This is a genomic window from Clostridium chromiireducens (assembly GCF_002029255.1).
GTDB lineage: Bacteria > Bacillota > Clostridia > Clostridiales > Clostridiaceae > Clostridium > Clostridium chromiireducens.
In genome coordinates this window covers 1-57,671 of record NZ_MZGT01000026.1, presented here as the reverse complement: position 1 = coordinate 57,671, position 57,671 = coordinate 1, and the positions used below count along the sequence as shown (strand labels likewise).

54 protein-coding genes and 1 tRNA gene (1 of these 55 running past the window's edge) are annotated in these 57,671 nt (G+C 30.3%); 49 read left to right on the top strand and 6 right to left on the bottom strand.

The window, feature by feature from the left end; all coding sequences use genetic code 11:
• From CLCHR_RS11030 to CLCHR_RS10930, 21 genes are all read left to right on the top strand, one after another.
• Positions 1-1,628: the 3' portion of a xanthine dehydrogenase family protein molybdopterin-binding subunit gene (locus tag CLCHR_RS11030; protein WP_079439857.1), read on the top strand. The gene continues 481 nt to the left of window position 1, outside the view; 1,628 of the gene's 2,109 nt are visible here — the last part of the coding sequence; its start codon lies off the left edge, out of view; its stop codon occupies positions 1,626-1,628.
• Positions 1,621-2,097 carry a (2Fe-2S)-binding protein gene (locus CLCHR_RS11025; RefSeq protein ID WP_079439856.1) on the top strand — a complete coding sequence of 159 codons (477 nt, stop codon included), beginning with the start codon at positions 1,621-1,623 and terminating at the stop codon, positions 2,095-2,097. Before CLCHR_RS11030 ends, CLCHR_RS11025 begins: the two co-directional genes overlap by 8 nt.
• A complete protein-coding gene (locus tag CLCHR_RS11020; protein WP_079439855.1) occupies positions 2,091-2,933 on the top strand; it encodes an FAD binding domain-containing protein in 843 nt (280 codons plus the stop codon). The genes CLCHR_RS11025 and CLCHR_RS11020 overlap by 7 nt, the downstream gene beginning before the upstream one ends.
• A 30-nt stretch (positions 2,934-2,963) precedes the next feature.
• Positions 2,964-4,103, top strand: a complete 1,140-nt coding sequence (locus tag CLCHR_RS11015; RefSeq protein WP_079439854.1) for a BMP family ABC transporter substrate-binding protein — start codon at positions 2,964-2,966, stop codon at positions 4,101-4,103.
• Positions 4,104-4,126: 23 nt separating this feature from the next.
• Positions 4,127-5,704, top strand: a complete 1,578-nt coding sequence (locus tag CLCHR_RS11010) for an ABC transporter ATP-binding protein (protein ID WP_079439853.1) — start codon at positions 4,127-4,129, stop codon at positions 5,702-5,704.
• Positions 5,697-6,806 carry an ABC transporter permease gene (locus CLCHR_RS11005; protein WP_079439852.1) on the top strand — a complete coding sequence of 370 codons (1,110 nt, stop codon included), beginning with the start codon at positions 5,697-5,699 and terminating at the stop codon, positions 6,804-6,806. Before CLCHR_RS11010 ends, CLCHR_RS11005 begins: the two co-directional genes overlap by 8 nt.
• Positions 6,796-7,728: an ABC transporter permease gene (locus tag CLCHR_RS11000; RefSeq protein ID WP_079439851.1), complete on the top strand. Its 933-nt coding sequence runs from the start codon at positions 6,796-6,798 to the stop codon at positions 7,726-7,728. The genes CLCHR_RS11005 and CLCHR_RS11000 overlap by 11 nt, the downstream gene beginning before the upstream one ends.
• A gap of 173 nt (positions 7,729-7,901) precedes the next feature.
• Entirely contained in the window at positions 7,902-10,535 is a 2,634-nt protein-coding gene (gene xdh / locus CLCHR_RS10995) for a selenium-dependent xanthine dehydrogenase (RefSeq protein WP_079439850.1), read from the top strand.
• A gap of 76 nt (positions 10,536-10,611) precedes the next feature.
• Entirely contained in the window at positions 10,612-11,427 is an 816-nt protein-coding gene (yqeC, locus tag CLCHR_RS10990) for a selenium cofactor biosynthesis protein YqeC (RefSeq protein ID WP_079439849.1), read from the top strand.
• A 94-nt stretch (positions 11,428-11,521) separates the two neighbouring features.
• Positions 11,522-12,310 (top strand): selenium-dependent molybdenum cofactor biosynthesis protein YqeB, encoded by a 789-nt coding sequence (yqeB, locus tag CLCHR_RS10985; RefSeq protein WP_079439848.1) that lies wholly within the window; start codon positions 11,522-11,524, stop codon positions 12,308-12,310.
• A 153-nt stretch (positions 12,311-12,463) separates the two neighbouring features.
• Positions 12,464-13,081 (top strand): sulfurtransferase-like selenium metabolism protein YedF, encoded by a 618-nt coding sequence (gene yedF, locus CLCHR_RS10980; protein WP_079439847.1) that lies wholly within the window; start codon positions 12,464-12,466, stop codon positions 13,079-13,081.
• Positions 13,082-13,170: 89 nt separating this feature from the next.
• On the top strand, positions 13,171-14,208 hold the full coding sequence (gene selD / locus CLCHR_RS10975) for a selenide, water dikinase SelD (RefSeq protein ID WP_079439846.1): 1,038 nt from the start codon (positions 13,171-13,173) through the stop codon (positions 14,206-14,208).
• 231 nt (positions 14,209-14,439) lie between these two features.
• A complete protein-coding gene (locus CLCHR_RS10970; protein WP_079439845.1) occupies positions 14,440-15,591 on the top strand; it encodes a double-cubane-cluster-containing anaerobic reductase in 1,152 nt (383 codons plus the stop codon).
• Positions 15,592-15,620: 29 nt separating this feature from the next.
• Positions 15,621-16,379 (top strand): acyl-CoA dehydratase activase, encoded by a 759-nt coding sequence (locus CLCHR_RS10965; protein ID WP_079439844.1) that lies wholly within the window; start codon positions 15,621-15,623, stop codon positions 16,377-16,379.
• A gap of 58 nt (positions 16,380-16,437) precedes the next feature.
• The gene (locus tag CLCHR_RS10960; RefSeq protein WP_079439843.1) at positions 16,438-17,013 is read left to right on the top strand and encodes a nucleotidyltransferase family protein; all 576 of its coding nucleotides are present in this window, start codon (positions 16,438-16,440) and stop codon (positions 17,011-17,013) included.
• A 99-nt stretch (positions 17,014-17,112) separates the two neighbouring features.
• A complete protein-coding gene (locus CLCHR_RS10955) occupies positions 17,113-18,156 on the top strand; it encodes an XdhC family protein (protein ID WP_079439842.1) in 1,044 nt (347 codons plus the stop codon).
• Positions 18,157-18,239: 83 nt separating this feature from the next.
• On the top strand, positions 18,240-19,265 hold the full coding sequence (locus CLCHR_RS10950; RefSeq protein WP_079439841.1) for a molybdopterin-binding protein: 1,026 nt from the start codon (positions 18,240-18,242) through the stop codon (positions 19,263-19,265).
• 18 nt (positions 19,266-19,283) lie between these two features.
• Positions 19,284-19,760 carry a cyclic pyranopterin monophosphate synthase MoaC gene (gene moaC, locus CLCHR_RS10945; RefSeq protein ID WP_079439840.1) on the top strand — a complete coding sequence of 159 codons (477 nt, stop codon included), beginning with the start codon at positions 19,284-19,286 and terminating at the stop codon, positions 19,758-19,760.
• 62 nt (positions 19,761-19,822) lie between these two features.
• Positions 19,823-20,800, top strand: a complete 978-nt coding sequence (gene moaA / locus CLCHR_RS10940) for a GTP 3',8-cyclase MoaA (protein WP_079439839.1) — start codon at positions 19,823-19,825, stop codon at positions 20,798-20,800.
• Positions 20,801-20,802: 2 nt separating this feature from the next.
• Positions 20,803-21,234, top strand: coding sequence for an MOSC domain-containing protein (locus CLCHR_RS10935; protein WP_079439838.1), 432 nt, complete (start codon positions 20,803-20,805; stop codon positions 21,232-21,234).
• A 141-nt stretch (positions 21,235-21,375) separates the two neighbouring features.
• Positions 21,376-21,756 carry a RidA family protein gene (locus tag CLCHR_RS10930; protein WP_079439837.1) on the top strand — a complete coding sequence of 127 codons (381 nt, stop codon included), beginning with the start codon at positions 21,376-21,378 and terminating at the stop codon, positions 21,754-21,756.
• Positions 21,757-21,908: 152 nt separating this feature from the next.
• On the opposite strand, the gene CLCHR_RS10925 is transcribed toward CLCHR_RS10930, so the two are convergent.
• Positions 21,909-22,976 carry an NAD(P)H-dependent flavin oxidoreductase gene (locus tag CLCHR_RS10925; RefSeq protein ID WP_079439836.1) on the bottom strand — a complete coding sequence of 356 codons (1,068 nt, stop codon included), beginning with the start codon at positions 22,974-22,976 and terminating at the stop codon, positions 21,909-21,911.
• Positions 22,977-23,215: 239 nt separating this feature from the next.
• Between CLCHR_RS10925 and CLCHR_RS10920 the strand changes: the two genes are divergently transcribed.
• The 11 genes from CLCHR_RS10920 to CLCHR_RS10870 all read left to right on the top strand — a co-directional run bounded on the left by CLCHR_RS10920 (position 23,216) and on the right by CLCHR_RS10870 (position 35,680).
• Positions 23,216-23,290, top strand: a tRNA-Trp gene (locus tag CLCHR_RS10920).
• 353 nt (positions 23,291-23,643) lie between these two features.
• Positions 23,644-24,129, top strand: coding sequence for a DUF3850 domain-containing protein (locus CLCHR_RS10915; protein ID WP_079439835.1), 486 nt, complete (start codon positions 23,644-23,646; stop codon positions 24,127-24,129).
• A gap of 74 nt (positions 24,130-24,203) precedes the next feature.
• The gene (locus CLCHR_RS10910; protein ID WP_079439834.1) at positions 24,204-24,446 is read left to right on the top strand and encodes a hypothetical protein; all 243 of its coding nucleotides are present in this window, start codon (positions 24,204-24,206) and stop codon (positions 24,444-24,446) included.
• 1,078 nt (positions 24,447-25,524) lie between these two features.
• Positions 25,525-26,541: a hypothetical protein gene (locus CLCHR_RS10905; RefSeq protein WP_079439833.1), complete on the top strand. Its 1,017-nt coding sequence runs from the start codon at positions 25,525-25,527 to the stop codon at positions 26,539-26,541.
• A gap of 229 nt (positions 26,542-26,770) precedes the next feature.
• The gene (locus CLCHR_RS10900; RefSeq protein ID WP_079439832.1) at positions 26,771-26,959 is read left to right on the top strand and encodes an alpha/beta-type small acid-soluble spore protein; all 189 of its coding nucleotides are present in this window, start codon (positions 26,771-26,773) and stop codon (positions 26,957-26,959) included.
• 234 nt (positions 26,960-27,193) lie between these two features.
• Positions 27,194-28,327, top strand: coding sequence for a metallophosphoesterase family protein (locus CLCHR_RS10895; protein WP_079439831.1), 1,134 nt, complete (start codon positions 27,194-27,196; stop codon positions 28,325-28,327).
• Complete coding sequence (locus CLCHR_RS10890) at positions 28,317-31,055, top strand: AAA family ATPase (protein WP_079439830.1); 2,739 nt, start codon at positions 28,317-28,319, stop codon at positions 31,053-31,055. The genes CLCHR_RS10895 and CLCHR_RS10890 overlap by 11 nt, the downstream gene beginning before the upstream one ends.
• Positions 31,056-31,212: 157 nt before the next feature.
• Positions 31,213-32,115, top strand: a complete 903-nt coding sequence (locus CLCHR_RS10885) for a metal ABC transporter solute-binding protein, Zn/Mn family (RefSeq protein WP_079439829.1) — start codon at positions 31,213-31,215, stop codon at positions 32,113-32,115.
• A 258-nt stretch (positions 32,116-32,373) separates the two neighbouring features.
• Entirely contained in the window at positions 32,374-34,164 is a 1,791-nt protein-coding gene (locus tag CLCHR_RS10880) for a MutS-related protein (RefSeq protein WP_079439828.1), read from the top strand.
• Between the two features lie 36 nt (positions 34,165-34,200).
• On the top strand, positions 34,201-35,112 hold the full coding sequence (locus CLCHR_RS10875; RefSeq protein WP_079439827.1) for a 3'-5' exonuclease: 912 nt from the start codon (positions 34,201-34,203) through the stop codon (positions 35,110-35,112).
• A gap of 118 nt (positions 35,113-35,230) precedes the next feature.
• A complete protein-coding gene (locus CLCHR_RS10870) occupies positions 35,231-35,680 on the top strand; it encodes a CBS domain-containing protein (RefSeq protein WP_079439826.1) in 450 nt (149 codons plus the stop codon).
• A 15-nt stretch (positions 35,681-35,695) separates the two neighbouring features.
• Here CLCHR_RS10870 and CLCHR_RS10865 read toward each other — a convergent pair whose 3' ends face one another.
• From CLCHR_RS10865 to CLCHR_RS10850, 4 genes are all read right to left on the bottom strand, one after another.
• Complete coding sequence (locus CLCHR_RS10865) at positions 35,696-35,965, bottom strand: hypothetical protein (RefSeq protein ID WP_079439825.1); 270 nt, start codon at positions 35,963-35,965, stop codon at positions 35,696-35,698.
• 217 nt (positions 35,966-36,182) lie between these two features.
• The gene (locus tag CLCHR_RS10860) at positions 36,183-36,839 is read right to left on the bottom strand and encodes a DUF1292 domain-containing protein (protein ID WP_079439824.1); all 657 of its coding nucleotides are present in this window, start codon (positions 36,837-36,839) and stop codon (positions 36,183-36,185) included.
• Positions 36,840-36,847: 8 nt separating this feature from the next.
• Positions 36,848-37,498 (bottom strand): PspA/IM30 family protein, encoded by a 651-nt coding sequence (locus CLCHR_RS10855; protein WP_079439823.1) that lies wholly within the window; start codon positions 37,496-37,498, stop codon positions 36,848-36,850.
• A 22-nt stretch (positions 37,499-37,520) separates the two neighbouring features.
• On the bottom strand, positions 37,521-38,117 hold the full coding sequence (locus tag CLCHR_RS10850) for a hypothetical protein (protein ID WP_423236632.1): 597 nt from the start codon (positions 38,115-38,117) through the stop codon (positions 37,521-37,523).
• 396 nt (positions 38,118-38,513) lie between these two features.
• On the opposite strand from CLCHR_RS10850, the gene rpsA reads away from it, so the two are divergent.
• The gene (gene rpsA, locus CLCHR_RS10845; RefSeq protein ID WP_079439821.1) at positions 38,514-39,662 is read left to right on the top strand and encodes a 30S ribosomal protein S1; all 1,149 of its coding nucleotides are present in this window, start codon (positions 38,514-38,516) and stop codon (positions 39,660-39,662) included.
• An 86-nt stretch (positions 39,663-39,748) separates the two neighbouring features.
• Here the strand turns inward: rpsA and pyk are convergent, their stop codons facing one another.
• The gene (gene pyk / locus CLCHR_RS10840; protein ID WP_079439820.1) at positions 39,749-41,167 is read right to left on the bottom strand and encodes a pyruvate kinase; all 1,419 of its coding nucleotides are present in this window, start codon (positions 41,165-41,167) and stop codon (positions 39,749-39,751) included.
• A gap of 164 nt (positions 41,168-41,331) precedes the next feature.
• Between pyk and CLCHR_RS10835 the strand changes: the two genes are divergently transcribed.
• The 16 genes from CLCHR_RS10835 to CLCHR_RS10760 all read left to right on the top strand — a co-directional run bounded on the left by CLCHR_RS10835 (position 41,332) and on the right by CLCHR_RS10760 (position 57,511).
• Positions 41,332-42,789, top strand: a complete 1,458-nt coding sequence (locus tag CLCHR_RS10835) for an aminoacyl-histidine dipeptidase (RefSeq protein WP_079439819.1) — start codon at positions 41,332-41,334, stop codon at positions 42,787-42,789.
• Positions 42,790-43,205: 416 nt separating this feature from the next.
• Positions 43,206-43,799 carry a C40 family peptidase gene (locus tag CLCHR_RS10830; RefSeq protein WP_079439818.1) on the top strand — a complete coding sequence of 198 codons (594 nt, stop codon included), beginning with the start codon at positions 43,206-43,208 and terminating at the stop codon, positions 43,797-43,799.
• 173 nt (positions 43,800-43,972) lie between these two features.
• Complete coding sequence (locus tag CLCHR_RS10825) at positions 43,973-44,644, top strand: sporulation-associated protein (RefSeq protein WP_079439817.1); 672 nt, start codon at positions 43,973-43,975, stop codon at positions 44,642-44,644.
• Between the two features lie 245 nt (positions 44,645-44,889).
• Complete coding sequence (locus CLCHR_RS10820) at positions 44,890-45,456, top strand: Maf-like protein (protein WP_079439816.1); 567 nt, start codon at positions 44,890-44,892, stop codon at positions 45,454-45,456.
• 43 nt (positions 45,457-45,499) lie between these two features.
• A complete protein-coding gene (gene radC / locus CLCHR_RS10815) occupies positions 45,500-46,189 on the top strand; it encodes a RadC family protein (protein WP_079439815.1) in 690 nt (229 codons plus the stop codon).
• 21 nt (positions 46,190-46,210) lie between these two features.
• A complete protein-coding gene (locus CLCHR_RS10810; protein WP_079439814.1) occupies positions 46,211-47,227 on the top strand; it encodes a rod shape-determining protein in 1,017 nt (338 codons plus the stop codon).
• A 3-nt stretch (positions 47,228-47,230) separates the two neighbouring features.
• Entirely contained in the window at positions 47,231-48,079 is an 849-nt protein-coding gene (mreC, locus tag CLCHR_RS10805; RefSeq protein WP_079439813.1) for a rod shape-determining protein MreC, read from the top strand.
• A 10-nt stretch (positions 48,080-48,089) separates the two neighbouring features.
• Entirely contained in the window at positions 48,090-48,581 is a 492-nt protein-coding gene (gene mreD / locus CLCHR_RS10800) for a rod shape-determining protein MreD (RefSeq protein ID WP_079439812.1), read from the top strand.
• The gene (locus CLCHR_RS10795) at positions 48,578-51,520 is read left to right on the top strand and encodes a penicillin-binding transpeptidase domain-containing protein (RefSeq protein WP_079439800.1); all 2,943 of its coding nucleotides are present in this window, start codon (positions 48,578-48,580) and stop codon (positions 51,518-51,520) included. Before mreD ends, CLCHR_RS10795 begins: the two co-directional genes overlap by 4 nt.
• Positions 51,521-51,677: 157 nt before the next feature.
• Entirely contained in the window at positions 51,678-52,358 is a 681-nt protein-coding gene (sfsA, locus tag CLCHR_RS10790; RefSeq protein ID WP_079439797.1) for a DNA/RNA nuclease SfsA, read from the top strand.
• Between the two features lie 184 nt (positions 52,359-52,542).
• Positions 52,543-53,202 carry a septum site-determining protein MinC gene (minC, locus tag CLCHR_RS10785; RefSeq protein WP_079439795.1) on the top strand — a complete coding sequence of 220 codons (660 nt, stop codon included), beginning with the start codon at positions 52,543-52,545 and terminating at the stop codon, positions 53,200-53,202.
• A gap of 20 nt (positions 53,203-53,222) precedes the next feature.
• Positions 53,223-54,023 (top strand): septum site-determining protein MinD, encoded by an 801-nt coding sequence (gene minD / locus CLCHR_RS10780; RefSeq protein WP_079439793.1) that lies wholly within the window; start codon positions 53,223-53,225, stop codon positions 54,021-54,023.
• A 14-nt stretch (positions 54,024-54,037) separates the two neighbouring features.
• Complete coding sequence (gene minE, locus CLCHR_RS10775) at positions 54,038-54,307, top strand: cell division topological specificity factor MinE (RefSeq protein ID WP_079439791.1); 270 nt, start codon at positions 54,038-54,040, stop codon at positions 54,305-54,307.
• 386 nt (positions 54,308-54,693) lie between these two features.
• Positions 54,694-55,827: a rod shape-determining protein RodA gene (gene rodA / locus CLCHR_RS10770; protein WP_079439790.1), complete on the top strand. Its 1,134-nt coding sequence runs from the start codon at positions 54,694-54,696 to the stop codon at positions 55,825-55,827.
• A 200-nt stretch (positions 55,828-56,027) separates the two neighbouring features.
• Positions 56,028-56,501: a hypothetical protein gene (locus CLCHR_RS10765; RefSeq protein ID WP_079439788.1), complete on the top strand. Its 474-nt coding sequence runs from the start codon at positions 56,028-56,030 to the stop codon at positions 56,499-56,501.
• Positions 56,502-56,641: 140 nt separating this feature from the next.
• Positions 56,642-57,511, top strand: coding sequence for a M50 family metallopeptidase (locus tag CLCHR_RS10760; protein WP_079439786.1), 870 nt, complete (start codon positions 56,642-56,644; stop codon positions 57,509-57,511).
• The last annotated feature ends 160 nt before the right edge of the window (positions 57,512-57,671 follow it).

The window sequence follows — 57,671 nt, the reverse complement described above, 5'->3', positions numbered from 1 at the left end:
GATATCAAGAACAAGCTTATTTAGAGACTCAAGGATTAGTAGGAACTTATGAAGATGAGAAAGTTTCAGTATATGGAACTATGCAATGCCCATATTACGTTAAAGGTGCTGTTGTTCAAGCGTTAGGATTTAATGAAGATAAAGTGAGAATTGTGCAAACCACAACTGGAGGTGGCTTTGGTGGTAAAGAAGATTATCCGTCTCTACTCGGAGCACAGGTTGCAGTGGCAGCTTATAAAACTAAAAAGCCAGTTAAGTTAATTTTAGATAGAGTTGAGGATATGGCATTTACAACAAAGAGGCATCCAGCTTTGCTAAAATACAAAACAATTCTTGATGAGAATGACAAAATAATCGGAATGGACGTAGATATCATATTAAATGGTGGAGCATATGCGACTGTTTCTAGTGTTGTTCTTCAAAGAGCTTTGCTATGTGCAATAGGAGTTTATAACATACCAAATATCAGAGTTAAGGGGCGTGTAGTAAAAACAAATACTGTTCCTACAGGAGCCTTTAGAGGTTTTGGTGGTCCACAAAGCATATTTGGAATTGAAACACATATGGCTCATATAGCTAAAGAAATAGGATGTACTCCTTTAGAATTGAAGAATAGGTACTTTGTTAAAACAGGTGATGATACTTGTACTGGTGGAAAGTTTACTTATGATGTAAAGCTTGAAGAAATGCTAGAAAAAGCTGAAAAAATAAGTGATTTTAGCAGAAAATATAGTAAGTATTCAGGTGAACAAGGAATTGTGAGAAAGGGAATCGGAATGTCAATATTTCTACATGGATGCGGTTTTACTGGAAGCGGAGAGCGAGATTTTATCAAAGCCAAGGTAAAGTTGTTAAAATATGAAAGTGGAGTTATTGAGATTCTAGTATCTAACACAGATATGGGACAAGGTCTACAAACAACATTTAAGAAAATTGTAGCAAAGGTTCTTGATAAGAATTATCAAGATATAATTTACAAAAATCCAGATACAGATAGAGTTCCGGATTCAGGGCCAACTGTAGCTTCAAGATCAATTATGGTAGTAGGAAAATTGCTTGAAAGAGCTGCTTTAAGACTTAAAGAAAATTGGCTTGATGGAAAAGAACAAGTAATAGAGGAAAATTATAAACACCCAGATTTAATACCTTGGAATATAACAAAATTTAATGGTGATGCCTACCCAAGTTATTCATGGGGAATAAATGTTGTAGAAGTTGAAATTAATACTATAACGGCTGTTACGGAAGTGACTGGAATATATACAGTTTTTGATATTGGAATTCCAATTGATGAAACGATAATGGAAGGGCAGATACAGGGAGGAGTTATACAAGGTCTTGGATATGGTTGTTGTGAAAACATGGAATGCGATCGGGATGGAAAGGTTAGGCAGCATAGTATAACTGACTATATTATTCCAACTGCAAAGGATGTTGTAAATATTAAAAATGAATTAGTAGATAATCCATGTGATCTTGGCCCATTTGGAGCTAAAGGCGCTGGGGAGCTAACTTTAGTAGGAACTGCACCAGCTTATGCTAATGCAATAGAAAATGCACTAGGAGTAAAAGTTAATAGATTGCCTGTAACTCCAGAATGGATAATGGAGGCGATAGTAAATGAGTAACACAATCACATTAAAGATAAATAATAAAACAATAACTACAGAAGAGAGTTCTACAAAGAGACTTTTAGATTTCCTTAGAGAAGATTTAGATATAACGGGTCCAAAGGAAGGCTGTGGCGAAGGGGAATGCGGTGCTTGCGCTGTAATTATAGATAAGGAATTGATTAATTCGTGCTTGGTAACAATTGGATCTGTACAAGAAAAAGAGATTATAACTGTTGAGGGGTTAAAAGGGACAAAACAATTTGACGTTTTGGAAAAATGCTTTGCAGAAGCAGGAGCTGTGCAATGTGGTTTTTGTACACCGGGAATGATAATGGCAGCACATGCACTTTTATCTAAAATTCCAAAGCCAACAGAAGATGATGTCAGAGATGGAATTTCAGGAAATCTATGCAGATGTACAGGATATAACATGATAATTAATGGAATACTTATGGCGTCTAAAAGAGGTGATGGATTATGGTAGAAGGATATTTACCAAAAGATTTGGATGATGCATTAAAAGTATTAAACGAGAAAGATGTAATTATTTATGCGGGAGGAACTGACCTAATGGTTAGAAATAAAAACGCTGCATCGCTTCTCCCAAAGTTTGATAAAAACTTGTTATATGTTGGACATTTAAAAGAATTGAAAGAAATTAATGTATTAGAAGATAGCTTAGAAATAGGGTCAGCTTGCACCTTATCATCACTACTAAGATCAGAAAAGACTCCGGAATCATTAAAAGAATCCATAAGACAAATAGCATCACCAGCTATAAGAAATATGGGGACTATTGGAGGAAATATATGTAATGCATCTCCGGCTGGGGATACTTTGCCTATACTATATGCATTAGATGCAAAGCTTAAATTGGTTAGCGAAAATTCATCAAGAGAAGTTCATATAGAAGATTTTATATTAGGACCAAGAAAAATTATCCTTGAAAGAACTGAAATCTTAAAAAGCATTATCATACCAAAAGCAGGATTAAACAAATTATATTATGAAAAAGTTGGAGCTAGAAAAGCTTCTGCTATTTCAAAACTTTCTTTTATTGGTCTTGCAGAAGTAAAAGAAGGAAGAGTAAAAGACATAAGAATTGCAATAGGTTCAGTGGCTCCTAAAGTAGTCAGAGTGAGAGAGGCAGAAGATTTTATAAAAGAAAAAAATCTAGAGGATATAAAATCACAGATGGGGGAAATATATAAAATTTACTCCAAAGAAATAGTTCCTATTGATGATCAAAGATCTACAGCTGTTTATAGAAAAACAGTAGCATTAAGGCTTATTCAATATTTTTTAAATACAAAAATATAGAATCAATTAATTTTAAAGGGGGAAATAGTTATGAATAAGAATATCAAAAAGAAATTATTAACAGTAATTACTGCAGTAGCATGTTCTACTATGCTGCTAGTGGGATGTGGTTCAGCATCTACACAAACAGCAAAAGACGATGGAAAGGCAACAAAGACAGAGGCCTCAGGCGAAAAGCTTAAGGTAGGATTCATTTACATTGGATCAGCTTCGGATGGAGGGTATAGCCAAGCACACGATAATGGTCGTAAATATTTAGAAGAAAAGATTCCAAATGTTGAGACTATAGTGAAAGAATCTGTACCAGAAGGTCAAGAGGTGGAAAAAGTTGCTACAGATATGATCGATCAAGGTGCTAAGGTGATTTTTGCAACTTCTTTTGGATATATGGATTATATAGAAAAAGTATCAAAAGAATATCCAGATGTAAAGTTTTTCCACTGCTCGGGGTATAAGACAACTGATAATATGAGCACATATTTTGGTAGAGAATATCAAGCTAGATACCTTACAGGAATCGTAGCAGGAATGAAGAGTAAAAACGGTAAAATCGGTTATGTAGCAGCATTCCCTATTCCAGAAGTTGTTAGAGCAACGAATGCATTTGCTTTAGGGGTAAGATCAGTAAATCCAAATGCAGTAGTAAAGGTAACTTGGACTAACACATGGTATGATCCAGCAAAAGAAAAAGAAGCAGCTATATCATTGCTTGATCAAGGTGTAGACGTAATTGGACAATACCAAGATACTACAGCTGCGCAACAAGCTGCAGAAGAAAGAGGCGCGTTCTCTATTGGATCTGATTTAGATATGTCAGCATCAGCGCCAAAGGCTAATATGACAAGTGCTGTTTGGAATTGGGGTACTTATTACGTAGAAGCAGTTAAAACTGTTATGGATGGAAAGTTTAAATCAGAAAGCTACTGGGGTGGTATAGATACAGGAATAGTTGACATAGCACCATTAACTAAGAATGCACCAGAAGGAGCACAAGCAAAAGTTGACGAAGCTAAAGCTAAAATGGTAAGCAAATCTTGGGATGTATTTACAGGACCAATCAAAGATCAATCAGGAGCTGTAAAGGTTGCTGAAGGTCAAAAAATGACAGATAAGGAATTGCTAAGCTTTGACTGGCTTGTTGAAGGAGTAGAAGGTCAAATTAGTAAATAATAATGAGGAAAGAAGGTCTCTTTATGGAACAATGTGTGAGTGTTGAACTAAAAAAAATAACAAAGACTTTTGGATCTGTCATAGCTAATGAGGATGTAGATTTAAAGGTACAAAGTGGAGAAATTCATGCACTCCTCGGGGAAAATGGGGCTGGAAAAAGTACTCTAATGAACATGCTATCAGGAATTTACAATCCTGATAGTGGTTCAATTTATATAAGAGGAAAAAGAGTTCAGTTTAAATCTCCAAAGGAATCCATTGAATGTGGAATAGGTATGGTTCATCAACATTTTAAATTAGTTGAGAGATTTACAGCAAAAGAGAATATAATTGCTGGCAATAAGGGGAAATTTTTTACAAAAAATAAAGAAGTAGATCAAAATATACTAAGCTTATGCGATAAATATAATTTACAAATAGATTTAAATAAAAGAGTAAGTGAAATGTCTATAGCTGAAAAACAAATGCTAGAAATAATTAAAGTATTGTATAAAGGTGCAAATATTCTAATACTAGATGAGCCAACAGCGGTATTAATGCCTCAAGAAGTAGGTAGATTATTTAATATAGTGAAACGAATGAAAGAACAAGGGTGTGCAGTTATAATAATAACTCACAAGCTGCATGAAGTAATGGCTATCTGTGATAAAGTATCAGTTTTAAGAAAAGGAAAAAACATAAAGACTATAAATATAGCTGATACAAATATAAATGAATTAACAGAGCTTATGGTAGGTTATAAAAGTGATTTGAAGATAGATAAAGTATCATCAAATAAAAACGCATTGATATATAATGTAAAAAATATTTCAGTTAGAAATAAACTAGGAGTAAAAGTACTCAACAATATTAGTTTTAATATGAATGAAGGTGAAATTTTAGGAGTAGCTGGAGTTGCAGGAAGTGGTCAAAAAGAGCTTTGCGAAGCTTTATTTGGATTACAAAAAGTAGAGAGTGGGAATCTCCTATTTAAAGGAGAAGATATTACTAATAAATCTCCAAGGGAAGTTTATAAAAAGGGAATTAAAATGGGACTTATACCAGAAGATAGATTAGGTATGGGTTTAGTTGGAAGTATGGGGATTGTAGATAATTTATTACTTAGAAAATATTATGATCAAAAAGGATTGTTGTTAAAAAGAAATGAATTAAAAGATATTGCTACAAGTATGGTCGAACAGTTAGATATAAAAACACCAGACATAGATCATCCAGTTAAGCAATTATCAGGTGGAAATATACAGAAAATATTATTAGGTAGGGAAATAAGTTTAAGCCCAGATATACTTATAACTTCCTATGCAGTAAGAGGATTAGATATTGGGGCTACATATCAGATATATGATCTTTTAAATAAGGAAAAGGAAAAAGGAGTGTCTATATTATTTGTAGGGGAAGACTTAGATGTTCTCTTGGAACTATGTGATAGGATAATGGTTTTATGCGATGGAGAATTAATAGGTATTGTAACTGCGAAGGATGCAACAAAAGAACAAATTGGTATGATGATGGCAGGACATATGGAAGAAGCAGCATTAGATATTAAAGAGAGTAGAATTGAAAAAGTAACGAGTTTGAAGGGAGGGGACTTATATGATTAGAATGAGAGTAGTAAAAGCGAAGAAGCTAAGTAAGAAAAAGAAAATATTACTTCAGGCATTTGCAGTCTTACTGGCTTTAGTGCTAACTGGTATTTTCATTTTGTTTATGGGTCATGATCCTATTAAAGTTTATATATCGATGTTAGATGGATCTTTTGGAAGTGGACATAGAATCAAGGAGACGATTGTAAAAACAATACCTCTCGTAATAGCTGGATTAGGTATTGGAATAGCATTTAAAATGAAGTTTTGGAATATTGGAGGAGAAGGACAAATGCTCATGGGAGGATTTGGCGCAACTTTTATAGCTTTAAATTTTAAAGATTCTCCTAAATTTCTGGTAATAATTCTAATGGTAATAGTGGGGATGATCTGTGGAGGTCTATGGGCTTTATTTGCAGGAATTTTAAAGTCAAGATTCAACACAAATGAAACTATAATAACACTAATGATGAATTATATTGCTCTAAAATGGATTATTTATCTTCAATATGAACTTTGGAAGGATCCAGCATCACTTGGATTTCCTAAGATAGCTAATTTTAGTGATAATGCAACCTTACCAAAGGTATTTGGAATTCATATAGGGTGGATAATTGCTCTTATTTTGGTAATAGCAGTACATGTATTTTTAAATTATACAAAAAAAGGATATGAAATTTCTGTACTAGGAGAAAGTGAAAATACTGCAAAATATTCTGGAATGAGCGTAAAAAAGATAATACTATTAACAACGTTTATAAGTGGTGCATTAGTTGGACTTGCAGGTGTTATTCAAGCTTCTGCTGTTACAAATACACTTAGTACTCAATTGACTTCTAATGTAGGTAACACTGCGATAATAATATCTTGGCTTTCGGGGCTTAACTCTATATGGACACTATTAGTTTCGGTAGCTTTTGCTGTTTTAATTCAGGGAGCATCTTATATACAAACAGCATTTCAAATACCCCAAGCGGCAGCAGATATTATCCAAGCTATGATTTTATTCTGTGTACTAGGATGCCAATTCTTCTTGCAATATAAGGTTGTATTTGAAATTTCAGATAAATCTGAAAGTGAAATAGATATGACTAAGGGAGGTGAAACGTATGGACATTAGTTTATTTTTATCATCAGCAGTCATAGCAGGAACACCATTACTTTTCGCTACACTTGGATGTATTTTGGGAGAAAAAGTTGGAAACTTAAATTTAGGAATTGAAGGCATGATGTTAATGGGTGCTATTGGTGGATTTATTTTAGGTTACACAACAGGGAATGTATTTTTAGCGTTTCTATTTAGTATGTTACTTGGGGCTGTCGGAGCACTAATATACTCTATTCTTACAGTATCGCTTAGAGCAAGCCAAGTTGTTACAGGCCTTGCATTAACAATATTCGGAAGTGGATTTTCAAGTTTTATAGGAAAAAATTATGTTGGGCAAGTACTATCAGATAATTTTAAAAGTATTTTGGCACCTATAAAAATACCTTTAATAAGTGATATACCAATTGTAGGGGCGGCCTTATTTAATCAAAGCGTATTTGTGTACTTAGGATATATATGTGCTATATTAATTTATTTTTATCTTAATTTCACAAAATATGGGCTAAACATGAAAATGATTGGAGAAAATCCATATGCAGCAGATGCAGCCGGAATAAATGTTTCACTATATAAATATATTAATTTGTTAATTGGTGGGGCTTTATGTGGGCTTGGTGGAAGCTTCTTATCCTTAGTTTACATACCTTCATGGCAGGAAAATGTAACGGCAGGTAGAGGGTGGATTGCTGTAGCATTAGTAATTTTCATCGGATGGAGTCCTGTAAAAGCTATTTTTGGGGCTATTCTATTTGGTGGATTAGATATACTAGGACTAAGGTTACAAGGAACGGGGATAGAAGTAAATCAATATTTTATAACAATGCTTCCTTATGCAACTACAATAGTAGTATTGGTCTTAGGTGGATTAAAGAAGAATAATTTAAATTCATCACCACAGGCTCTCGGAGAAGCATACTTTAGAGAAGATAGGTAAAAAATTAAGTTAGAATCTGATATTTAATAGTTAGTAATATAATGAGGAAAGCCTATATGGGCTTTTCTTTGAATATACATACTTAGGAGTTTCTTTTAGAGAATTAATACAATTTTATATGTATTATCTTGTAACTGTTGATTTATCTATGTTTTGCGGGAGAGGTGGTTTGAATGTTTAAAGTAAATATAAATGAAAAAGAATATGAGTCACAGACGGATATGGCATTAATGGACTTTCTAAGAGATGTGCTCAAGATAACATCAGTGAAAAACGGATGCAAAGAAGGTGCATGCGGAACTTGTACTGTTATTATTGATGGAAAGACGACACGTGCATGTATTCAAAAACTTTCTAAACTAGAAGGGAAAAAGGTACAGACTATAGAGGGGTTTACAGAAAGAGAAAGGGATGTGTTTACATATGCTTTTGCTGCGGCAGGAGCTGTACAATGTGGGTTTTGCATTCCAGGAATGGTTATTAGCGGGAAGTGCTTAATAGATCAAAATTTGAATCCATCGAGAGAAGATATAAAGCAAGCAATTCGTACTAATATTTGCCGTTGCACTGGTTATACAAAGATTGAGGATGGTATTCTTTTAGCAGCAAAAATGCTAAGAGAAAATTTAGAAATACCTGAATTAAAGCAAACCGGCAGAGTTGGAGAGAGAACATGTAGAGTAGATGCTCATGATAAAACACTAGGAATAGCGAAGTATGTAGATGATTATACTTTTGATGGGATGTTATATGGAAAGAATGTATTTAGTAGATATGCACGTGCAAAGATACTATCCATTAATATAAATAAGGCTCTAAAAATGCCAGGAGTTGTTGCCATATATACTGCAAAGGATATTCCAGGTCAGAGATACATTGGTCATTTAGCACAAGATTGGCCAGGAATGATTGATGTGGGAGAAGAAACAAAGTGTTGTGGAGATACACTTGCAATGGTTGTGGCGGAAACAAGAGAAGAAGCTATGGCCGCAGTAAAGGCTGTTGAAATAGATTATGAGGAATTAGAGCCTATTCGTAATCCGAAAGAGGCTGGAATTGATGGTGCACACCAAGTTCATGGAGAAGGTTTTATGCAATTTGGAAAGTTTAGAATTCCAGAAAACAATGTATTTGATCATGAGGAAGTAAAACGAGGTAATGCAGAAACTGCACTTGCAAATTCCAAATTTATAGTAGAAGGAACTTTCTACGTTCCGCCGACTGAACATGCTTTCATGGAACCTGAAACTGCTATTGGAATACCTGATGGAGATGGAATAATGGTCATTACAGGAGCTCAAGGAATTTATGATGAATATCATGAAATTAGTAATTATCTAGGAATTCCAATGGAAAAGGTTAGAATACAAAGTGCAGTTGTTGGAGGTGGATTTGGTGGTAAGGAAGATATGAGCGTACAGCATCAAGCAGCTCTGTGTGCATATTTAACAAAACGACCGGTAAAAGTATTTTTTAGTCGTCAGGAAAGCATAAATTATCATCCAAAACGCCATGCTATGGAGATTTACTGTAAAATCGGTTGTGATGAAAATGGTATATTGCAAGGTATGAAAGCCAGACTTACATCTGATACTGGTGCCTATGCTTCCTTAGGGGGGCCGGTACTCCAAAGAGCTTGTACGCATGCTGGAGGTCCTTATAATTATCAAAATGTAGATATTGAAGGAAACGCTTATTATACAAATAATCCACCAGCTGGTGCATTTCGTGGTTTTGGGGTAACACAATCCTGTGCAGTTGTAGAACCATTGATAAATAAATTAGCTGAAAAAGTTGGTATTTCAGGATGGGAAATTCGTTATCGTAATGCTATAAGAACTGGCCAATCACTACCAAATGGGCAACTTGCAGATGATGGGACTGCCATGGTAGAAACCTTAGAAGCAGTTAAAGAAGAATTCGAAAAATATGAAGCAGATCCTAATTACTATGTGGGCATAGCATCTGCAATGAAAAATGCTGGTGTTGGTGTAGGGGTTCAGGATATAGGACGTTGTAATTTAAAGATAATAAAAGGAAAAGTTCATGCTAGGTCCTCTGCTGGTGCAATAGGTCAAGGCATTCAAACAGTACTGCTTCAGATTATTTGTGAAATAACTGGACTAACACCCGATAAGATAATTGTTGAGCATCCAGATACTAAATATACACCTGATTCAGGAACAACAACAGCATCCAGACAAACAACATTTGCTGGGGAGGCAGCGCATCAATCATCACTGAAATTAAAGGCGGATTTAGATAATGGATATACATTAGAATATTTAGAAGGAAAAGAGTACATTGGAGAGTTTGAGTTTAAGACAGACCCAATTGGTTCTTCAAAACCAAATCCAGTTAGTCATATTGCGTATGGATATGCAACACAACTAGTTGTTATTGATAATGATGGTAAATTAGTAAAAGTTGTTGCGGCTCACGATATTGGCAGGATAATTAACCCTCTTTCTGCTACAGGTCAAGTAGAGGGTGGTGTAGCAATGGGACTTGGATATGGGTTAACAGAAGATTTTCCATTGAAAGATGGTATTCCGCAAGCAAAGCTTGGCACGTTAGGAGTTTTCAGAGCAAATCAAATGCCGACAGTTGAAGTACACTTAATAGAAAAGAATAATCCTGACAGTGTTACCTTTGGCGCTAAAGGAATTGGTGAGATAGTATGCGTGATGGGCGCGCCAGCATGTCAAAATGCATACTACAAAAAAGATGGTATATTCAGATATAGTTATCCTTTGGAAAATACTTATTACCGTAGACCAAAACCTGCTGCTTCAAAAGTGAAATAAGAATTGAATTTGAAAGGTATATCATGAAGCAAAGTTAAAATGTAGACTTTGCTTCAAAAGTTGCTGAGGTTAATCTATGAAGATTTTTAAATATAGTAATGGAAAAATAGGAGAACAAATATTATTAATAGAGGCGTTAAAAATAGACATTAATAAGAAGAACATAATTTCATTTGTTGGAGGAGGAGGTAAAACAAGCTCAATATATAAATTAGGTGAAGAATTAAAAGCCTTAGGTAAAAAGGTTATTATAACTACAACTACGCGTATGTTTATGCCTGAGAGTAATACGGTTATTACGGGGAAAAAAGAGGACATTATTAGATTATTAAATGATGAAGATATGATTACAGTAGGGTTGTTATGTGAAGAGAAGAATGAAAAAATTGACTATAACAAATTAAAAGATAGGAGTAGTCTAGGGAGCTGCGAGGAACATATTCCACGAAAAATAAGTGGAGTATCAAAAGAAATAGCTGAAAGTTTTATAGAAATAGCTGATTTCGTACTAGTGGAGGCTGATGGAGCAAAAGGATTACCATTAAAGGTTCCAGCTGAGCATGAGCCTGTAATTTTAGCAGAAAGTACTTTGGTTGTAGGAGTATGTGGCATTGATGCAGTAGGAAAGAAAATTAAAGAAATATGCCATAGGTCAAATTTAGTTTCAAGATTTTTAAATACAGACGAGGAACATATCATTAATGCTTGGGATGTCGCGAAAATGTTAGCAAGTAATAAAGGTCAAAGGAAAGATGTAAGATGCCCTTACAAAGTTATTATTAATAAAGCAGATACAATAATAGAGTTGGAGAAAGCCAAGGAAATATCTAAGGAATTATCTGAATTAGGAATAAATGAAACAATAATAACAACATTTAAAGAGAAATTATGATATAAAGTCAATAATTATTTTAGGCATATTAAAAGATAACAAGTCATCATTGAAATAGTATTTTATATGTCTTAAATGAGAAGGTGGAGTAGTAATGATTGTATTAATAAAAGGTGCTGGAGATTTAGCAACAGGAGTAGCTCATAGATTAAAAAGATGTGGCTTCGATATAGTTATGACAGAGATTTCAGAACCTACTACAGTCAGAAGAACAGTAGCATTTTCACAGGCTGTATATGATAATACTGTAGAAGTTGAAGGCATAAAAGCAATCCTTGTTTCTAAAATGGAAGAAATCAACAAGGTTGTTAAGGAAGGAAATATTCCTGTAATAGTAGATGAAAAAGCAAAAATTATAAAAGATCTTAATCCAGATGTAGTAGTGGATGCTATAATTGCGAAAGATAATTTAGGAACAAAGATCACTGATGCTCCAATTGTTATTGCTCTTGGACCAGGATTTACAGCTGGTTTTGATTGTCATTGTATTGTTGAGACTCAAAGAGGTCATTATTTGGGAAAAGTGATATATAGTGGAAGCGCCATACCTAATACTGGTGTGCCAGGTGACATTGGAGGATATACCAGTGAAAGAATTATTAGAGCTATAAGTGATGGGAAGATAATTCCAGTATCTAAAATAGGAGACTATGTAGAAAAAGGTGATATTGTAGCTTATGTAGATGGAATTCCAATTTTGGCGGAAATAAGCGGAATAGTTCGTGGAATGCTTCAAAAGGATGTTAATGTATTTAGAGGAATGAAAAGTGGAGATATCGATCCTAGGTGTGAAAAAAATCATTGTTTTACAATTTCAGATAAAGCCAGATCTATTGGAGGAGGCGTACTAGAAGCAATTTTATATTTAAAATCCATGTTATAGATAAACAATGTATATTTTGGGTTTATGGCTAATTAGCTAAAATGAGATGTACTCTGTCATTTCTGGTAAAGCTATAAGAAAGTATAGAATGTTTATCTATGAATATTAAAAAGACAATACTGAATTATCATAAATGATTAAGGAGAATGCTAAATGAATAAGGTGATTGATGCAAAAGGAAAAGAATGCCCGACGCCAGTAATAATGGCAAAAAAAGAGATAGATGGTGGAAATAATAGTTTTGTAGTTGAGGTAGACAATGATATTGCTGTGCAAAATCTTAAAAAATTAGCTAATAGTCAAGGTTTTGCAGTATCAATTGAAGAAGAGAATACTTTATTTAAAGTATACTTCTCAAAGGATTTAGATAAGTTGAGCGAAGCTGAAGTGTTTAATGAAACATCTGACAAATTAGAAGAGAATAAAACGGAAATAGGTAATTGGTCAGTATTTATTGGAAAAGAAATTATTGGAGCAGGTAATGAAGAGCTTGGAAAGTCGCTAATAAAGATGTATTTTTATACAATTTCGGAGTCTGATAATTTACCAAAATCAATCTTGTTTATGAATGATGGCGTAAAGGTACCAACATTAAATCATCAAGCAGCAGAGCACTTAAGAGATTTAGAAACTAAAGGTGTTGAAATACTAGTTTGTGGCGCATGCCTTAACTTTTACGGGCTCGAAGAAAAGTTAAAGGTCGGAAAAGTAAGTAACATGTATTACATAACAAACTGCATGAAAGAGGCATCAAAGGTTATTACGCTTTAAAGGAATTAAAATATATAAAGGCAATTCATTTTATAACCATTTAGAGCTAACTCTTAATTGTCAACCGATTAATAAGGGGGGAGATTAATTTGCCTGGAAATATAAAACTTACTAGTTTAACTAAAACTTCAGGATGTGCTGCAAAAATAGGACCTGGTGTACTTAATAATGTCTTAAATAGTTTACCTAAGTTTGAAAATCCAAATTTGATTGTTGGATTTGATACTAATGACGATGCTTGTGTATATAAAATTAATGATAATACAGTAGCAATTCAAACAGTAGACTTTTTTCCACCAATGGTTGATGATCCATATATATTTGGTCAAATTGCAGCGGCTAATGCTCTTAGTGATATTTATGCAATGGGGGGAAATCCAGCAACAGCTATGAATTTACTTTGCTTTCCTTCTTGTTTAGATATATCAATTATGCATGACATACTTGCTGGTGGATATGACAAAGTTAAAGAGGCTGGTGCGGTAATTGCTGGTGGTCATACAATAGCGGATCCAACTCCTAAATATGGTCTTTGCGTTAGTGGATTTGCACATCCAAGTGAGATTCTTTCAAATAGCAATGCTAAAACTGGAGATATGCTTGTGCTTACAAAACCCTTAGGTATTGGAATAATGAATACTGCTGCCAAAGCAGAATTATTGAATGAAAGTAAGATTAAAGAAGTTACATGGATAATGTCTACATTAAATAAGTATGCTAAAGAATGTACTTCTAAACTTGATATACATTCATGTACTGATGTAACTGGCTTTAGTTTAATAGGTCATAGTTATGAAATGGCAAGTGGAAGCAACAAAACAATAGAGATTTTTAGTGAGTCGGTACCTATTATAGATGGAGCGTTAGATTATGCTAAAATGGGAATTATACCTGAAGGAATGTACAATAATCTTGATTATTTAAAAGATAAATTCACTTTAGCTTCAAATGTTACGCAGGAGCTACAAGATGTGTTGATAGATCCACAAACATCAGGTGGATTGCTACTTTCAATTCCAGAAAAAAATGTTAAAGAGTTTTTATCAAGAATTGAAGAGTTTACTCCATATGCGAGAGTTATTGGGCAAGTAATTGATAAAGGCGATAAATCTATAGTGATTAAGTAGGTACTTTATTTAAAGGTAATTTTTTAAACAGCAATATGTTTTTAAAGGTTACAATAAATACTTTATTAAAGAAATATTGGTTTAAAGATAAATGTTTTAAAAGTTAAAAAAGAAAAAATTTAAGAAGAAAAAAGAAAAAAGTTAACAATTTATAGGAAACATCAGAGATTTAAGAACTTTTATAAAAATATAGAGTATTACTTAGAAGCTATACAAAAAATGGAGGCAATTATGGAATTACAAAAGAAATTACCTGAAATATTTGAAGAATTTGCTGAAGGAAGGAGAAATGCCTTTATTAAAGCTAAGGAGCTTAAGGATAAGGATGTACCACTAATAGGTGTGTTTTGTACTTACTTTCCACAAGAAATAGCATTAGCTATGGGGGCTGCTACTGTTTCATTATGTGCAACATCAGATGAAACTATTGCCGATGCTGAACAAGATCTCCCACGTAATTTATGTCCTTTAATTAAATCAAGCTATGGTTTTGCTAAAACCGATAAATGTCCATTCTTTTTCTTTTCAGATTTGATTGTTGGTGAGACAACTTGTGATGGGAAAAAGAAAATGTATGAATATCTTTCGGATTTTAAACCAGTACATGTTATGGAGCTTCCAAATTCCCAAAGTGAAGCAGGACTCCAATTGTGGAGGCATGAAATTATAAAATTAAAGTCGACTTTAGAAGAAATGTTTAATGTGGAAATAAGTGAAGATGATATAAGAAAAGCTATCAGGGTAAAAAATAACGAACGGAAAGCCTTAAAGAAGTTTTATGAATTAGGTAAAAAAGAACCGGTTGCAATGCTTGGTCAAGATATATTTAAGGTTATAAATGGGACAACTTTTAGTTTCGATAAAGAACAAATTCCAAAACAAATGGATGAATTAATTGAAAAGATTAACTCTGAATATGAAATGGAGAACAAATATGAATCTAAGCCGCGTATATTAATTACTGGTTGTCCCATTGGTGGCGCAGCAGAAAAAGTTATTAAAGCAATTGAAGATAATGGAGCGTACGTAGTTGCTTTTGAAAATTGCAGTGTTGCGAAAGCAGTTGATGAGTTAGTAGATGAAGAAAATGCTGATGTTTACGATGCTCTTTCACGTAAATATTTATCAATTGGTTGTTCTTGTATGAGTCCTAATCCTAATAGAATTAAACTTCTTAATAAAATGATTGATGATTATAAAATAGATGCTGTAATTGATGTAATATTGACAGCTTGTCATACGTATAGTGTAGAAACATTATCAATTAAGAGATTTGTAAACAATGAAAAAAATATACCATATATGAGTGTTGAAACAGATTTTTCTATTAATGATGTAGGCCAATTAAATACAAGAATGGCGGCATTTATAGAGATGCTTTAAGCATAGCTATGAATATAAGGTGATAGATTATGAGTAAATATACTTTAGGAATTGATTCTGGTTCCACAACTACAAAAGGTGTATTATTTGATGGCAAAACAATTGTTAAGACTATGATTATAAAGACATCTGCAAAACCCAAAGATAGCATTCGTAAAGTCTATGATGAACTCTATTCTAAGGATGTGAAATATACTATAACCACCGGGTATGGTAGAAGTTTATTAGCGGAAGCAGATAAAACCATCACTGAAATAACTTGTCATGCGCAAGGTGCAGTATTTCTTAATCCTACTATTAGAGGAGTTATAGATATAGGAGGGCAGGATTCTAAAGTTATTTTGTTAGATAACTCATTAAATGTTGTGGATTTTTTAATGAATGATAAATGTGCTGCCGGAACGGGAAGATTTGTTGATGTTATGATGAGAATTTTAGAAGAAGATATGAGGAATATTGATGATTTTGTAAGAGATAGAAATCCAGTAAGTATATCTAGCATGTGTACTGTTTTTGCTGAAAGTGAAATTATTAGTCTTCTTGCAAAAGATATTCATAGAGGTGATATTGCCCTTGGAATAATTCATTCAATTTCCAAACGAACAGCTAACTTTGCACAAAAATTAAATTTGCAAGGAGACATATTTTTTAGCGGAGGATTAGCATTATCGGAAACATTTAGAACAACTCTTGAAAGTTATCTTAATAAAAGAGTGATGACTAATGAGTTATGTCAATATGCAGGTGCAATTGGAGCAGCTGCAATTGGATATAATAAAATTAAATGAAGTAATGAAAGGAAAGTTATGCAAAAAGGAATCATAGGCATAACTGAGAATTGAAGTTATGAAAATAAATTTAATTTTACTAGCTGCAGGAAATAGTAGTAGATTTCAAGGAAATAAATTATTAGCTACAGTAAGCAATAAACCTATGTACATGAATGTGGTAGAAAAAATTTTGAAAATAAATTTCAATAAGATAATCTTAGTTACTCAATATGAAGAAATAGTGGAAGCTTTATTGAAGCAAACAATTGAGGTTATTATGAATAAGAATAGTGAACTTGGCATATCACATTCTATAAGACTTGGAATTGAAGGAGATATGGAAGCTGATGCTTACATGTTTATGGTATGTGATCAACCTTTTATATCATTATCGAGCATTGAAATATTAATTGATAGATTTATAAAAAGTAATAAGGGAATGGCTTGTTTAGAGTATGAGGATAACCTTGGAAATCCAACTATATTCTCTAAGAAATATATAAATGATCTATTAAGTTTAAAAGGAGATGTTGGAGGTAAGTCCATTATGAAAAAACACCTTGATGATTTAGAACGGGTTAGAATAATGAATGAAATAGAATTGATGGATATCGATACTAGAGAAGAGTTGAAGAATTTTTTATACAGATAAAAATATTAATAAAGGCATGCGTTCAGTGTAAGTTGGACTTTTGTAGATATTTAATGCAATTAACTAAGAATAAAAAATAAAGATATGAGGTGATCTAATATGAAAAAAATTTTTTATAGTAATTTAGTCAATGCACTCAATGAAAAAGGCGAAATCAATGTAGTTACTGTAATTAGCGGAATTTACGATGGGAAAGATATTGTAGGTCAGAAGCTTCTTAAAAGTGAAAATGACATTATTATAGAGGATGAGAGCCTAAAAGACTTTTGGAATTCTATGTTGAAAACATTAGATTTTACTAAAGGAACTTGTGTAGTCAAATTAGAAAACAATATAGAATTGTTTATAGAGTATGTTGTAGGTAAACCTCATTTAGTTATTTGTGGTGGTGGACATATTGCATTACCTTTATGCAATATTGCTAAGATGCTAGATTTTAATGTGACTATTATAGATGATAGGATTGAATTTGCGAATAATGAAAGATTTCCAATAGCAGATAAAGTCTTTTGTAATGATTTTAATGAAGCAATAGAAGACATAAAGCCTAATAAAAGTACTTACTTTGTGATTATTACTAGAGGACATAAAGATGATAGAAAATGTTTGGAAAAGATATTACAAAATGATTTCTTTTATGTTGGTATGATTGGAAGTAAAAGTAAAGTTGCTTTTGTTATCAATAATATGTTAGAAAGTGGATATACAAAGGAACAAATAGACAAAGTTCATACGCCAATTGGACTTAGTTTAGGAGGACAAACTCCAGCTGAAATAGCTGTAAGTATAGCTGGAGAAATAATTTTAGAGAAGAATAAAAAAGAAAGCAGCAATATAGAGGATAATATTTTAAATGAAATACGCAATAGAAAAGAATCTATGGTTCTTACGACAATAATTGAAAAACATGGGTCGTCTCCAAGAGGGGTTGGAGCTAAGATGCTTGTATATGAGAATGGAGAATTCATAGGGACCGTAGGTGGAGGAAGCGTAGAAAATGCAGTGTATGAACAAGCGTTAGATTTAGTTAAATGTAAAAAGTCATTAGTAGAGAAATATGATTTATCAAATTCAGCTGCTTCAAAACTTGGTATGGCCTGTGGAGGAACAATAAAAGTTTTATTTGAGTTTATTGATATATAAAATACATATTTATAATACAAAACTGAAGAAAGTGAATTAGATTTATTATATAAGAAATGTGATTGGAGAGGAGGAGTGTAGCAATGAAGATGATAAAAACTATAGAGGCTGTTGGGCATGTTTTATGTCATGATATTACTAGGATAATAAAAGATGTAACTAAAGATGTTGCTTTTAAAAAAGGTCATATCATTAGGGAAGAAGATGTACCAATATTGCTTTCACTAGGTAAGGATAATATTTATATATGGGAAAAAAGTGAAGATATGCTTCATGAAAATGAAGCAGCAGATATTTTATTCAACATCTGTAAAGGAAAGAACATAAGTGGAAGTGATGTTAGGGAAGGAAAAATTGATCTTATAGCAGATGTTGATGGACTTCTACGGATTGATGTGGATAGATTAAATATGGTTAATTCATTAGGCGAAATGATGATAGCCACACGTCATAATAATTTTTCGGTTAAAAAAGGAGATAAATTAGCGGGAACTAGAATTATTCCACTAATTATCGAAAAAGAAAAGATGACTGAAGCTATAAAAATAGGAAGAAATGAGCCTCTGCTTAATATTATAAAGTTTAAGCGTAAGAAAGTTGGAATTGTTACAACAGGTAATGAAGTATATTATGGACGAATTAAGGATTCTTTTGGTCCTGTTATAATAGAAAAATTATCAGAATATGATGTTGAGATTTTAGGGCAAGAGATTGTGAATGATGATCTTCAAAATATTGGGCAAGCTATAAATAGATTTATAGAAAAAGGTGCAGATATGATAGTTTGTACAGGAGGTATGAGCGTCGATCCTGATGATCTAACACCAAGTGCAATAAAAAATACAGGAGCTGAAATTATATCATATGGAGCACCTGTGTTGCCAGGAGCAATGTTCCTATTGTCATATTATAAAGATAATATTCCTATAATTGGACTACCAGGTTGTGTAATGTATTCTAAGCGAACTATCTTTGATTTAGTACTACCAAGAATAATGGCAGATATAAAGTTAAGTAGTAAGGATTTAGCTTTAATGGGGCATGGCGGTTTGTGCTTATCATGTGATATATGTACTTATCCTAATTGTGGATTCGGAAAGGGAATGTAAAAAAGGAGGAGAATACTAATGAATTTGACCCACTTTGATAATAAGGGAAATGCAATAATGGTAGATGTAACAAATAAGGAAGTAACAGAAAGAACAGCTATTGCGAAAGGAAGAATCAAAGTAAATAAAGAGGTGTTTGAAGCAATAAAAAATGGGACATCTAAAAAAGGAGATGTTTTAGGTGTTGCAAGAGTCGCGGGAATAATGGCAACTAAAAGAACATCAGATTTAATACCAATGTGTCATGTTCTAATGATTACAAAAAGTAGTATTGATTTTGAGATGTTTGAAGAAAGATTTGAAGTTGAAGCTACATGTACTGTTAAAGTGAGTGGCAAAACTGGTGTTGAAATGGAAGCATTAACAGGAGTATCAGTAGCACTTCTTACTATATATGATATGTGTAAAGCTATGGATAAAAATATGGAGATAAATCAAGTTTATTTACATAAAAAAACAGGTGGGAAAAGTGGAGATATAGAAAACAATAGATAGATTCAATTTAATAAATAATGGAGTATAGGATCAATTTAAGCATATAAGGAGGTATACTGATTTTGTTAGATTTATATGGACGTAATATAGATTATCTTAGAATATCTATAACTGATAAATGCAATTTTAGGTGTAAATATTGTATGCCAGAAGAAAGAGTTGCTACTTTAATGAATAATGAGATTTTAACCTTTGATGAAATTATTAAAATCTGCAAGAGTGCCTCCAAATTAGGAATTCAAAAGATTAAAGTAACTGGTGGGGAACCACTACTTAGAGATGATGTTACAGATTTAATAAGGTCAATAAAAGAACTTCCACTTGTAAAAAATGTTACATTAACTACAAATGGAGTATTTCTTTATGATAAAATTCATGACTTAAAAAAAGCAGGAATTAATAGTATAAATATTAGTTTAGATACGCTAATAAAAGAAAAATTCAAAGATATAACTAGAAGAGATAAATTTGATGAAGTTATTAGAGGTATAAAAGAAACTCAAAATATAGGGGTAAAAATAAAAATAAATAGTGTTCCAATTAAGAATTTTAATTTTGATGAAATAGTAAATATTGCAGCTATAAGTAAAGATAAAAATATAGATGTTAGATTCATAGAAATGATGCCTATTGGATTAGGAGAATCCTTTAAAGGAATATCAAGCATAGAGATACTAAATATACTTGAGAAGGAGTATGGAAAATTCTCAAGATTAGAAGAAGCTAATGGTAATGGACCAGCCGTATATTATAAGAATGAACAATTTAAGGGACATATAGGATTTATAAGTGCAGTAAGTAATGAGTTTTGTGAAAATTGTAATAGAATTAGAATTACCGCTGATGGGTTCTTGAAACCATGCCTATGCTACGGTACCGGACTAGATCTAAAAGGTTTAATTAGAAATGGAATTAATGAAAAAGAATTAACAGATGAAATAAAAAAAGGCATATTAAGTAAACCAGAACAGCATGAATTCAATAAAGAAAATAAATCTAGTAATATTGAAATAAAGAAAATGTCACAGATTGGAGGATGACTATGGGGAAGGTAGTAGCTGTATGTATTAGTGAAAAACGTGGCACGCAAAAGAAAAATATTAAAGAGGGAAAATTTATAGAAAACTTTGGAATACAAAGTGATGCTCATGCAGGAGATTGGCATAGGCAAGTAAGTTTATTGTCTTATGAAAAAATAGAGGAATTTAACAATAAAGGTGCCAATGTAATAGATGGGGCCTTTGGTGAAAATCTTGTAGTAGAAGGAATTGAATTTACCAAGCTGCCTATTGGGGCAATACTAAGATGCAACGATGTTGTTTTGGAGATTACTCAAATAGGAAAAGAGTGCCACAATCACTGTGAGATTTATAAGAAAATGGGAGATTGCATTATGCCTAGAAATGGTGTGTTTGCAAAAGTTATTGTTGGTGGAAAAATAAGATGTGGGGATGATATGAAAGTTGTAGTGTAAATATTGAACATATAACATAATATGAGTACAATTGTAAGTAAGATATAAAACCTAAAGAAAATGTTGAGTTTCTCATTAACTTTTCTTTTAGGGTTTTAAATAAATAAACTATTAAATTAACTTGATTTGGAGGAATTAGAAATGCTAAAAGTAACAAATACAGAAAATGCTCCAGCAGCTATTGGTCCATATTCTCAAGCGGTAAGCTTTGGGGATCTATTATTTACATCAGGACAAATTGCTTTGGATCCAGTAACAGGGGAAGTAGTAGGAACAGACGTAGAGGAACAAGCTTTACAAGTTATGAAAAATATAACAGCTATATTAGAAGCTAATAATATTGATTTTAACAATGTTATAAAAACAACTTGTTTTCTTGCAGATATGAGTGATTTTGCTAAGTTTAATGAAGTATATGCAAAATATTTTATTAGTAAGCCAGCACGTTCTTGCGTAGCCGTAAAGGAACTTCCTAAGTCAGTCTTATGCGAAGTTGAAGTAATAGCATGTAAAAACTTATAATTTAGACAATTATAGTTGGTAAGTAAGAGAATAAATTTAAATTTTATTTTAGATAACTCTTGTATTAAAAATAATAATGTACAGAAATAAAAATTGCCACTTATCTATTATCCAAAGAATCAGATAAGTGGCAATTTTTTATCTAAGATGAATTAGGCATTTTTTAATTCAGAAACTAGCTCATCCATAAGTTCTTTAACGGTAGTTATTTTTGTTATTTTGCTTGCATTTTCACCACAGAAGATAAGACCTTCATCAAGGTTTCCTTTTACTGCATTTATTAATGCTTTACTTATACAGTAAGGTGTATTAGCAGGATTACATGGTGTTAAACAATTATAACAGTGTGTAATTTTTTCCCTTTCAACAGCAGTTCTACTAACAAATGGGTTTGTAATAGCTCTTCCAGGCATTCCTACAGGACTTTTTACTATTTGTATATTTTCCAGCGTACAGTTAACATAAGCATTTTTAAAGGCATCAGAAGCATCACATTCTTCAGTAGCAACAAATCTTGTTGCCATTTGAACACCACTAGCTCCTAACTTAAGATATTTGGCAATATCATATCCATCGAAGACTCCGCCAGCTACTACTACTGGAATTTCCTTATTATATTTCTCGGCATATTTCTTTGTTTCATCTATTATATCTGTTACGATTTTATCAAAATTAAGATTTTCATCTTCTAATTCTTCTACCTTGAATCCTAGGTGACCGCCAGCCTTTGGTCCTTCGATTACAACAAGGTCTGGGGCAACATTATCATGTTTATCCCAAAGCTTTAAAATTACTTTTGCAGCTTTTAAGGAAGAAACAATTGGCGCAATTTTTACAGATGATCCTTTTACTATTTTAGGTAGCATAGTAGGAAGTCCAGCACCAGAAATTATTAAATCAACTCCTGCTTCTATAGCAGTCTTTATATGTTCTTCGTAATTATTTGTTGCAACCATAGCATTAATACCTATAATACCATTTACTGCTTTAGCCTTTGCAAGAGTAATATGTTTTTTTAAAGCCCTTAAATTTGCCTCTAAAGGGTTCTTTTCAAAATCATCTTCTTCGTAACCAAGCTGTGCAGCAGAAATTATTCCAACCCCACCAGCATTTGCAACAGCGGAAGCTAGGCGAGAAGATGAAACACCAATTCCCATACCCCCTTGAATAATAGGAATAGGAGCAATTAAATTTCCAATTTTAAGAGAATTAAAATTCATTTTACATATATCCTTTCACGAGAAATTCGACAATAAAATATTTTGACAATCAAATTATTTTATTATATTATAGAATAATATTGATACTTAAACAAGAAGTATTTAAAAAAACTACTATTTGTAATACGTTTTCAGTAGGTAAAAAGTCTAGGAATTGAAGCAATATTTAAATATTAAAATTAATAATGATAAATTTCTTGACATAAACTATTAACACGTGATAAAATAACAAATGTCTTAGGGGTATGGCTCAACGGTAGAGTAGTGGTCTCCAAAACCATTGGTTGTGGGTTCAAATCCTACTGCCCCTGCCATAATTGTCGTAGTACGTTGTACTACGGCTTTTTTATTTTTCGTGAAAATTAACTAAAGCAATTGAAAGAATTCCGTAAACATATAGTTTTAAATATAATAATGGCATTTTCCTTTTAAAAGTCTTATGAGCTAGAATTATGATTCCGCATTATTCAGAAATGAATTTGCGGTTTTTTTTATATACTGACTATCTATAAATTTAATAAAGGAATAGTAACAACTCTTTTATGAGAGAATAATTTTATGAAACATAGTACATAAAATTATTGACTCAAAGTTATTTTTTCAAGAGTTAAAATGTTTTATAAAGCGTTTATATAAATCAAAATTTTGAGCGGAAGTAGGGGATATAATGGTGCATCAGCTGAAGATATTACCACAAGATTATAAATTAATAAAAGAAGGCAGTAAAACGTTTGAACTAAGAAAATATGATAGAAATTTCAATGTTGAAGATATACTTGTATTAAGAGAATATGGAGATATTACCGGATACACAGAAAGAGAAATCATTAAACAAATTTCTTATGTATTCAAAGGTGGAGAACGTGGATTAGATAAGGAGTTTTGTATACTTGGATTTAAGAATACTTTATGCGTAGAGCTTAAGAATACAGGAGGGAATGAAACAACGTTAATAAATCAATTAAGAAAAGTTGAAGAAGAAAATGATGAGTTTGAAACGGCAATAATTAAAAATGATATTAATAACGCAATAGAGGAATTTTGGGATAAAGTTCAATCCTCGTTAGGTGCATTGGAGAAGATAGGAATTAAGGCGGATATTGTAATTGAAGATTATCAAAAACATCTAGATAAAATTAGGAATAGATTATAGATAAGGAATAAAAAGAAAAATATAGGTCGATAATTATTAAAAAGATTTGAATATGTGAATAAGGAGGGATAAAAATGTATATGTTATCGACTGACAAGGTACATGGAACAATGGAAATCAGACCTTTTAAGGGGAATTTGAATACAAGTTATGCTAAGAAGATTCAAGAAGGGAAAATTGTTCAATTTAATAGATATCATGTTGCAAATAGACAAAGAATTTTAGAAGAGTTAGCGAATAAAATAAAAGAACAATGGATAAATGAAGCTCAAGAATCAATTAGAAGGTATAAGGATTTAAAAGTTCAAATTAAATAAAATTGATACAATCATGTATAAGAAAATTACGTAATAATTTTTATCAGTTTCATTTAATTATATTATAAGACTATAATAAGAGCATATTTATGAGAAATATTGTGATGAGTCTGGTAAATATGCTCATAATTAATATATAACAGTTGAAGCATGAAAATACGATTAAATTTTTATATAATACAGGATGAATTCATAAAGTTTTAAAATAAATTATAATGTTAGTAAGAATTTTCAGAAAATATATTGAATTCTGAAAATTATTATGTTAATATATATACAAGAAGAAAGTAAATTTCTTTTAACAAATTCTAGTCTATAAGGTTAATAAAAAATGAAATTTAAAATTTTATATCTACTCATATTAGTTAGTAGATATTACGGAAGGGGTGTTAAATTAGCAATATTATCCATAGAGTAAGGTTAAGTTGGATTTACTAAGTACAAGCTATCAAAAATATATTAGTAAGTAACTGAAAGTATCCTAAATAAATTTGTTAAGTTGGAACTTAAAGGTTTATATGAGATATCTATAATAATATTTGATAAGGATACAATGTTTTGTAGCAATTAATATAAATTAAAGGGAGGTGTGCAGGAGTAGTTATAAAAATTATGTTTGTGGAAAGGGTGATGATAATTCAAATAGATTCGGACATATTTAATAATAGATTAGAATTTGTTTAACCACTGATTAGTTAAAAAACTTTAGCTAATTAGTGGTTTTTAATTTTGAAAAATTTAAAATCTAATATTATAATTATTTATTTTAAATTCTAGTAAATATATAATTGAACATTGAAATCTATCTCTAAATAATAAGTGTATAAATTATAATTTATGGTTACCATACATAATGGATTTGAATCGTAGAATAGTATAAATTTGATTCTTGAAAAAACTTGATTTTTGTTGAAAGAAGTATATAATTTACTAATATGATAAAAACTAAAATAAAATTAGTGATTTTACGTTAATTGAATGTCATTTTGTGTCTTATATAATTTTATATAAAATGAATTCAATATTTGCATATTATAAACATATTATGGTAATAATCCATTATGAGGTGGACTACGATATGAATAAATTGATTTTATTAAATGAAATAAAAAAAGAAAAAATGAGATATAGTAATTATTCATTAAAATTAAATGGGTTTAAAAACGAACAAGAAGATAATGATAAATCATATATTGATTTCAAAGAGAAGTTCAATTGTATTCAAGATAGAGAAGAGATAATAAATTTAAATGAAATAAATGAAAAGGGGATTAAATATAATAAAAATGAGAAGAATCTAAATAAAATTATGAGAAGAATCTTTTTATTGAAAAATAATATACCTTTTATTAATTTTATCAATTCTATATATAATGATGATCTAAGTACAAGCACTAAGCTTGAGTATATACAAATCAAAAAAGTTGTAAATAAAAATGAAGTGATATTATTAAAGAATTCTGTTTACAGCGTTAGAATTTTAGTGGAAGATGTGTATAAAAAAATTGAATATAGGATAAAATTTCAAGCTAAAGATGATGAGAACTTAGCTATAATTATAAATAGAACAGATCATACTGAAACTAAAAATATAATAAGTCTTAACCAAAAGAAGAAAGAGCATAACTTAAATAATAGCTTAAAAGAATACAGTAGTGATAGATGTATTATAATGTTAAACTCTAATATTGAGGTTCCTGATGTATGCGAATTTAAATTTAATGCTGAGGGTGAAAATACAGATTGCAAAGTTACTGTAATTAAGGGCTGGAAATATGACTTTAAGCAGCTGCTCGAAAATGATATGTATCTGCTATTTCCAATGAAGGTTTTAGATCTTAAGCAAAGACTTATAAGTATAAGCAATGAATTTGCAACCAAAGAACTTGTTAAAGATGAGATAATTAGATTCTTTAAAGTTATGAATAGATATTTAAGAAAAATTCAGGAAATGAATTTAATTACCGAGAAGGATATAAATGAATTAAATTTAATTGCCATTGATTTATTGAATAACTTTATAACTGAGAAGAATAACATTTTTATCGATATAAAAAGAGATATAGAGGCTACTTTAAAGAATATCGTTGTTTAATAAAAGTAGATGAGAATATAATATATAGTAAGAATTGTTATGACAAATTACAATTAGAAAATTTATTCTCTTAGGTAAACTTAGTGGTTGAAGGGTAAATATTGAAAAATGCCCTTATATTGATAAGAATAAAATAGTATGCGAAGGTTAAAATACTAATATCGGTAGATGAAATTAATTTAAATTTTATCTGCTGATTTATACCAAATTAACCGAGGAGGGGATCGTTATGTCAAGTAATAATAGGACATTAGTTCCAGAAGCAAGACGAGGCTTGAAAGAATTCAAGAACGAAGTAGCTCAAGAACTAGGAGTTCCATTTAAAGAGTATAATGGAAACTTAAGTTCTAGACAATGTGGTTCAGTAGGCGGAGAAATGGTAAAAAGAATGGTAGAGGAATATGAAAGTAGGATTTAATTGGAATCAGAAGATTCTCAAAACTAGATTTGAAAGTATATATGTTATAAATAACATAATCATATTCTAAAGCAGGGAGATACATTACACAGATATGTAATGTATCTCTTCTTTTATTTATGAAAATTAGAAAATTTTAAGCATAAGAATAGTCTTTAGATTTGGACTCTTCATAAGTTTCATGATAGAATTAGAACAAAGGTTCGTTGTATAAAATGATTGCAGGTGATTAATATGAGAAGAATAAAAATTTTACATACAGCAGATATACATTTTGATACACCCTTTAGTGGAATGACACCCAAGGGAGCGCTAAAAAGTAAAGAAGAGCTAAAGCAAGTATTCGATAAAATAATGAAAATATCCCTAGAAAGGGAAATTGATATTCTTTTAATAGCAGGAGATGTATTTGATAATTTATCTGTAAATAAGACCACACTTTATTTTATAAAAAGTTGTTTTGAAAAAATAAGTCAAGTAAGAGTATTTATAAGTCCGGGCAACCATGATCCTTTTAATGAAAAATCATTTTATAGTATTGTAGATTGGCCAAGTAATGTTTATATATTTAAGGGAGAAATGGAAAATGTAATTCTTGAGGATTTGAATACTGTAGTGTGGGGCGTCGGATTTAATACTCCACATGTTAATAAATCTCTATTAAAAGAAATTAGAAGAATAGATGGGTATAACAATATTATGGTTATGCATGGAGAAATTACAACTTCAAAAGAAACAAATGAATATAATCCAGTTACTGAAAATGAGATAGCTAAAAGCAATATGGATTATGTGGCCTTAGGGCACAGGCATAAGTTTTCAGGAGTGAAAAAGATAGATAATACCTATTATAGTTATTGCGGCTGTCCTCAAGGTAGAGGGTTTGATGAACTCGACGATAAAGGAATAGTTCTGATAGAACTTAAAGAGAGATTTGTAGAAAGTGAGTTTATTAAAACTTCAATAAGAAATTATTATGAGAAGGAAATAAGTATCGAGGGATGTTTTGGGTATAATGAAGTTAAAGATAAGGTTATCAACGAGATTTTAGGTTTTGATAGAAAAAATAATTTCTATAAGATAATTTTAAAGGGACAAGTATCCGAAGAGTTTTCAATAAATGAAGAAGTTTTAGAAGAGTTACTTAAAACCGAATTTTATTTTGTAAAAGTTATAGATAAAAGTGAGATAAGGTTAGACATAAATGAATTAATGAAAGGATACTCTCTAAAAAGTATATTTGCAAAGAAGATATACGAAAAATTACAGAGTGCACAAACAGAAGAGGAAAAGGAAATTATTAATTCAGCACTGAAAATAGGGCTTCAGAGTATATCAGGTGATGAGGTTAAAATGTATGATTATTAAGAAAGTTAACATAAGATTTTTTGCAGGAATAAAAGAAAAATCTGTAGATTTTGCAAAAGGATTTAATTTAATCTATGGAAAAAATGAAAGAGGAAAAAGTTCCATTGAAAATTTTATTAGAATATGGTTATACGGAATTGATGGCTCTAGAAGTAAGCTTAACGATAGAAAAAAATACTTGCCATTAACGGGAGAAAAAATCTCTGGTGAATTAATTGTTGAGGATAAAGGCAGGGGATATATTATAAAACGTGCCTTTGGAGTTACGAGGAAAGAAGATGAATGTGAAATATTTGATGAAATAACAGGTGAAATTATAGAAATTGACTATAATAATGAACCGGGAAGATATTTCTTTGATATAAATTCAGCTACATTCATGAAGACTTTATTTATAAATCAATTAGGTGTTATGGTTTCTAAAGATAAAGAAGAAGAAATTATGGAAAAAATAACAAACATTTATAATACAGGAGATGAAAATACATCTATAAGAAAAATTATTGAAAGACTTGAAAAAAGAAGGAAGCAGCTAGTTGGCGTTAGAAAGGGAGGAGAACTTGACTTATTAAAAGAGAATAGTAATTCTCTTAAAGCAGAGTTGTGGGAAGCGTACAAATTAGGAGAAGAAAGTATAGAGAATGAAGAAAGTTTATTAAAAAAGAATGAGGAAAAGATTAGTATAAAGGATAATATTCAAAAATTAGACTTATATAAAAAATATATTAAGAAGGTAAAATTACAAAAAGACTATAAGGAAATAAGTAATTATTTAATTAAAGGAGAAGAACTCAAAAGAAAGCAAAATGCCATTAGTGAGGAACTTAAAAAAGGTGATGGCTATATAACTATTGAACTTTTAGAAGATATTAATGAAAAATGTTCTAAATATTTAAGTTTACTAGATGTAAAGCAAGAAAAAATAAATAAATTTAATATTGTACAAGAAAGTGCCAGAGAAAAAAAAGATAATATAAAAAAATACAATGTGTTTGATTCTATGGGAAAAAATATTAAAGAAAAGATATACACTTTGAGACTTGACATGAAGAGTCTAGAAGAAAAGCTTAATGATGTTATTAATATTCAAAATTTAATAGCTAGATATAAAATGGATATAAACAAAAAAGCTAAGAACATTCATAATTTAGAATTTATTATGAAATACAGAGAAGATATAGAAGAGACTCTTAATTTGTATAAAGAAAGCTTGAAAGAGTTAAAATACATGATGGAAAATAATAGTTATAGCAAATTAGAAGTAAATTCAAGGAAGTCTTATAATACTATAAAATTTACTTATATTTTGGGGAGTGTTAGTATTATAGCTTTTATTTATTGTGTACTAAAGCAAATAATGCCTATTATAATCGTATTTATTCCTATTTTCATTGTATTAATCAGATTATATTTAAAACATTTACTAATAATAAAAAATAACGAATTAGCAGAAAAAAGTAATCAGGCTATTGTCATTTCAAAGAAGCAAATTGATGAATATGAAGAAAAATTAAATTTATATATAAATAAAACTGAATCTTTGTCTTATGAAGAGTTTATTAACAAGATAACTCAATATGATAAGTTTAAAAATTATAATGATAATATAAATTTAATTATTAAAAATAAGGAAGAAGAAATTAGTAAATATGATATTACTCAACTGAAATCAAATTACAATAAAACTAAAGGGGTAATGGCTTCATTATATAGCATTCTGTCGTGCAATACTTTAGATGAGGTATTAGATAAATTAGACGTATACGAAAAATTAAAAGAAGATCTATCTAGGAATGAGTATGAAATTAATGGACTAAAGCAAGAAATTAAAAATATTGATGAACAATTATCTGATAAAGAGCTTGAAATAAAAAAGAAGACTACTGTTCTAGGATTAGAAAATGTGGAAATAGTGGATTTGCATATAAGTTTAAAAGAATATAAAGAGAAAATAAGTAAAATGAAAGAAATAAAGAATGCACTTGATAATGTGGAAGAAACATATAAAGTTTTACTCAAAGATAGGAATATAGATGAAATAAAGGAAGAAATGAAACAATTGATAAATCAGGATATAATGAATTATTCTTATGAATCTGAAGAAGAAATTGATGCTGAGATTAGAGCTAAATCTAATGAGCTATTAATAGTCGAGAAAGAAATAAAAGATTTGGAACATCTTATAGAAAAAAGATATCTTGGAAAAAGGGAAATTGCAGAAATAGAGGAAGATGTCCTCATTAATAATGAAAGAATTAGTAAATTAGAGAAAGAGTTTAAAGCGCTAGAATTAACTGCTGAACTATTTCAGGAATCGTTTAATGAAATTAGAAAGAATGTTGGTCCAGATTTAAATAATAAAGTTATTAATAAATTTAATTTTTTAACTGGTGAAGAATATGAAGAAGCTAAGATCTCTGAGGAGTATAAATTAAAAGTTAGGAATAAAGGAATACTATTTGATGGAGATATATTAAGTAATGGAGCTAAAGATCAACTGTATCTAGCACTTAGATTTTCATTTATTAATATGCTATTTAATGATAAAGATATACCTATATTTCTTGATGATGCTTTTGTTCAGTATGATGATGAGAGAAGAGAAAAAGCAATAAAACTCTTAATGAAAGAAGAATTCAGCCAAATAATTTTATTTACTTGTCAGGAAATTGAGAAATCTATCTTGGACAGTAATGATTATAAATATAATTTAATAACTTTAAGCTAAAATCAGAAAATATATTGGGATGACTTGTTATAATGATTTCGTTAGTGGGAAATATATAAATGGTTATTATTTTTTACTGTTCTTGACATATTTAAACTTTCACTGTAATATTATTAAAGAGTTGCAAATGCAAATCACATGCAAGTGGAGGGGTTATATGCGAAAGAAGATTATTTCGGGAGTATTAGCTATATTAATGGGGATTACATTAATTGGCTGTGGAGACAATACTAAAGCTACAACAAAAAATACAGATGATAATAAACTAAGTGTTATAGTTTCTATATATCCATTAAAGGAATTTACTGAAAAGATTGCTGGGGATAAAGCAGAAGTAACGTGCTTAGTACCAGATAATATGGAGCCACATGATTATGAACCTAAAACCAAAGATTTTCAAACTTTAACTAAAAGCAAAGTTTTCATTTACAATGGATTGGGTATGGAATCATGGGTAGACAAAGTTAACGAAACTATAAAAGATAAAAATTTAGTGATTGTGGATTCAAGTTCTGGCATTGAAGTTAGGAAAGAAGAAGATGCAGTTGATCCTCATATTTGGTTAAGCTTAAAGAATGCAGAAATACAATCACAAAACATTAAAGATGCGCTTGTTAAATCAGATGAAAAAAATAAAGATTATTATGAAGCTAATTATAATAAATTTAAAGAAGAACTAGAGAGTCTATATAGTGAATATAAACCTAAATTTGATGCAGTAAATCAAAAGAATTTTATTACAGGTCATGCTGCGTTTGGGTATCTGTGCAGAGATTTCGGATTAACACAAAAATCAGTAGAAAACTTATTTGCAGAGGGAGAGCCAACTCCAAAACAATTAGAAAGTTTAGTTGGTTTTTGTAAAGAAAATAACATAAAAACTGTTTTCTCTGAGTCATTAGCCAGCCCTAAGGTATCGGAAACGTTGGCAAAAGAAGTTCAAGCAAATGTTGTTCCAATACTAACCCTAGAATCAAAAGAAGATGATAAGAGTTATTTAGAGGCTATGAGATATAATCTAGATGAAATATATAGATGCATGTTATCAGAGCAAAAATAAAATTTTAACTTTACATTGTAAATTATGAATACATCTGTAACTAAGTAAATGAAAATATGAAGTAAATTAAAATATCATTAAGAAAATAGATATTTTAATTTACTTTATTTTATTATAAAACTATTTTAAAAAATTATATAGGAAATAATTGACACATAGTTTTAATGACGTAAAATAAAGATAGTGATTATTAGGAGTGGTAGAGATATTATAATTTCTTATTAAGGTTTAAAATAAAAAATTATTATGGGAGGAATTATGAGATTAGCAGAAGAATTTTATAAAGGTAACATAGAAAAGAATACAAGGAAAAGTAAAATATTAAGCTCAAAGGTAGAAGTTATTGGATGGAGTAGATTGATTGTATTTGCTATTTGTGTTTTAATTGATTATTTCTTATATAAACAAAATAAAATAAGTTTAGCAATAGTAGTGACAATAGTTCTTCTAGGGTTATTCCTATTTTTAATATTTTATCATAATAATATTTTCGAGTTAAAAAAAAGGATTGATTTATTAGTATATATAAATCAAAATGGTTTAAAAAGAATAAATAATGAATTCACTAGTTTTGAGGATAATGGCTCAGAATACTTGGATGATGAGCATCCATTTATAAATGACTTGGATGTATTTGGTGAGAATTCAATTTTTCAATACATTAATACTACTGTAACAAAGGGTGGAAGAGAAGAACTAGTGAGTCTACTAAAAAATGAGAAAAAATTAAATAAAAATGAGATAGTAAAAAGGCAGCAAGCAATTAAAGAATTAGGAGAAAAAGCCGAATGGAGACAAAATCTAATTGTTGAAGGCAGTGTTAAAAAATCAAAAGATATAGATTTAGGTAGTCTTCTTAAATGGAGTAAAGATAATGAATCGTCAAGTCCTTTGAGAGTAGCTATTGCTTGTACGTTTATTTTGGCAACAATATGTTCTATACTGGCAGCTGTAAATGGGATAATACCGCAGTCATTTTTACTCTTAGATTTTTCTGTGAATTTTATTGTTATTAAGATATTATCAAAAGGAATGAGAAGAGAACTTGAGCTATTCGAATCTATAAAACATAGTGTGTATGCATATAGTAAAATTTTATGGTTAATAGAAAATGAAAATTTTAATTCTGAGTATTTGATAAAAATAAGTAGTAAATTAAGAAATGATTCAGTAAGTTGCAAAGAGGAAATTAAAAAATTTTCTAATATACTTGATTGGGCTGGAAACAGTAAATACAATGCGTATTATTTAATATTGAATATACTCGTGTTTTCAGACGTATTCCTTATGAGGAGTTTGGAAAAATGGAGAGAGAAAAATGGTAAAAAGCTTGAAGAATGGCTTGAAGTAATGCATGAGATAGATGCATTATGTAGTATATCGAATTTATCATTTGAAAATGATAATTGGGCCTACCCTATAATATTGGATAAAAACGAAATTGAAGGAATAAATATAGGCCATCCATTACTTGGAAAAAAGGCGGTTAGAAATACATTTTCATTAAAAGGGGAGCACAAGGTATCGCTAATAACTGGCTCAAATATGTCTGGAAAGAGTACGTTTTTAAGAACATTAGGAGTAAATCTAATTCTTAGCTATATTGGAGCCCCAGTATGTGCCGATGAATTTTCTTGTGGAATTATGAATACTTATACTTGCATGAGAACAAAAGATAATTTAGAAGAAAGCATCTCCTCATTTTATGCAGAAATTTTACGAATAAAAATGTTAATAGAGGCCTGTAAAAACGGAGAAAAAATATTTTTTCTCTTAGATGAGATATTTAAGGGCACAAATTCTAAAGATAGGCATGTTGGGGCGATAGTTCTCATTAAGCAGTTAATAAAATATGGAGGAGTAGGTCTTGTATCTACTCATGATCTAGAGTTATGTGACTTAGAAAAAGAAAATAACAGTATAATAAATTATAACTTTAGAGAATTCTATAAAGATGGTAAAATTAAATTTGATTATATATTAAGAAAAGGTAAGAGTGAAACGCAAAATGCAATTCACTTAATGAAACTTGCAGGAATAGATTTTTAGAATTTAAATTAAAAGTGATTTTAGAAAGGATTAGATATGGGGTACATTATTATTGATTTAGAGTTTAATAACTTAAAGAATATAACAAACTATTATAAGAACTTTTTTGAAATGTATGGCGAGTTTGAATCTATAGGTATAGAAAATGAGATTATAGAAATAGGAGCTGTAAAGGTAGATAAATACATGAAACCTATAAGCGAAATTAGAGAATATATAAAACCAAGTGTTTTTCCTGTAATTAATCCTATTGTTACTGAAATTACTAAAATAGATATGAATATACTTAATGAAAAGGGCATAACTTTTAAAGAAGCTATAGATAAGCTCGAGGATATGTTCGAAGAGGGTGATGTTCTTTGTTCATGGGCAAAAGATGATGTCGCAGAATTAATCATAAATGCGCATTACTATAATTACAGCAGTCTAAAATGGCTTAATGAGTATTTAGATATTCAGGAATATACTACTAAGATGCTAGCTCATAAAAAGGCGCTGGGATTAAAGGCAGCTTTAGATGAATTGAAGATTAAAGTTGATGACACTAAATTGCACGATGCGTTAAATGATGCAAAATATACAGTAGAGGTGTTTAGAAGGGTATACAATTCGAGGATTATTAAGAATTATCTGGTTAAGGATATTTATAATATGCCTGCAATTCATATATCAGATCTTGAAAGCGTTAAAATTGATGAAGATAAGTTAGAGTTAAAGTGTCCAAAGTGTGGTAAGAGGGTTGAATTGGAAACGGCGATTGAACTTTTAAATTGGAGATTTGCATCCGTAGGAACATGCCCTAAATGTAAGAGTAATGTTTTGTGTGAAATCATGGTAAAGAAAACTCTTCAAGGAGAAGATGGATATGATGAAGTTAATAGTATTTTAAAAGATGAGTCATATTTAAATTATATATATAAGTTAGAGAATAGTGGCAAGAAGAGGTGATTTTAATAAAAATTCAATGATAAGTAATAATTTCTTAAAAGAATTTTAAGAAAAAATATGATAAAATAGATTTGTAAATAAAAATTAAACGAATACATTTAAGGAAAGGATTTTATTTATGAATATAGCCTTTTTTCTTACACCTAAAAATGAGGTAATATGTGAAAATCAAGATGCAACAATGAGACAAGTCATGGAGAGAATGGAGCATCATGGGTATACTGCAATTCCAATTATAAATAGAGAGGGAAAGTACGTAGGAACTCTAACAGAGGGAGACCTACTATGGAAACTAAAAAATACGAATAATTTAAACTTTAAAAATACTGAATCTGTTAGGGTTAAAGATATACAAAGAAGAATAAATCATAAATCTGTATCTATAACATCTAATATAGAGAGCTTAATTTCTTTGGCAGAAAGTCAAAATTTTGTTCCAGTAACTGATGATAATGGAACTTTTATAGGAATTATAAAAAGAAGTGATATAATAAATTACTGTTTCAATGAAATGGAAAAAAGAAAAGCATTAGAAGTGCAACAATTCTCAATGTATTATGAGGGGTAGTGCTTTGTGAAGAACTTAAAGTGAAGTGATAAACAACCGAAATAGAATACATATATGTTCCACAGGGCTGTGAAAAACTTCGCTGGGAATATCTAAATGGAAAGTTGCACCACTTCTGCATGTTCCTATGGCAAGCATAGGACAAGCAAAAGTGGAACAACTTCCCGTTAAGATATTCAGAGCAGCTTGTTTTTCAATGCCTGTTCCACATATATGTATTCTATTTCTTTGTACCTCACTTACTTTAAGTGTTAAGTAAATACCATATGCATAAAAATGGTTCATTAAAGGTATTGTCACCAAAGAAATATAAAAATACTTGCTTAGATATGATGTGTTTTAAGTTATGCTAAATTAGAAATGGAATATATGTTTTTGCGAACTCTTCAAAGAAGCGAAGCAAACACATATATTCCATTTCTATTATTTAGCAGTAAACTTAAAGCATGCTCATACTGCGAGTATTTTGATATTTCGATGCTGCACAATACCTTATAGGTTGCTATGCATTTTGGTAAGTCTCTACTACAAAGTCGAATTCATTAGGATCAGTTATTTCACCAAAGGAATCTTCTCGAATTCCAGGGTAGTAATATAATACTAATTTATCATTTGAATCTCTAATATTCTCTAATAGAATATATAAGTTGTCTAAAGAACAATCTTCAACAACTGCCAAAGCTTTATATTTTGAGGCCCTTCCGTTATCATTGTTAGTAAGGTCTAGTGTGAAATTTTCAAACTTTCTAACATTAACTCTTTCCTTGTCGCAGAAACAAATCATAGATGCATCCCTACAACTTGAACATTTTTTGAAATTACATTCAAAAGCACAGCTTAGGCATTCACAGTTAGAGCATTTCTCTAATTGCTTAAAAGTATCTCTGTTTTTTGTCTTAAAATCTTGTAGTAAGCCAATACTTGGATTAGATTTAAACATTGAAAATATAGATTTCTTTTTACAGTCAGCTTCAGCGGAATCTAATAGTTTAGTATACTCTTGAAGAACTGAAGCTTTAGTATAATATTTTCTGATTTTTAAATCTTCTTCTGATATGAAAGGAGAAATTTCGCTTATTGCATAAGCTATATCAGTATATATCTTTCCCCAGTATCTTCTTTCTTCATTAATAAAATCAATATCTTTATCATTATCCATCTGATCACCTAGTTGGTTTTGTATTTTGCTAATTCAAGATCTAAGTCAACTTCATCTAATTTTTCAAACTCACTATCAAAATTATCTAAATCTCTTAACTCACCTAATCCTTGAGCAAGTGATTCTTTTCTTTGAATTTTTCTTTCAATACTATCAATTTGTATTGAATTGCTCTTTGTTTGCACATTAGCAAGAACTTCATTAACCTTTTGAGATGCTTCAGCATTGGCAAATCTTGCAGCAGCTTCATCTCTGTAACTCCTAGTCTTTGTTATTTCTTCTTCTAAAGCGCGAAGATTTGCCTTTATTGTATCAGCTTGAGCTTTAGCATTATCATAGCTTGCTTGTAATGAAGTGATTTTTTTATCTGTTTCAACTTTCTTAGCTAAAGCTCTTTTAGCTAAATCTTCATTCCCTTTACTTAATGCTAATTTAACTTTTTGATCATAATCTTCAGATTCTTTTTTTGCAAGGATTAATTTTTTTTCGATTTCATGAGCGTTACCTAATATTTGAGCCGAGCTTAATTTAGCTTTGTTAAACTGCTCGTCCATATCTCTTAATTTTTGATCTAATAATTCAATTGGATTCTCCATTTCGTCCAAAGTGCTATTGACCTTTCCTTTTATCATATTTGACATTCTTGTAAAAATTCCCATATTAATACCTCCGAGTTTTTTATTATTTTCTTTTATTATTTAAATATTTTTTTATTATTATAATAGCTAGGATGAATATTCCAGCTAAAATTAAAGCATTTATTATAGAACTTGCAATGGAACCAAAATAAAATGGTCTATAAAAATATCCGCCTCCTCCACCGAAGAATGGCCAGAAAGAACTTCTGGATGAACCGGTATTATTATATGTTTGAGTATTATTATTATTATTATTATTATTATTATTATTATTATTATCCTTTGTATTTGAAGAGTCATCAGTTTTGCTCTTATCGGTCGAAGAATATGAACCACTACTAAATCCTTTTGCAGCACCATTACTTGTGGACGATGTACTTGAATCAGATTTACTAGAGGTGCTATCACTACTGCTTGAAAAGTTTCCAGATTTAAAGCCCTCGCCACTTTTTGAACTAGTAGAATCTTTAGTTGTACTTGTAGAGGATTTGCCAGATGAACTAGAACCACTAAAAGATCCTGAACTAAATCCGCTACTCGATTTTGAACTGCTAGAACTAGATTTGCTACTACTAGAACTTGATTTACTGCTAGATTTAGCAAAAGCAATTGTATTATTAGTTGGTATATTCATGCCCATAAATGATAAGGCATCTAATGGTAAATTAGAAAATGTAAATATAAATGTTAGAAAAATAGTTAAAACATATTTTCTAGTAATCTTATGAATAGTGATCACCCCTTTAAAGATTATGTATTTATTATATTAAAAAGCGTCCTTATACACAATATGGAATAAGAACGAAAAAAGACTAAAAAAGATTACTAGAGTTATATATCCTTGCTAAAGGTTATGATATCTCTTTAATAATAGTTTTTTTAAACTTTTTAAAAGGTATTTAATACTATTTGTGTTTAAATATGATTAAATATATATCATAATTATATTCTAAGTAAAAGAACTATACTTGTATATTATTTTTTATTAGGCTAATATTGTAAGTAGAGTAAATTATATATTAAGGAGTGATTGTTAATGGCTAATGAAGAAATGAGCATGAGTGAACTTTTGAATAATTATGATGTAAAAAGGCTAAACAAAGGGGACATTTTAAAGGGAAAAGTAATCGATGTAAATGATAAGGAAGTTTCAGTTAATATAAACTATGCATTTGATGGATTGATATCTAAAGAAGAGCTGTCAGTAGATGAAAAAGATCCTAGAGAAGTAGTTAATAAGGATGATGAAATCGATGTATATGTATTATCCCCTAATGATGGAGAGGGATACGTTGAACTTTCATTAATAAGAGCAAGACAAATTAAAGAAAAAGAAGAATTAGTAAAATATTTCAAAGATCAAAAAAATATTTCTGTTAAAATCAAGGAAGAAACTAAAGGTGGAGTAATTGCCTACTATGGAAATGTTAGAATTTTTATTCCTGGATCACTTGTAAGTAGAGAAAGAATTGAACTCAGCACTTTAATTGGAAGAGAACTTGATGTTAAAATTACAGAATTAGATTTCAGAAATAACAAGGTAGTAGCTTCGAGAAGAATAATTGAAGAAGAAGAATATAATAAAAATAAAAAAGTTGTTTGGGATAGCTTAGTTGAGGGCGAAAAGAAAAATGGTGTTGTTAAGAAGTTGGTTAAATTTGGTGCGTTTGTAGATATTGGAGGGTTAGAAGGTCTAATTCATATTTCAGATTTATCTTGGGAAAGAGTTAACAAGCCAGAAGATGTTGTTAAGGAAGGTGACAAAGTAGAAGTATTTATAGGTAAGGTAGATAAAAAGAATGAAAGATTATCATTAATATTAAAGGACGTAAATAAAGAGCCATGGACAGTGCATAGCAGCGATATAAAAGTAGGGGATATACTAGAAGGTAAAGTTGTACGTTTAACATCATTTGGCGCGTTTGTAGAATTATTTGATGGAATAGAAGGTTTAGTACATATAACAGAGATAACTGACGACCATATTGCAAAATCTTCCGATGTTCTAGAGCTTAACCAAAAAGTAAAGGTTAAAGTATTAAACTTTAATAAAGAAGATAAAAGGATATCTTTAAGTATAAAAGAGGCTGTTGAAACTAATAATGAATATCTTAATTATGTTGATAATGCTGATAATGCAGGAACATCTCTTGGAGATTTACTTAAAGGATTTAAATTTGAATAATTATTTTGAACTATGTCATTTTTGTGAGTAATAAAAAATAAGTATGGAAAAATCCATACTTATTTTTATTACAAGATAGTTAAAAATTAAAGTTTTTCAATCTTTAACATATTAGTTCCACCTGTTTGAGTTGTTGGCATTCCAGCAGCAACAATAATATCATCTCCAGGCTGTGTGAAGTTTAAATCAAATACAGTATTTTTAGCTTCAGTTAATATTTCATCTGTAGAGTTAAACATTTTACAAGGCATTGGGAATATACCGAAGTTTAGGCTTAAGCTCTTACGTACTTGCTCGTAAGGTGTGATAGCTATGATCGGAGCTTTAGATCTATATCTTGAAAGTAATCTTGCTGTAGCTCCACTCTTAGTAGCAGCAACGATAGCTTTTGCATGTAAGATGTTCGCAGTTCTACATGCAGAATAACTTATTGCAGCAGCATAATCAGTAAGAGAAGGTTCCCTTAATCTTGCTGTTAAGTGATCATAATCTAAATATTCTTCAGCCTCTTGAGCTATTTTAGACATTGTTTTTGCAGCTTCTATAGGGAAGCTTCCAGAAGCACTTTCACCACTTAGCATTATTGCATCAGTACCATCAAAGATAGCGTTACAAACGTCACTTGCTTCAGCTCTAGTTGGAAGTGAATTTCTAATCATTGAATCAAGCATTTGAGTTGCAGTTATAACAACTTTACCTGCTTCATTACATTTTTTAATTATCATTTTTTGGATTATAGGAACTCTTTGAATTGGAATTTCAACTCCCATATCTCCTCTGGCAACCATTACAGCATCAGTAACATCGATGATTGAATCTATGTTATCCACACCTTCTTGGTTTTCTATCTTAGCAATTACTTTTATATGCTCACCATGATTTTCTTTTAAAACTTTTTTTACATCTAGTATGTCACTAGACTTTCTTATAAAAGAAGCAGCTATAAAGTCAACGCCCATTTTGCATCCGAATTTAATATCTTCAACATCTTTCTCAGTAATAGATGGTAATTTAATTACTACATTAGGAACATTAACGCCCTTATGATTTTTTATTTCTCCACCAACTACAACTTTAGTGTGAATTGTTTTACCCTCAACTCCAGTAACTTTAAACTTTAAAAGTCCATCATCAACTAGAATTTTTCCGCCAACTTTGATGTCTTGATAAAGAACATCATATGAAATAGAGCATCTTTTTTCATCTCCAAGGATTTCTTTCCCACAGATAAACTCAAAATCATCACCTTCGTGAAGAGTTACGCCATCATTTACGAAATTATGTGTTCTGATTTTAGGTCCTTTTATATCAAGAACTATAGCAGTTGCAGATTTCATTTCTTTACTTAAACGTTGGATTAATTCTATTTTCTCTTTGTGTGATTCATGTGTACCATGAGAGAAATTTAATCTTGCAGCGCTCATCCCGATTTCAATAAATTTTCTTAATGTTTCTTCGTTATCACTAGCTGGACCAATAGTAAAAATCATTTTTGTTTTTTGCATATAAACACCTCACATTAAAATTTTATACATTATACTTATAGTGTGTGAAATAATAAATCATAAAATAATAATAATATAAATATAGCAATATTTTATGATAAACTAAGAAAAAAGATATGTATAATGATATTTTATCACATAATTGGAGAAAGGAAGAGCAAAGTATGAAAATTTTAGAGAATATTACAGATGAGAGGATCTTCTATCACTTTAAGGAGATAAATAAAATACCTAGGGGATCGGGGAACGAAGAGCAAATAAGTAATTATTTAATTGAGTTTGGAAAGAAATTAGGATTAGAATGTATTCAGGATAAAGCTTTAAATGTCATTATAAAAAAGCCGGCCTCAAAGGGATATGAAAATTCACCAACGGTAATAATTCAAGGTCATATGGATATGGTATGTGAAAAGAATAATGATAAAGTTCATGATTTCACAAAAGATCCAATAGGTTTTATCGTTAAGGATGATTATATATATGCTGACAATACTACCCTTGGTGGAGATGACGGAATTGCGGTTGCATACGCAATGGCAATATTAGAAGATAATACAATAGAACATCCATCCATTGAAGTGTTAATAACTACAGATGAAGAATCTGGAATGAGTGGAGCTAGAGCTGTACAAAGGGAACATCTTAGCGGAAAGATTGTACTAAACTTAGATTCAGAAGAGGAAGGAATGCTTTGGGTTAGTTGTGCAGGTGGAATCAGGACTCAATCTACACTACCAATTGATTGGATAAATAAAAAAGAAAACACAAAAGAATTTATTCTTGAAGTTAAGGGATTAAAAGGTGGTCATTCAGGAGCAGAGATTCATTTAGGAAGAGGAAATGCTAATAAGATAATAGGAAGACTACTAAGAGAAATATCCAAAGAGGTCGGCTTTAATTTGATTTCACTAAATGGTGGAGCAAAAGATAATGCTATTCCAAGAGAAGCTACAGCTGTTCTCTCAATTGATGAATCAAAAGAAAAAGAATTAGTTGAAATTAAAACACGAGTATATGAAGAGCTTAAAAATGAATTTGGTAAAAAGGATCCAGGTTTGGAAGTAGTATTATTAGAAACTGATGTAAAGGCAGAAAAAGTATTTTCAGATGATACTACAAGTAAGGCGATCAGCCTATCTTATCTATATCCAAATGGAATAAATACAGTTAGTGCTGAAATAGAAGGATTAACTGAAAGTTCAACTAATCTTGGAGTAGTTATAACTAATGATAATGATATAGAATATCACAGTGCAGTAAGAAGTTCTGTACGCTCGTTAAAAGCAGAGATAGTTGAAAGGAATAAATGTTTGACTGAAGTTTTAGGGGGAACATTTACATCTAGTTCAAGTTATCCGGAATGGCCATATAAAGCAGATTCGAAAATAAGAGATATATGTAAAGAAGTATATTCAAGAATGTATGGAAAAGAACCGGAGGTTGTTGCTATTCATGCTGGACTAGAATGCGGGATACTTAAAGAAAGATTAGGAGACCTTGACATGATTAGTTTTGGGCCAGATATATTCGATATTCATACACCAAATGAACATATGAGTATATCATCTGCTCTTAGATGCTTTGAATACTTGTTAGAGGTTCTAAAAGAAATAAGAGAATAAAATAGTCATATAGTGTATAAGAGTGTTATGTAATAAGAAAATGGTAATAAAGCTAACTATTGATTTTATCTATTAAGATAAGATTTATGGTTAGCTTATTATTTTGTGGGGAAGTACCATATAAAAGATATAAGGAATAGAAGAAAATATAGGGAAATGAACGAATTATGTATGGCAAAAAATAAACTAAAAAGTCTGAAAATTATAAATTTACAGTAAATTGGCATTATTAAGAGAAATAATGAGAATGATGAAGATAATTTATTGTAAATAAAGATAAAAAAGTGTTAATAATTTGACCTATATCCAACTTATTAATATACTAAGAACATGTTTGAAAAATTAGAGGCGATATATAAACAAAAATGAAAATGTTTTCTAAATAATATAAATTAGGTCATGGAGAGGAAATAGAGATGAAAAATAAAAAATATGTTCTTAAAAAATGCATGATTACAGCTTTTGTTTTTTTAGGATTTTGTTTTATTAACACTCAAAATGCTAAAGCGGATACTACGCTAACTACTAGCAAAGGAATTACTCTTAAGACTAGCGAACTTAAAACAACTAAAGTGATTCAAGTACCTTCTGATTCAGGAGTAACATCAGATGATAATGATAAGGTTTCAAGGGGCGCTATTAGCAAAGGAACTGAGGTTGTTAATTATGCATATAAGTTTTTAGGAAAGCCATATGTTTATGGAGCGGCTGGCCCAAATGCTTTTGATTGTTCGGGATTAACGCAATTTATATATAATAAGTTTGGAGTTAACATATCTCGAACTACATATACTCAAGTAAATGAAGGAATTAAGGTTAATAGGAATGAACTTAGAGCAGGGGATTTAGTATTCTTCAATACAGAAGGGTCTATCAGTCATGTGGGAATTTATATTGGGAACGGGGAATTCATACATGCACCGAGATCTGGAAAGCCAGTAATGGTAAGCTCGTTATCTGATGGGTATTACTCTCAAAGGTACGCAACAGCAAGAAGAATATTAAATTAATCTATTAATAAATAATATTTTATATGAAGAGCAGATACTTGTATGTATTTGCTTTTTTTATTGATTATAAAAAGTACAATTTAGTAATAAATCTTAAATTATTTAACATAACTCATATATGTGTAACTTTTCGAATAAATATATTGTATAAGAGTATAAGAAGGAGGGATACTATGAGATACACAAGATATGAGTATAAAAGATCTAATAAGATAAAGTTTTTATGTAGTATTGCACTTATTGCGGGGGTATCAATAGGTGGCGGATTATATTTAAGTAACGTTATTTTTAATGGAAAAGAAATTCAAAGTAATAGTAGTAATTCAGGGTATTCAACTGATGTGAATTATGAAAGTAATATTCAAAATATTGTAGTATTACAATGTGGATATTACTCTAAGGAGGAAAATGCCAAGGAATTAGTTAATTCAATTTCGAAATATTGTCAACCGTTTATAGTCGAGGAAGATGGAAAGTTTAGAGTGCTTGCAGGTATATATAAGGAAGATGATGGATTAAAAAAAATTGAAGAATTTAAAAATAATAATATTGATGTTGCTAAAGTGAGTTTAAATATATCCAAGGATAATGTTGATAATAAAAAAATACTTGAAATCATAGATGGCTTTCTTACAGTTAGAAATAAACTACAAGATAATGGGGTAAAAAGTATAAAAACAGCAGAATTTAAAGAATGGGCAGATAAAATTTTAAATGATAATGGTAGCAATAAATCTGAAAAGTTAAACTATATTGAGAGTTATATAAAGAATTTACCAGATGAAATAGATAAAACAAATAGTGACACTAACATTCAGCAATTATATAAATTAATTAAAAATTAAAGAAATAGATAAGAATTATTACAACTAAATTACATTTATATAAAAAAACTTATAACTTGGTGTAACACACTTGTTTAAGAACATCTTAAATGATAAACTATATGGTGTAGAAATGATTTATTTCAGTATGATCATTTCTATGCCTTTTTAATTAAATAAGTTTTTTAGTTAAAAAATTAACATGTCTATAATACATATAATTTGTCAATAATATATGTATATTCTTTATTTTAGGATGTGAATTTATGAAAATAGTATTAGCTTCTGCGTCTGAACGAAGAGTAGAACTTTTAAATAGGTTAATTAAAGAATTTGATATAATCGTTAGTGATTTCGATGAAGATAAGGTTCTTTTTGAAGGATCAATAGATAGATATGTTAAAGAGATAGCTTTAGGAAAGGCAATGCATGTTAAGAAGAAACTAAATGAGGATGCAATAATAATAGCTGCAGATACAATAGTTACATTAGATAATAAGTTACTTGGTAAACCAAAGGACGAAGAAGATGCCTTTAATATTATAAAATCACTTCAAGGCAGAAAACATTTAGTTTATTCAGGAATTGTTGTCATGAATACAGCTAAAAATGTAATCAAGGAGGAAAGTTTAGCTACTGAGGTTACTTTTTCCGAGATAAGTGATAATGAAATATTAGAATACATAAAAACAGGTGAGCCTTTAGATAAGGCAGGGGCTTATGGGATTCAAGGTATAGGTGGAATATTTGTTGAGGAAATAAAAGGATGTTATTATAATGTTGTTGGACTTCCATTAAACAAATTAAAGTCTATGCTAAAAGCAGTACAATAAAGTTTAGGGGATAGGGTATCATATATGTGGAGGTAGTATATTAATGAATAATAGCCTTAAGATTAAGGATATACCACAACATGAAAGACCTAAGGAAAAATTATTAACATACGGGGCAGAGAGTTTAAGTAATTCTGAATTGCTAGCAATTATACTTAGAACTGGTACTCAAGGAGAAAATGTACTTCAGTTAAGCAGCAGACTTTTATCGGAACTAGAAGGATTAGATGGAATTTTAAATTCAAGCATTAATGATATTACATCAATTAAAGGAATTAAGGGAGGAAAAGCTTCACAAATTTTAGCTTTATCTGAACTGTTTAAAAGATTTAGAACATTAAAGGCGATTAAAAATGATATTAAGATTACATCACCGAAAGAACTAGCGGATCTTATTATGGGAGAAATGAACGATTTGACTCAGGAAGTATTAAAAGTTGTACTCCTGAATACAAAAAATGTGATTATTGGAACTAAGGATGTTTTCAAAGGTAGCTTAAATACATCAGTTGTTCATCCAAGAGAAATCTTCAAACAAGCAATAAATAAAAACAGTGCATCTATAATTATATGCCACAACCATCCATCAGGTGATCCAACACCTAGTAAAGAAGATATAAATATTACATTAAGAATTAAAGAATGTGGAAATATTATAGGAATTCAACTAATAGACCATATTATAATAGGAAATAATAAATTTGTTAGTCTCAAAGAACGAGGACTGATATAGAATTGGAAGGGGAAAAAATAAATGGGATTTTTTGGATCAGGAAAAGATATGGGGATAGATTTAGGAACAGCAAATACTTTAGTGTTTGTAAAAGGTAAAGGAATAGTTTTAAGAGAACCATCTGTTGTTGCAATGAACACTATGACTAAAAAGACACTAGCAGTTGGATCAGAAGCTAAACTTATGATAGGTAGAACTCCTGGAAATATAGTAGCTATAAGGCCGTTAAAAGATGGAGTAATTGCAGATTTTGATACAGCTCAAACAATGATGAAGAGTCTAATAGAAAAAGTATCAACTAAAAATGCATTTAAAAATCCGAGAATAATAGTTTGTTATCCATCAGGAGTTACAGAAGTTGAGAAAAGAGCTATTGAAGAAGCTACAAAACTTTCAGGAGCTAGAGATGTTATTTTAATGGAAGAACCAATGGCAGCAGCTATTGGAGCTGGACTCCCAGTAAGTGAACCAACAGGAAGTATGATAGTTGATATTGGTGGTGGTACTACTGAAGTGGCTATTATTTCTTTAGGCGGTATAGTAACTAGTAAATCACTTAGAATAGCTGGCGATGAATTAGATCAATCTATAATATCTTATATTAAGAAGGAATTTAACTTAATGGTTGGAGAAAGAACCGCTGAGCAAGTTAAAATGGAGATTGGATCAGCTTATAGAACGTCAGAAGAGGAAATGGTTATGGAGATAAAAGGAAGAGATATGATAACAGGGCTTCCAAAAATCGTTGAAATATCAGAAACTCAAGTTAGAGAAGCATTAAAAGAGCCTGTGTATGCTATTATAGAATCAATTAAGACTACATTGGAAAAAACACCACCAGAACTTGCGGCAGATATAATGGAAAAAGGAATTATGCTTGCGGGCGGTGGAGCTTACCTTAGAGGATTAGACGTATTAATAAACAAAGAAACAAACATGCCTGTACATATTGCGGAGGCACCTCTTGATTGCGTAGTACTTGGAGCAGGGAAGGCACTAGAAGATTTTGATAAAATTAGCAGAGATCAAAGAGGTTAGTATATGAAGCTTCTTAGAAATAAACTGGCAGTAACTATTATAGTACTGTCAGTTAGCTTTTTGGGATTAATAGTTTATACTGTAAAGAAAGAAAATAGAAGTATTATTGAAAGTGGTGCCGGTAGTACTTTAAACCCTGTACAAAGTCTACTATATAGTGGAACAAATAGAATAAAAGAAACCTTGGATTTTTTCTTAAACTTTTCAGAAGTGAAAGCTCAAAATAAAGAATTAATTGAAAAAAATCAAGAGCTTGAAAGTAAGTTAAGTACTTATTCAGATTTAAAAGAAGAAAATGATAGGCTAAGAGGAATACTAAATTTTACAGAAGAAAGAAACAATTATAATTATATACCATGTGACATTATAGGATACAGTGGCGGAAACTTTTTGGATGGGTATATAGTTAATAAGGGTAAAAATGCTAATATACAAAAAGGTATGATTGTTATAGCGGCACAAGGTCTGGTGGGACAAGTAACCAGTGTAGGAGAAAATTGGAGTATAGTTCAATCTTTGGTTAACGAGAATATAGCAGTAAGTGTTATGGTTGAAAGCACTAGAGATGCAACTGGTTATTTAAAGGGCTTTAAAGACAGTAAAAATAGAAACTTAGCCAAAGTATATGATTTACCAATGGATTCAGAAGTTAAAGAAGGCGACGTGATAATGACTTCTGGAGTAGGTATGCTTTATCCAAAAGAAATTAGAATTGGAGAAGTAATTTCGGTTGAAGAAGATAAGGTAAAAGTAATGAAGAGTGCAGTTGTAAAGCCATATGTTGATTTTAATAAATTAGAAGAATTATTTATTGTCTCTCCGAAAGATACGAGAGAAATTAAGTATAATTAGAGGTTTATAAATGGAAAAATTAATTATTATTTTAGTTTCTATTGGGTTAGTTATATTAGATAATTCTTTAGTTCCCTTTTTTTCAATTAAGGGCGCATATCCAAGCCTATTATTTACATTTGCTATCGCTTTTTCATTAATAAATGGTAAAGAAAAGGCAGTTTTTATAGGGGTTATAAGTGGAGTGCTTCAAGATATTTTCTTTTTCAATGGATTTGGGGTTAACTCTTTGCTAAATTTATTTTTATGTTTATTAGCGAGTCTTATTGGAGCGGGAATAATAAAGAATAAGAGATTGATACCTGTTGTTTCTATTTTTTTTATTACAATAATCAAATATATGGGTATACTCACAATATTTTATATATTAAGAATTAATATAGAATTCAGCAGATCTATAGCTATGGGTATATATAATTCAGTAGTAATGTTTTTTGTTTACAAGTTAGTAATGAATATTTATGATGATGAATATTCAAAACAAAGGTGGAGGTTTAAATGATAGTAAATAAACCAACAAATAAAAAGAAAAAGAAAATCTCTAGATATACTGTTTTATGTATTATTATGGGTATTATATTTGGAGCTATCACTTTACGGTTAGTATATATCCAAGTGTTTAATTATGAAGAATATAAGGAAAAGGCTAACGTAACATCAACAAGATTTGCAGCAGATAAAGCTCCACGTGGAAAAATATATGATGACAAAGGTAATATATTGGCGACCAATATTCAAACCTATACTCTTACATATACAAAGACAGATGATGCAGAAAAACAATTTTATACAACGATGAAAGAACTCTTTAAAATATTAGATGAGAATGGAGAAAAGATTCAAGATACATTACCATTAAAAATTGATAGCAATAATAATGTATATTTTGAGTATAAAACTAACGATAAAGATTCCCAAAATGCAGAGGAGTTAAGGTTCAAAAAAGATAGAGGATTAAATGATACTCTAAAGAATAAAATGTTTAAAGATGTTGAAGAGCTATCTGATACTCAAAGTACAAAGTTAGATGAAGCACTTTTGAAAATTACACCAGAAGAAGCATTTTATGAGCTAGTTAAAACCTACAATTTAATTGGGCTTGTCGATCCAGATTATAATGCAAAGGATAAAAAGAAGATCTATTTGAATATGTCTGGTAAAGAATTAACTGATTTGATTATAAAAGGTGGATATTCTTTAAATGATATTAGAGAATTTATGGTTATAAAAGATTCCATAAAAATGCAAAGTTTTAAAGGTTTTAGGACTGCTACAATTGCAGGAAATATTAAGAGAGATACATCACTGGTTGTAAGGCAAAAGCTTAGTGATTTTCCAGGAATAGATGTTAGTTTATCACCAATAAGATATTATCCATATAATAATTTAGCATCTTCTGTTTTAGGGTATGTAACTTCAATTAATGATACTCAAAAAGAAAAATATGAACTTAAAGGATATGATATTTCATCAGATCTAATAGGGGCGACGGGTATAGAATCAGCATTTGAAGAGCAGTTAAAGGGAGTTAAAGGTGGAACAACTGTTAAAGTTAACTCTCAAGGAAGAGTAACTCAGGAGTTGTTTAAACTTGAATCTTACCCAGGAAATGATGTTCATCTTACAATAGATAGGGATGTCCAATATGCAGCAGAACAAGCTTTAGTTGATGGAATTACAAATATAAAAAATAATGTGATAGATGAGAATGGAAATAGGTTTTTAAATGCAACAAGAGGAGCTTTAGTTGCCGTTGAAGTTAAGACGGGAAGAATATTATCTTTAGTAAGTTATCCAAATTTTAATCCAAATTTATTTACTGTTCCGGGGCAATTAACGCCAGAAGAAAATAGGCAATATTTTAATCCTGACCTAGATTCATTTGGAAAAGAATTTATACAAAGGATGGGATTAAATAAGACTGTTGATGATTTATTTCCTCTAACTAAAAATGGTTCTAGAACAGACCAATATGATTTATATCCAAGTCAGTTTTATAATTATGCAACTATGTCACTAATTCCACCAGGTTCTACATTTAAACCACTTACTGCAGTTGCAGGAATAGAATCAGGTGCAATAGATGGTGGCACAGTCATTGTGGATAGAGGTAAATTTACTGAACATCCAGAGGTTTTTGGTAAGAGTTTCGCACCAGGAGGGATAGAAGCTGCCACTGGGCCAACAACTTTAACAAGAGCCATAGCGGAATCAATTAACTATTATTTTTATGAAACTGCCTATAGGATGTATATGCAAAATGGCGGATTAGGTAGTATCGGAGCATTAGATTCTATTGCAAAGTATGCCTGGCAGTTTGGTCTTGGCGTTGATCCTAATAGTAAAGAAAAGGCTTCAACTGGTATAGAAATTGGGGAAAAATTTGGGCAGACTTATAATTTTAAGTCATGGAAAGATAACTCCATAGCATTTGCCAAATTCAATTTAGTAGATTTTTTAGAAAAAGGGAATTATAATGGTGCAACTTTTATACCATTTGATATAAGAACTTCAGATGATGATAATGAAGAAGTAAAAAAATCGAAACAAGCAATTAAAGATAAGGTTATTGAAAATCTGAATAAGGTTGGTACTGAAGAAAAGTTAACTGGTCATGACGCATTTGCCAAGGAAATTAAGGCAGATGTAAAAAATATAATGGAGCATTCTGAAAAATACAAAAAGAATGTTGCAGATTCAGGGCGTAATTTTAATATAGAAAATCAGATATCTATGGTAGCAGAAGTTATAGCTCAATTTACAATTAATGACCAACCAGGAGAAATAAAGTCACCTGCTCAACTTGTTTATGCATCAATAGGGCAAGGTATGAATAACTTTACACCATTACAGTTAGTGTCGTATATTTCAACACTTGCTAATGGAGGAACAAGATACAAACTTCATTTAGTTGATAAAATTACAGATAATGATGGAAAAGTAATACAAGAATTTAAACCAGAAGTATTAAATTCTGTTTCAATTTCAAAGGCAGCTCAAGAGGCAGTTAAGCAAGGTATGACAGCTGTTAATAATGAAGAAGGTGGTACGGCTAGTACCGCTTTTGCAGGATTTCCAATTAAGACAGCAGGTAAGACTGGTACAGCTGACTTTTCTACAGATCAAAGAGAAAAAGGGAGATCACCGTATGCAACATATGTGAGTTATGCTCCCGCTGATGATCCAGAAATAGCTGTGGTTGCTGTAGTATTTGATGGAGGACATGGAAGTGGTATTGCTTCTGCGGTAAAAGCTGTTTACGATGCTTATTTTAAGGATAAGTTATTAAAAGAGTATCCTAATTATACATCAGCATCAGAATCATTTAAAAAGTATGTTGTAGATAATCCATATAATAAAAATACAAATAATTCTCAAGGAAATACTCAAACTGAAAAAGATGTAAATACAAGTGCAAATACTGGGATTAAAACAAACTAGAAATGAAATAATAAAAATATGGTTTATGTTAATTAGTAAAAGGTTAATAAATAATTAAATAGATATCTCTATTAGGCATACAACGAGTAAATGTTGTACAAATTAAGCCTGATAGAGATATTTTTATGAATAAAATTAGTTTAGTGGGAGGAAAGTAATGAAATACAATAACATTCTAAAAGGAAAATTTATATCAAGGCCCAATAGATTCATTGCTAACGTAGAAGTTAATGGGATAGTTGAAGTTTGTCATGTTAAAAATACGGGCAGGTGCAAAGAACTACTAACTCCTAATGCAACAGTTTTTGTACAGGAACATAACAGTGTTAAGAGGAAAACTAAGTTTTCTCTTATAGGAGTAATAAAAGAGAACAGAATAATTAATATGGATTCTCAGGTAACAAATAAGGTTGTTCATGAGTGGATATTAAAAGGCAATTTATTTTCAGATGTTACTTTAATAAAACCAGAAGCTAAGTATGGTAACTCAAGGTTTGATTTTTATGTTGAAACGGAAACCCAAAAAGCTTTTATCGAGGTAAAAGGAGTGACGTTAGAAAATCGGGGGATTGTTAAATTTCCAGATGCACCTACAGAGAGAGGTGTTAAACATATTAAAGAACTTTGTGAGTGCATGACCGAAGGATATGAAGCTTATGTCATATTTGTAATACAAATGAAGGATGTTTTGCATTTTGAACCTAATGATGATACTCATAAAGAATTTGCAGAAGTGCTAAAATATGCAAAGGGATATGGTGTTAATATAATCGCTGTTGATTGCGATGTAGAAGAAGATAGCATTAATATAAGAGATTATGTTGAAGTTATTATATAGTTGTCCCAGGAATGGTATACATGGTTATCATATTGTTAGTTATTTATCTTCTTTTGTAAAATTTAATCAAAAATTATTGAAAGATATATACAAAAATAGTCAGTATAATGATATAATTTTAAAGAGGTTGCCATTTTCAAAAGAATTAACTATTTTAACCTGCAAAATTCATTGGAGGTAATCAATGTATAATAATGATGGTATTTTAATAAAAGGAAATAAAGATGGAATAAATACAACCATTAACATGAATAAATTTGCTTGCTTTGAAGATATGATGTTAGTGTTAATCAAAAAGCTTTCCAAAGGAAAGCATTTTTATAAAGGAACAACATTAATTTTAAGGATAGATTTAAAATCAATTAACAAGAAAGAAGTAGAAGTTCTTAAACAAGAATTGTTAACTAAAATAGGATTAAAAGATATTGTTTTGGAAGATTTAGAAAAAGAAATTGAACAAGTAGGCGAAAAAGAGGCTAGAGTATTTTTGGGAGTATATGAAGGAAAAACAAAATTTATAAGAAAAACAGTTAGAGGCGGAGAATGCATAAACTATCAAGGTAACATAGTTATTGTGGGAGATATAAATAGCGGGGCAGAAGTCTATGCCGCAGGAAATGTAATTGTTTTAGGACGTATAAAAGGCAAGGTAAGTGCAGGAACTAATGGAAATGCAAAAGCTGTAATAGCAGCATTTTTGTTACAGCCGGAAATGTTACGGATTGCTGATATTATAGCAATGCCTCCAGATGATATTGAAAAGCCAAGCTATCCAGAATTAGCAAAAATAAAGGATGGATTAATAATAGTTGAACCGTATTTGCCAAATAAATATATATATTAGAATGTCGGAGGGATTTATAAATGGGAGTATCTATTGTAGTAACGTCAGGTAAAGGTGGTGTTGGAAAAACAACTACTACAGCTAACATAGGAACAGCTTTAGCATCATTAGGAAAAAAAGTAGTTGTTATTGATGGTGATACAGGACTAAGAAATTTAGATGTATTACTAGGATTAGAGAATAGAATAGTTTATACAATAATCGATATTATAGAAGGAAGATGTAGATTAAAACAAGGGCTTATAAAAGATAAAAGAATTTCTAATCTATTTCTTTTACCTACTGCGCAAACTAAAGACAAAGATGATATAAGTGCTCAAGATATGCTAAAAATAGTGAATGAATTAAAAGAAGAATTCGATTATGTACTGATAGACTCGCCTGCTGGTATTGAGCAAGGATTTGAGAATGCTGTAATTGGTGCAGAAAAAGCAATAATAGTAGTAAATCCAGAAATCACATCGGTAAGAGACGCGGATAGAGTTATTGGCAAACTTGATGCAAAAGGGTTAGAAGATCATTCAGTAATTGTTAATAGATTAAATTATGAAATGACTAAAAATGGAGATATGCTTGATGTATCGGATATTATTGAAACTCTTTCAATAGAATTACTTGGAGTAGTACCAGATGATAAGAATGTAACTGTTTCAACGAACAAAGGGGAGCCAATCGTATTAGAGGAAGGGGCTTTTGCTGGACAGGCATTTAAAAATATTGCCAGAAGAATCATAGGAGAAGAAGTTCCTTTAATGAATTTACATATAGAAGATCATCAAGGATTTTTTAGCTCCTTAAAAAAGCTATTTAAGCGCAATTAGAGGAGGATAATAAGATGGGGTTTTTTAAAAGTTTAAATAGTAAGCCAACACCTAAAGAAGTTGCTAAAGATAGGTTGAAATTAATTCTTATTCATGATAGGGGAGAAATAGCTCCGGAAATTATTGAGAAGATAAGGGAAGAAATCCTTGAAGTTATTTCCAAGTATATTGATATACAGGTTGATGACGTTGAAATATCTGTAAATAAGAATGGCGATGAAGAGGGAGAAAATACGTCTGCACTTATTGCTAATATACCTATTAAAAACATTAGAGGAAGATAAGGTAGATTTACATAATATAAAGGTATTGAGAAGAACTTAAAGTGAGGTAATGAACAAAGAAAGAGAATACATATATGTATTCTCTTTCTTTGTTTGCTAGCGATTTCTTTAAGTGTTTCACAGATACACCTAAAGAATATATGAGTATTTCAGTATAAAGATGTAAATTATATTTCGGATGTTTTGCAACACATTTAAAAAGAAATATTTTGATGGATAATGATACTAGTATATTGCGAAATTATTACAAAATTATTATGTTTTATTTGTTATAAGTATTTGTTATGGAGAATGTAGTAATAATAATGTATAATTAAGATGAATTAAGTTATATAAAAATGTACTTTTAAATAATTCTTGGATATATAACTTGGAGGTGAGGTATTGTGTTTAGGCAGTTAAAATTGGATATTAGATTAATTAAGGAAATTGATAAAGGCATATTAATTTCTTTAATTCTGTTGATTTTATATGGTACATTAAATATATATCTGTGTACAAAGGGGGAATATGGATTAGCTTTTGCAGAAAAACAATTTTCTTGGTTTATGATATCTATGGTTGCTCTCTATTTTTTTATTGCTGTGGATTATGGAATTATATATAATTATGTGCCAATATTTTATTGGGGAATAGTTATACTACTTATATTAACTAAGGTACCTGGAATTGGTATTGTTGTCAATGGTGCCAGAGGATGGATTAACTTGGGAATAGGTAATATGCAACCATCAGAGTTTGCTAAACTTGGAATTATATTTATGATAGCTAAAACCCTTGAGGAGATGGACGGAAAGATAAATGAGGTGAAAAACTTCTTTATTTTAGCCTTTTATGCGATAGTGCCAGTAATATTTATTGTAACCCAACCTGATATGGGGATGAGTATGGTGTGTTTCTTTATAGTCTTGGGAATCTTTTTTACAATGGGACTGGATATGAAAATTATCGGTGGAGGACTAATGTCTTTAGTTCTAGCTATAGTAATAGTTTGGAACTCAGGACTTATAGAACCTTATCAGAAGGCAAGATTCACAGGATTCTTAAATCCAGCTGCTGATGATGCTAAGACAGGTTATCACTTAACTCAATCATTAATAGGAATAGGTTCAGGAGGGATTTTAGGAAGCAGACCATCATTAATGCTTGATGGGAATACAGGTTATGCATCACAAAATGTACCAGAAGTTCAGACAGATTTTATTTTTGCAGCAATAGCAGAACAATGGGGATTGTTAGGAGCGATATTGCTATTGGTTCTTTATGGATTTCTTATATATAGGATGATCTCTATAGCAAGAACTTCAAAAGATATTTTTGGATCAGTTATATGTACCGGAATAGTCTCATATTTTCTTTTTGCTATAATTCAGAATATAGGAATGACAATAGGCTTAGTTCCGATTACAGGTATAACATTGCCACTTATAAGTTATGGCGGCAGCTCGTTATTAACAACAGTTATTTCAATTGGATTTGTAATAAACATAGGAATGAGAAGAAAAAAAATAAATTTCTAGAATATCAGCAGCTTTTATTAAAGGCAGGATTGGAGAATTAATATATACTATGAAAAGTGTAAAGTAGAATTTCATAGTATGATGTTAAATACCAAGCCTGCTTTTATGCTTTTTATCATGCCATTTGTCACAATTTTACTCTCATAAATTTACTAGGCATAAAATATACTTTAATGATAATGAATTTAAAGGAGTGTATTATGAGCAGTTACAGAACAGCCTATGAAAATTATTATAAGAATATTAATAATACTTCAAAAGGAAAAAAAGATAAAAATAATAATAAACTTATGGGAAAAAAAGCTGATAATTATTTGGGGCCAAGATACGGCAATAGGATAAAAAATGATGAGCCATTTTCAAATATTATTATAAAAAGAGTGACTAGAGAATTAACAGGTGCTACAATCCTACTATTTTTTTTTGTGGGATTAAAATATGTTCCATCAGACCAAGTTAGAGATATGCATACTAAGTGTAAGCAATTATTGAGCCATAATTCTAACTATAATGAATATATTGAAGCATTTAATTCAGTACAAATAGGAAATATAAAAGGAAAAGATTTAAAGGTTGGAAATCTCACTACAGAAGATTTGAAAATAGAAAATTTGAAAATAAAAGCTCAGAATTTTGTTGAGTATTTGAAAAATAATAATGATGATATATCTTAGTGAAAATCTTAAATTGTATATAAGTATTATAAGTTAATACATATAAATTAAATACTTTTAAAGAAAATCTTTGTTTTGATTTCCATTTTTACTTGTAAATTGCAAATTGTTTTTATAAAGCAATATTATAGGGGTTAAGAATGAAAAAATGGTATATAGTATTAGTCTTAGAATTATCAATATTGATGTGGCTTGGAGATTTCAGCAGCTATATAGCTATAAGTTTCCTATGGGTAATATTGCATGAATTTGCACATATAGTGGTTGCAAGTAAATTTGGGTGCAAATTTAGCAGTGTAAATATTAGCATATTAGGTGCTAAAGCTGAATTAAGCGATATTGATGAATTAAATGAGAAGAAAAAATTGATTTTATATTTAGCTGGACCGTTTTTCAATATTTTTATGGCTATAGTTGCAAATTTTTTCTACAACTATTTTAGTTATGAGTATATAAAAGATAGTATAGTTATAAATTTATGCTTAGGTACATTTAATTTGTTTCCAGCGTATCCTTTAGATGGATCAAGGGTGTGTGAAATTTTATTAGCTAGGAAATTTTTATATAAAAAATCAAAGAAGATTACAGGAATATTTAGTTTCATCATTTCAGGAGTATTATTATTAATATTTATTATAATGATGTTGTTACATAAGGTGAATATAAGTTTGTTTCTTGCATCACTATTAATCATATACGCCACAATTCTCGAAGGGCAAAAAACCATGTATATAATAATGGGAGATATGATTAAGAAGGTAAGAAGGTTAAAAAAACATAATTACATAGAAAATAAATCTATTTCTGTGTATTATAAAAAAGGTTTAGTGAATGTATTAACATTAGTTGATAAGAATAAATTTAATAGTTTTTATGCTCTTAATGATGATATGGAACTACTCGGAATAATTCACGAGGATGAACTTATTAAAGCGTTAAAGGACTATGGAAATATAACACTCGAAGAATATATTAAAATAAGAAATATCGATAAGAAGAAAAACTTGTAGCTTTTAATTTTTTTATATATTGAGAAATATCAATATATTTCAATTTAGGCAGGATTTAAAAACAACTGAAAGACTATATAAATTATTCATAAAAGATAGAGTTAATAGTTATTATAAAAACGCCATTAACTCTATTTTTATTATATGGAAATCTATATAT

Bases quoted from the DNA above. Each gene is read 5' to 3' on its own strand.
- CLCHR_RS11025 (WP_079439856.1), top strand. From the start codon at position 1,621: ATGAGTAACACAATCACATTAAAGATAAATAATAAAACAATAACTACA.
- CLCHR_RS11020 (WP_079439855.1), top strand. From the start codon at position 2,091: ATGGTAGAAGGATATTTACCAAAAGATTTGGATGATGCATTAAAAGTA.
- CLCHR_RS11015 (WP_079439854.1), top strand. From the start codon at position 2,964: ATGAATAAGAATATCAAAAAGAAATTATTAACAGTAATTACTGCAGTA.
- CLCHR_RS11010 (WP_079439853.1), top strand. From the start codon at position 4,127: ATGGAACAATGTGTGAGTGTTGAACTAAAAAAAATAACAAAGACTTTT.
- CLCHR_RS11005 (WP_079439852.1), top strand. From the start codon at position 5,697: ATGATTAGAATGAGAGTAGTAAAAGCGAAGAAGCTAAGTAAGAAAAAG.
- CLCHR_RS11000 (WP_079439851.1), top strand. From the start codon at position 6,796: ATGGACATTAGTTTATTTTTATCATCAGCAGTCATAGCAGGAACACCA.
- xdh (WP_079439850.1), top strand. From the start codon at position 7,902: ATGTTTAAAGTAAATATAAATGAAAAAGAATATGAGTCACAGACGGAT.
- yqeC (WP_079439849.1), top strand. From the start codon at position 10,612: ATGAAGATTTTTAAATATAGTAATGGAAAAATAGGAGAACAAATATTA.
- yqeB (WP_079439848.1), top strand. From the start codon at position 11,522: ATGATTGTATTAATAAAAGGTGCTGGAGATTTAGCAACAGGAGTAGCT.
- yedF (WP_079439847.1), top strand. From the start codon at position 12,464: ATGAATAAGGTGATTGATGCAAAAGGAAAAGAATGCCCGACGCCAGTA.
- CLCHR_RS10970 (WP_079439845.1), top strand. From the start codon at position 14,440: ATGGAATTACAAAAGAAATTACCTGAAATATTTGAAGAATTTGCTGAA.
- CLCHR_RS10965 (WP_079439844.1), top strand. From the start codon at position 15,621: ATGAGTAAATATACTTTAGGAATTGATTCTGGTTCCACAACTACAAAA.
- CLCHR_RS10960 (WP_079439843.1), top strand. From the start codon at position 16,438: ATGAAAATAAATTTAATTTTACTAGCTGCAGGAAATAGTAGTAGATTT.
- CLCHR_RS10955 (WP_079439842.1), top strand. From the start codon at position 17,113: ATGAAAAAAATTTTTTATAGTAATTTAGTCAATGCACTCAATGAAAAA.
- CLCHR_RS10950 (WP_079439841.1), top strand. From the start codon at position 18,240: ATGAAGATGATAAAAACTATAGAGGCTGTTGGGCATGTTTTATGTCAT.
- moaC (WP_079439840.1), top strand. From the start codon at position 19,284: ATGAATTTGACCCACTTTGATAATAAGGGAAATGCAATAATGGTAGAT.
- CLCHR_RS10935 (WP_079439838.1), top strand. From the start codon at position 20,803: ATGGGGAAGGTAGTAGCTGTATGTATTAGTGAAAAACGTGGCACGCAA.
- CLCHR_RS10930 (WP_079439837.1), top strand. From the start codon at position 21,376: ATGCTAAAAGTAACAAATACAGAAAATGCTCCAGCAGCTATTGGTCCA.
- CLCHR_RS10925 (WP_079439836.1), bottom strand. From the start codon at position 22,976: ATGAATTTTAATTCTCTTAAAATTGGAAATTTAATTGCTCCTATTCCT.
- CLCHR_RS10915 (WP_079439835.1), top strand. From the start codon at position 23,644: ATGGTGCATCAGCTGAAGATATTACCACAAGATTATAAATTAATAAAA.
- CLCHR_RS10910 (WP_079439834.1), top strand. From the start codon at position 24,204: ATGTATATGTTATCGACTGACAAGGTACATGGAACAATGGAAATCAGA.
- CLCHR_RS10905 (WP_079439833.1), top strand. From the start codon at position 25,525: ATGAATAAATTGATTTTATTAAATGAAATAAAAAAAGAAAAAATGAGA.
- CLCHR_RS10900 (WP_079439832.1), top strand. From the start codon at position 26,771: ATGTCAAGTAATAATAGGACATTAGTTCCAGAAGCAAGACGAGGCTTG.
- CLCHR_RS10895 (WP_079439831.1), top strand. From the start codon at position 27,194: ATGAGAAGAATAAAAATTTTACATACAGCAGATATACATTTTGATACA.
- CLCHR_RS10890 (WP_079439830.1), top strand. From the start codon at position 28,317: ATGATTATTAAGAAAGTTAACATAAGATTTTTTGCAGGAATAAAAGAA.
- CLCHR_RS10885 (WP_079439829.1), top strand. From the start codon at position 31,213: ATGCGAAAGAAGATTATTTCGGGAGTATTAGCTATATTAATGGGGATT.
- CLCHR_RS10880 (WP_079439828.1), top strand. From the start codon at position 32,374: ATGAGATTAGCAGAAGAATTTTATAAAGGTAACATAGAAAAGAATACA.
- CLCHR_RS10875 (WP_079439827.1), top strand. From the start codon at position 34,201: ATGGGGTACATTATTATTGATTTAGAGTTTAATAACTTAAAGAATATA.
- CLCHR_RS10870 (WP_079439826.1), top strand. From the start codon at position 35,231: ATGAATATAGCCTTTTTTCTTACACCTAAAAATGAGGTAATATGTGAA.
- CLCHR_RS10865 (WP_079439825.1), bottom strand. From the start codon at position 35,965: ATGAACCATTTTTATGCATATGGTATTTACTTAACACTTAAAGTAAGT.
- CLCHR_RS10860 (WP_079439824.1), bottom strand. From the start codon at position 36,839: ATGGATAATGATAAAGATATTGATTTTATTAATGAAGAAAGAAGATAC.
- CLCHR_RS10855 (WP_079439823.1), bottom strand. From the start codon at position 37,498: ATGGGAATTTTTACAAGAATGTCAAATATGATAAAAGGAAAGGTCAAT.
- CLCHR_RS10850 (WP_423236632.1), bottom strand. From the start codon at position 38,117: ATGGGCATGAATATACCAACTAATAATACAATTGCTTTTGCTAAATCT.
- rpsA (WP_079439821.1), top strand. From the start codon at position 38,514: ATGGCTAATGAAGAAATGAGCATGAGTGAACTTTTGAATAATTATGAT.
- pyk (WP_079439820.1), bottom strand. From the start codon at position 41,167: ATGCAAAAAACAAAAATGATTTTTACTATTGGTCCAGCTAGTGATAAC.
- CLCHR_RS10835 (WP_079439819.1), top strand. From the start codon at position 41,332: ATGAAAATTTTAGAGAATATTACAGATGAGAGGATCTTCTATCACTTT.
- CLCHR_RS10830 (WP_079439818.1), top strand. From the start codon at position 43,206: ATGAAAAATAAAAAATATGTTCTTAAAAAATGCATGATTACAGCTTTT.
- CLCHR_RS10825 (WP_079439817.1), top strand. From the start codon at position 43,973: ATGAGATACACAAGATATGAGTATAAAAGATCTAATAAGATAAAGTTT.
- CLCHR_RS10820 (WP_079439816.1), top strand. From the start codon at position 44,890: ATGAAAATAGTATTAGCTTCTGCGTCTGAACGAAGAGTAGAACTTTTA.
- radC (WP_079439815.1), top strand. From the start codon at position 45,500: ATGAATAATAGCCTTAAGATTAAGGATATACCACAACATGAAAGACCT.
- CLCHR_RS10810 (WP_079439814.1), top strand. From the start codon at position 46,211: ATGGGATTTTTTGGATCAGGAAAAGATATGGGGATAGATTTAGGAACA.
- mreC (WP_079439813.1), top strand. From the start codon at position 47,231: ATGAAGCTTCTTAGAAATAAACTGGCAGTAACTATTATAGTACTGTCA.
- mreD (WP_079439812.1), top strand. From the start codon at position 48,090: ATGGAAAAATTAATTATTATTTTAGTTTCTATTGGGTTAGTTATATTA.
- CLCHR_RS10795 (WP_079439800.1), top strand. From the start codon at position 48,578: ATGATAGTAAATAAACCAACAAATAAAAAGAAAAAGAAAATCTCTAGA.
- sfsA (WP_079439797.1), top strand. From the start codon at position 51,678: ATGAAATACAATAACATTCTAAAAGGAAAATTTATATCAAGGCCCAAT.
- minC (WP_079439795.1), top strand. From the start codon at position 52,543: ATGTATAATAATGATGGTATTTTAATAAAAGGAAATAAAGATGGAATA.
- minD (WP_079439793.1), top strand. From the start codon at position 53,223: ATGGGAGTATCTATTGTAGTAACGTCAGGTAAAGGTGGTGTTGGAAAA.
- minE (WP_079439791.1), top strand. From the start codon at position 54,038: ATGGGGTTTTTTAAAAGTTTAAATAGTAAGCCAACACCTAAAGAAGTT.
- CLCHR_RS10765 (WP_079439788.1), top strand. From the start codon at position 56,028: ATGAGCAGTTACAGAACAGCCTATGAAAATTATTATAAGAATATTAAT.
- CLCHR_RS10760 (WP_079439786.1), top strand. From the start codon at position 56,642: ATGAAAAAATGGTATATAGTATTAGTCTTAGAATTATCAATATTGATG.